This window comes from Streptomyces sp. NPDC059679 (assembly GCF_042734105.1).
GTDB lineage: Bacteria > Actinomycetota > Actinomycetes > Streptomycetales > Streptomycetaceae > Streptomyces.
In genome coordinates, this window is record NZ_JBHWES010000069.1 from 1 (window position 1) to 57,094 (window position 57,094).

The 57,094-nt window shown below is 71.6% G+C and carries 48 protein-coding genes and 1 pseudogene (1 of these 49 cut by a window edge); 17 read left to right on the top strand and 32 right to left on the bottom strand.

Annotated features, from left to right (window positions below; all coding sequences use genetic code 11):
* Positions 1 to 139: 139 nt before the first annotated feature.
* Complete coding sequence (locus ACFV2X_RS44705) at positions 140 to 3,013, bottom strand: vitamin B12-dependent ribonucleotide reductase (RefSeq protein ID WP_089508546.1); 2,874 nt, start codon at positions 3,011 to 3,013, stop codon at positions 140 to 142.
* A gap of 121 nt (positions 3,014 to 3,134) precedes the next feature.
* On the bottom strand, positions 3,135 to 3,656 hold the full coding sequence (gene nrdR / locus ACFV2X_RS44710; RefSeq protein WP_385627524.1) for a transcriptional regulator NrdR: 522 nt from the start codon (positions 3,654 to 3,656) through the stop codon (positions 3,135 to 3,137).
* A gap of 433 nt (positions 3,657 to 4,089) precedes the next feature.
* Here nrdR and lexA point away from each other — a divergent pair, with 433 nt between their 5' ends.
* Positions 4,090 to 4,893 carry a transcriptional repressor LexA gene (gene lexA / locus ACFV2X_RS44715; protein ID WP_089508544.1) on the top strand — a complete coding sequence of 268 codons (804 nt, stop codon included), beginning with the start codon at positions 4,090 to 4,092 and terminating at the stop codon, positions 4,891 to 4,893.
* Between the two features lie 185 nt (positions 4,894 to 5,078).
* Here lexA and ACFV2X_RS44720 read toward each other — a convergent pair whose 3' ends face one another.
* From ACFV2X_RS44720 to ACFV2X_RS44730, 3 genes are all read right to left on the bottom strand, one after another.
* Complete coding sequence (locus ACFV2X_RS44720) at positions 5,079 to 7,085, bottom strand: ATP-dependent DNA helicase (protein ID WP_089508543.1); 2,007 nt, start codon at positions 7,083 to 7,085, stop codon at positions 5,079 to 5,081.
* Positions 7,086 to 7,212: 127 nt separating this feature from the next.
* Positions 7,213 to 7,908 carry a GNAT family N-acetyltransferase gene (locus tag ACFV2X_RS44725; protein WP_385627529.1) on the bottom strand — a complete coding sequence of 232 codons (696 nt, stop codon included), beginning with the start codon at positions 7,906 to 7,908 and terminating at the stop codon, positions 7,213 to 7,215.
* 90 nt (positions 7,909 to 7,998) lie between these two features.
* Positions 7,999 to 10,011: an IucA/IucC family protein gene (locus tag ACFV2X_RS44730; RefSeq protein WP_385627531.1), complete on the bottom strand. Its 2,013-nt coding sequence runs from the start codon at positions 10,009 to 10,011 to the stop codon at positions 7,999 to 8,001.
* Between the two features lie 236 nt (positions 10,012 to 10,247).
* Here ACFV2X_RS44730 and ACFV2X_RS44735 point away from each other — a divergent pair, with 236 nt between their 5' ends.
* Positions 10,248 to 11,474 carry a trypsin-like serine peptidase gene (locus ACFV2X_RS44735; protein ID WP_385627533.1) on the top strand — a complete coding sequence of 409 codons (1,227 nt, stop codon included), beginning with the start codon at positions 10,248 to 10,250 and terminating at the stop codon, positions 11,472 to 11,474.
* Positions 11,475 to 11,641: 167 nt separating this feature from the next.
* On the opposite strand, the gene hflX is transcribed toward ACFV2X_RS44735, so the two are convergent.
* From hflX to miaA, 6 genes are all read right to left on the bottom strand, one after another.
* Positions 11,642 to 13,150, bottom strand: coding sequence for a GTPase HflX (gene hflX / locus ACFV2X_RS44740; protein ID WP_385627536.1), 1,509 nt, complete (start codon positions 13,148 to 13,150; stop codon positions 11,642 to 11,644).
* A 117-nt stretch (positions 13,151 to 13,267) separates the two neighbouring features.
* The gene (locus tag ACFV2X_RS44745; RefSeq protein WP_385627539.1) at positions 13,268 to 14,845 is read right to left on the bottom strand and encodes a M1 family metallopeptidase; all 1,578 of its coding nucleotides are present in this window, start codon (positions 14,843 to 14,845) and stop codon (positions 13,268 to 13,270) included.
* Positions 14,846 to 14,987: 142 nt separating this feature from the next.
* Complete coding sequence (locus ACFV2X_RS44750) at positions 14,988 to 17,162, bottom strand: RelA/SpoT family protein (protein ID WP_385627542.1); 2,175 nt, start codon at positions 17,160 to 17,162, stop codon at positions 14,988 to 14,990.
* Positions 17,163 to 17,298: 136 nt separating this feature from the next.
* A complete protein-coding gene (gene dapF / locus ACFV2X_RS44755; RefSeq protein WP_385627545.1) occupies positions 17,299 to 18,213 on the bottom strand; it encodes a diaminopimelate epimerase in 915 nt (304 codons plus the stop codon).
* A 77-nt stretch (positions 18,214 to 18,290) separates the two neighbouring features.
* A complete protein-coding gene (locus ACFV2X_RS44760; protein WP_385627548.1) occupies positions 18,291 to 18,839 on the bottom strand; it encodes a hypothetical protein in 549 nt (182 codons plus the stop codon).
* A 107-nt stretch (positions 18,840 to 18,946) separates the two neighbouring features.
* Positions 18,947 to 19,885 (bottom strand): tRNA (adenosine(37)-N6)-dimethylallyltransferase MiaA, encoded by a 939-nt coding sequence (gene miaA / locus ACFV2X_RS44765; protein WP_385627550.1) that lies wholly within the window; start codon positions 19,883 to 19,885, stop codon positions 18,947 to 18,949.
* Between the two features lie 120 nt (positions 19,886 to 20,005).
* On the opposite strand from miaA, the gene ACFV2X_RS44770 reads away from it, so the two are divergent.
* Positions 20,006 to 20,320: a hypothetical protein gene (locus ACFV2X_RS44770; protein WP_385627553.1), complete on the top strand. Its 315-nt coding sequence runs from the start codon at positions 20,006 to 20,008 to the stop codon at positions 20,318 to 20,320.
* Positions 20,321 to 20,344: 24 nt separating this feature from the next.
* Positions 20,345 to 20,599: an antitoxin gene (locus ACFV2X_RS44775; RefSeq protein WP_089508534.1), complete on the top strand. Its 255-nt coding sequence runs from the start codon at positions 20,345 to 20,347 to the stop codon at positions 20,597 to 20,599.
* Between the two features lie 216 nt (positions 20,600 to 20,815).
* Here the strand turns inward: ACFV2X_RS44775 and ACFV2X_RS44780 are convergent, their stop codons facing one another.
* The 3 genes from ACFV2X_RS44780 to miaB form a co-directional block, all read right to left on the bottom strand.
* Positions 20,816 to 21,532, bottom strand: coding sequence for a class III extradiol dioxygenase subunit B-like domain-containing protein (locus tag ACFV2X_RS44780; RefSeq protein WP_385627556.1), 717 nt, complete (start codon positions 21,530 to 21,532; stop codon positions 20,816 to 20,818).
* Between the two features lie 10 nt (positions 21,533 to 21,542).
* The gene (locus tag ACFV2X_RS44785) at positions 21,543 to 21,881 is read right to left on the bottom strand and encodes a hypothetical protein (RefSeq protein WP_385627559.1); all 339 of its coding nucleotides are present in this window, start codon (positions 21,879 to 21,881) and stop codon (positions 21,543 to 21,545) included.
* Positions 21,882 to 21,967: 86 nt separating this feature from the next.
* A complete protein-coding gene (gene miaB, locus ACFV2X_RS44790) occupies positions 21,968 to 23,485 on the bottom strand; it encodes a tRNA (N6-isopentenyl adenosine(37)-C2)-methylthiotransferase MiaB (protein ID WP_385627561.1) in 1,518 nt (505 codons plus the stop codon).
* Between the two features lie 116 nt (positions 23,486 to 23,601).
* On the opposite strand from miaB, the gene ACFV2X_RS44795 reads away from it, so the two are divergent.
* Positions 23,602 to 24,600: a TAXI family TRAP transporter solute-binding subunit gene (locus ACFV2X_RS44795; protein ID WP_385627563.1), complete on the top strand. Its 999-nt coding sequence runs from the start codon at positions 23,602 to 23,604 to the stop codon at positions 24,598 to 24,600.
* Between the two features lie 94 nt (positions 24,601 to 24,694).
* Here ACFV2X_RS44795 and ACFV2X_RS44800 read toward each other — a convergent pair whose 3' ends face one another.
* On the bottom strand, positions 24,695 to 26,101 hold the full coding sequence (locus ACFV2X_RS44800; RefSeq protein WP_385627566.1) for an ATP-binding protein: 1,407 nt from the start codon (positions 26,099 to 26,101) through the stop codon (positions 24,695 to 24,697).
* Positions 26,102 to 26,122: 21 nt separating this feature from the next.
* Positions 26,123 to 26,833, bottom strand: coding sequence for a response regulator transcription factor (locus tag ACFV2X_RS44805; RefSeq protein WP_385627569.1), 711 nt, complete (start codon positions 26,831 to 26,833; stop codon positions 26,123 to 26,125).
* 273 nt (positions 26,834 to 27,106) lie between these two features.
* On the opposite strand from ACFV2X_RS44805, the gene ACFV2X_RS44810 reads away from it, so the two are divergent.
* The 8 genes from ACFV2X_RS44810 to ACFV2X_RS44845 all read left to right on the top strand — a co-directional run bounded on the left by ACFV2X_RS44810 (position 27,107) and on the right by ACFV2X_RS44845 (position 33,762).
* Entirely contained in the window at positions 27,107 to 27,883 is a 777-nt protein-coding gene (locus ACFV2X_RS44810; protein WP_385627572.1) for an amino acid ABC transporter ATP-binding protein, read from the top strand.
* 103 nt (positions 27,884 to 27,986) lie between these two features.
* The gene (locus tag ACFV2X_RS44815) at positions 27,987 to 28,892 is read left to right on the top strand and encodes a glutamate ABC transporter substrate-binding protein (RefSeq protein WP_385627574.1); all 906 of its coding nucleotides are present in this window, start codon (positions 27,987 to 27,989) and stop codon (positions 28,890 to 28,892) included.
* 72 nt (positions 28,893 to 28,964) lie between these two features.
* Positions 28,965 to 29,612: an amino acid ABC transporter permease gene (locus ACFV2X_RS44820; RefSeq protein WP_385627577.1), complete on the top strand. Its 648-nt coding sequence runs from the start codon at positions 28,965 to 28,967 to the stop codon at positions 29,610 to 29,612.
* Positions 29,609 to 30,550: an amino acid ABC transporter permease gene (locus tag ACFV2X_RS44825; RefSeq protein WP_385627579.1), complete on the top strand. Its 942-nt coding sequence runs from the start codon at positions 29,609 to 29,611 to the stop codon at positions 30,548 to 30,550. Before ACFV2X_RS44820 ends, ACFV2X_RS44825 begins: the two co-directional genes overlap by 4 nt.
* A gap of 135 nt (positions 30,551 to 30,685) precedes the next feature.
* Positions 30,686 to 32,518 carry an FAD-dependent monooxygenase gene (locus tag ACFV2X_RS44830; RefSeq protein WP_385627582.1) on the top strand — a complete coding sequence of 611 codons (1,833 nt, stop codon included), beginning with the start codon at positions 30,686 to 30,688 and terminating at the stop codon, positions 32,516 to 32,518.
* Between the two features lie 138 nt (positions 32,519 to 32,656).
* On the top strand, positions 32,657 to 32,746 hold the full coding sequence (locus tag ACFV2X_RS44835) for a putative leader peptide (RefSeq protein ID WP_358644245.1): 90 nt from the start codon (positions 32,657 to 32,659) through the stop codon (positions 32,744 to 32,746).
* Positions 32,747 to 32,807: 61 nt separating this feature from the next.
* On the top strand, positions 32,808 to 33,365 hold the full coding sequence (locus tag ACFV2X_RS44840) for a cysteine dioxygenase (protein WP_385627584.1): 558 nt from the start codon (positions 32,808 to 32,810) through the stop codon (positions 33,363 to 33,365).
* Between the two features lie 4 nt (positions 33,366 to 33,369).
* The gene (locus tag ACFV2X_RS44845) at positions 33,370 to 33,762 is read left to right on the top strand and encodes a rhodanese-like domain-containing protein (protein ID WP_385627586.1); all 393 of its coding nucleotides are present in this window, start codon (positions 33,370 to 33,372) and stop codon (positions 33,760 to 33,762) included.
* 138 nt (positions 33,763 to 33,900) lie between these two features.
* Here ACFV2X_RS44845 and recX read toward each other — a convergent pair.
* The 4 genes and pseudogenes from recX to ACFV2X_RS44865 form a co-directional block, all read right to left on the bottom strand.
* Positions 33,901 to 34,605, bottom strand: a pseudogene (recX, locus tag ACFV2X_RS44850) (recombination regulator RecX); the annotation flags it as partial.
* On the bottom strand, positions 34,506 to 35,645 hold the full coding sequence (gene recA / locus ACFV2X_RS44855) for a recombinase RecA (RefSeq protein ID WP_385627589.1): 1,140 nt from the start codon (positions 35,643 to 35,645) through the stop codon (positions 34,506 to 34,508). The pseudogene recX and the gene recA, both read right to left, overlap by 100 nt.
* 139 nt (positions 35,646 to 35,784) lie before the next feature.
* On the bottom strand, positions 35,785 to 36,996 hold the full coding sequence (locus tag ACFV2X_RS44860; protein WP_385627592.1) for an AI-2E family transporter: 1,212 nt from the start codon (positions 36,994 to 36,996) through the stop codon (positions 35,785 to 35,787).
* Positions 36,997 to 37,072: 76 nt separating this feature from the next.
* Entirely contained in the window at positions 37,073 to 37,267 is a 195-nt protein-coding gene (locus ACFV2X_RS44865; protein WP_014175939.1) for a DUF3046 domain-containing protein, read from the bottom strand.
* 79 nt (positions 37,268 to 37,346) lie between these two features.
* Here ACFV2X_RS44865 and ACFV2X_RS44870 point away from each other — a divergent pair, with 79 nt between their 5' ends.
* A complete protein-coding gene (locus tag ACFV2X_RS44870) occupies positions 37,347 to 38,303 on the top strand; it encodes a hypothetical protein (RefSeq protein ID WP_385627595.1) in 957 nt (318 codons plus the stop codon).
* On the opposite strand, the gene ACFV2X_RS44875 is transcribed toward ACFV2X_RS44870, so the two are convergent.
* From ACFV2X_RS44875 to ACFV2X_RS44885, 3 genes are all read right to left on the bottom strand, one after another.
* The gene (locus ACFV2X_RS44875) at positions 38,300 to 38,602 is read right to left on the bottom strand and encodes an AzlD domain-containing protein (RefSeq protein WP_385627596.1); all 303 of its coding nucleotides are present in this window, start codon (positions 38,600 to 38,602) and stop codon (positions 38,300 to 38,302) included. The two genes, ACFV2X_RS44870 and ACFV2X_RS44875, sit on opposite strands and share 4 nt — an antisense overlap.
* The gene (locus ACFV2X_RS44880; RefSeq protein ID WP_385627597.1) at positions 38,599 to 39,369 is read right to left on the bottom strand and encodes an AzlC family ABC transporter permease; all 771 of its coding nucleotides are present in this window, start codon (positions 39,367 to 39,369) and stop codon (positions 38,599 to 38,601) included. The genes ACFV2X_RS44875 and ACFV2X_RS44880 overlap by 4 nt, the downstream gene beginning before the upstream one ends.
* 116 nt (positions 39,370 to 39,485) lie before the next feature.
* Positions 39,486 to 40,355, bottom strand: a complete 870-nt coding sequence (locus ACFV2X_RS44885) for an AraC family ligand binding domain-containing protein (RefSeq protein ID WP_385627599.1) — start codon at positions 40,353 to 40,355, stop codon at positions 39,486 to 39,488.
* A gap of 79 nt (positions 40,356 to 40,434) precedes the next feature.
* On the opposite strand from ACFV2X_RS44885, the gene ACFV2X_RS44890 reads away from it, so the two are divergent.
* The 3 genes from ACFV2X_RS44890 (at position 40,435) to ACFV2X_RS44900 (ending at position 46,915) form a co-directional block, all read left to right on the top strand.
* Positions 40,435 to 45,042, top strand: a complete 4,608-nt coding sequence (locus ACFV2X_RS44890; RefSeq protein ID WP_385627602.1) for an ATP-dependent helicase — start codon at positions 40,435 to 40,437, stop codon at positions 45,040 to 45,042.
* Between the two features lie 224 nt (positions 45,043 to 45,266).
* Entirely contained in the window at positions 45,267 to 46,064 is a 798-nt protein-coding gene (locus ACFV2X_RS44895) for an Fpg/Nei family DNA glycosylase (RefSeq protein WP_385627605.1), read from the top strand.
* A gap of 77 nt (positions 46,065 to 46,141) precedes the next feature.
* Positions 46,142 to 46,915 carry an SDR family NAD(P)-dependent oxidoreductase gene (locus tag ACFV2X_RS44900; protein ID WP_385627608.1) on the top strand — a complete coding sequence of 258 codons (774 nt, stop codon included), beginning with the start codon at positions 46,142 to 46,144 and terminating at the stop codon, positions 46,913 to 46,915.
* Positions 46,916 to 47,355: 440 nt separating this feature from the next.
* Here the strand turns inward: ACFV2X_RS44900 and ACFV2X_RS44905 are convergent, their stop codons facing one another.
* The 9 genes from ACFV2X_RS44905 to ACFV2X_RS44945 form a co-directional block, all read right to left on the bottom strand.
* Positions 47,356 to 47,835, bottom strand: coding sequence for a Dps family protein (locus ACFV2X_RS44905; RefSeq protein WP_385627610.1), 480 nt, complete (start codon positions 47,833 to 47,835; stop codon positions 47,356 to 47,358).
* Between the two features lie 202 nt (positions 47,836 to 48,037).
* The gene (locus tag ACFV2X_RS44910) at positions 48,038 to 48,421 is read right to left on the bottom strand and encodes a helix-turn-helix domain-containing protein (protein WP_014175948.1); all 384 of its coding nucleotides are present in this window, start codon (positions 48,419 to 48,421) and stop codon (positions 48,038 to 48,040) included.
* Between the two features lie 109 nt (positions 48,422 to 48,530).
* A complete protein-coding gene (locus ACFV2X_RS44915; RefSeq protein ID WP_385627613.1) occupies positions 48,531 to 49,091 on the bottom strand; it encodes a CinA family protein in 561 nt (186 codons plus the stop codon).
* A complete protein-coding gene (gene pgsA, locus ACFV2X_RS44920; RefSeq protein WP_385627616.1) occupies positions 49,088 to 49,723 on the bottom strand; it encodes a CDP-diacylglycerol--glycerol-3-phosphate 3-phosphatidyltransferase in 636 nt (211 codons plus the stop codon). The genes ACFV2X_RS44915 and pgsA overlap by 4 nt, the downstream gene beginning before the upstream one ends.
* Positions 49,720 to 51,291 (bottom strand): 30S ribosomal protein S12 methylthiotransferase RimO, encoded by a 1,572-nt coding sequence (gene rimO, locus ACFV2X_RS44925; protein ID WP_385627619.1) that lies wholly within the window; start codon positions 51,289 to 51,291, stop codon positions 49,720 to 49,722. Before rimO ends, pgsA begins: the two co-directional genes overlap by 4 nt.
* A 63-nt stretch (positions 51,292 to 51,354) precedes the next feature.
* Complete coding sequence (locus ACFV2X_RS44930; protein ID WP_385627621.1) at positions 51,355 to 52,188, bottom strand: helix-turn-helix domain-containing protein; 834 nt, start codon at positions 52,186 to 52,188, stop codon at positions 51,355 to 51,357.
* A 190-nt stretch (positions 52,189 to 52,378) separates the two neighbouring features.
* Complete coding sequence (locus tag ACFV2X_RS44935) at positions 52,379 to 55,255, bottom strand: DNA translocase FtsK (protein WP_385627631.1); 2,877 nt, start codon at positions 55,253 to 55,255, stop codon at positions 52,379 to 52,381.
* Between the two features lie 194 nt (positions 55,256 to 55,449).
* Complete coding sequence (locus tag ACFV2X_RS44940) at positions 55,450 to 56,127, bottom strand: two-component system response regulator (protein ID WP_089508506.1); 678 nt, start codon at positions 56,125 to 56,127, stop codon at positions 55,450 to 55,452.
* 274 nt (positions 56,128 to 56,401) lie between these two features.
* A protein-coding gene (locus ACFV2X_RS44945) for a HAMP domain-containing protein (RefSeq protein ID WP_385627624.1) crosses the window boundary here: on the bottom strand, positions 56,402 to 57,094 show its 3' end. 4,830 nt of this gene lie beyond the right edge of the window; only the last 693 of its 5,523 coding nucleotides appear in the window; its start codon lies off the right edge, out of view — the gene reads right to left on this strand; its stop codon occupies positions 56,402 to 56,404.

The window sequence follows — 57,094 nt, forward strand, 5'->3', positions numbered from 1 at the left end:
CCGCCGGGCCGTCCGCCGGGCCCCCCCCCCCCCGCCCCACCCGCAACCGCCCCGGGCGCCACAACGGCGGCCACATCGGGGGGGGGGGGCCCCCCGCCCCCCACCCCGCCTCAGCGGTTCGCCCGCGAGGGGCCGGTGATCAGCTGCAGCCGCTGGTCGAGCCGCAGCCCTCGCACAGGTAGCAGCTGCCCGCCCGGCGCATCTTCGTACCGCAGGAGAAGCACAGCGGCGCGTCGGCGTTCAGCCCGAACTGGATCTCGGCGAGCTCAGTGGAGCTGTGGGCCTGCTTGGGCGCCGGGGCGACGGCCCGCGGCTTGGAGGTGGCGGCCTGCGGGGCGTCCACATGGCGCGGGGCCGACTGTGCCAGGCCCTCGACATCCACCTCGGCGTCGTCGATGGACTGCTCGTACGAACCGGTCTCCAGGTGGCGCTGACGCTCCTCCGCGGAGTGGATGCCGAGCGCCGACCGGGTCTCGAAGGGCAGGAAGTCCAGCGCCAGCCGGCGGAAGATGTAGTCGACGATCGACTGCGCCATCCGCACGTCCGGGTCGTCCGTCATGCCGGCCGGCTCGAAGCGCATGTTGGTGAACTTCGAGACGTAGGTCTCCAGCGGCACGCCGTACTGGAGGCCGACCGAGACGGCGATCGAGAAGGCGTCCATCATGCCCGCGAGGGTCGAACCCTGCTTGGACATCTTCAGGAAGACCTCGCCGAGGCCGTCGTCCGGGTACGAGTTCGCCGTCATGTAGCCCTCGGCGCCGCCCACCGTGAAGGAGGTCGTGATGCCGGGACGGCCCTTGGGGAGGCGCTTGCGGACCGGGCGGTACTCGATGACCTTCTCGGCCTCGGGCTCGGCCTGCTCAGCGGGCTTCTCCTCCTTCTTCTTGGCCGAGAGGGGCTGGCCGACCTTGCAGTTGTCCCGGTAGATCGCCAGAGCCTTCAGGCCCAGCTTCCAGCCCTCGAAGTAGATCTCCTCGATCTCCTCGACGGTTGCCGACTCCGGCATGTTGACCGTCTTGGAGATCGCGCCCGACAGGAAGGGCTGGGCCGCGGCCATCATGCGCACATGGCCCATCGGCGAGATGGAGCGGTCGCCCATGGCGCAGTCGAACACCTCGTAGTGCTCGGACTTGAGCCCCGGCGCGTCAATGACGTTGCCGTGCTCGGCGATGTGGGCGACGATCGCCTCGACCTGCTCGGGCTGGTAGCCGAGCCGCTTGAGCGCCTTCGGGACCGTGTTGTTCACGATCTGCATCGAGCCGCCGCCGACGAGCTTCTTGAACTTGACCAGGGCCAGGTCCGGCTCGATGCCCGTGGTGTCGCAGTCCATCATCAGGCCGATGGTGCCGGTCGGCGCGAGCACCGACGCCTGGGCGTTGCGGAAGCCGTTCTTCTCGCCGAGGCGGATCACGTCCTGCCAGGCCTCGGTGGCCGCGGCCCACACCGGCGTGTCCAGGTCGTCCATGCGCTTGGCGGCGCCATTGGCGTCCGAGTGCTGCTTCATGACGCGCTTGTGGGCGTCGGCGTTGCGGGCGTAGCCCTCGTACGGGCCGACGACCGCGGCCAGCTCGGCGGAGCGCCGGTAGGACGTGCCGGTCATCAGCGAGGTGATGGCTCCGGCCAGGGCTCGGCCGCCGTCGCTGTCGTAGGCGTGGCCGGTGGCCATCAGCAGAGCGCCGAGGTTGGCGTAGCCGATGCCCAGCTGGCGGAAGGCGCGGGTGGTCTCGCCGATCTTCTGGGTCGGGAAGTCCGCGAAGCAGATGGAGATGTCCATCGCGGTGATGACGAGCTCGACGACCTTGGCGAAGCGCTCGGCGTCGAAGCGCTGGTGGCCCGCGTCATCGTCGTCGAGGAACTTCATCAGGTTGAGCGAGGCCAGGTTGCACGAGGAGTTGTCCAGGTGCATGTACTCGCTGCACGGGTTGGAGGCGGTGATCCGGCCCGTCTCCGGCGAGGTGTGCCAGTGGTTGATCGTGTCGTCGTACTGGATGCCCGGGTCGGCGCAGGCCCAGGCGGCCTCGGCCATCTTGCGGAAGAGCGACTTGGCGTCGACCTCTTCGAGGATCTCGCCGCTCATACGGGCGCGCAGACCGAACTTCGAGCCGGACTCCACGGCCTTCATGAACGTGTCGTTCACCCGGACCGAGTTGTTGGCGTTCTGGTACTGGACGGACGTGATGTCCTCGCCGCCCAGGTCCATGTCGAAGCCCGCGTCGCGCAGGGCGCGGATCTTCTCCTCCTCCTTCACCTTGGCCTCGATGAAGGCCTCGACATCCGGGTGGTCGACGTCGAGGACGACCATCTTGGCGGCCCGGCGGGTGGCGCCCCCGGACTTGATCGTTCCGGCGGAGGCGTCGGCGCCGCGCATGAAGGAGACCGGACCGGAGGCGTTGCCACCGGAGGAGAGCAGTTCCTTGGAGGAGCGGATACGGGAGAGGTTCAGGCCGGCTCCGGAGCCGCCCTTGAAGATCATCCCCTCTTCCTTGTACCAGTCGAGGATCGACTCCATGGAGTCGTCGACGGAGAGGATGAAGCAGGCGCTGACCTGCTGCGGCTGCTTGGTTCCGACGTTGAACCACACAGGCGAGTTGAAGCTGAAGACCTGGTGCAGCAGGGCGTAGGTGAGCTCGTGGTCGAAGATCTCGGCGTCCGCGGGGGAGGCGAAGTAGCCGTTGTCCTCGCCGGCCTGGCGGTAGGTGCGCACCACCCGGTCGATGAGCTGCTTCAGGCTCGACTCGCGCTCCGGAGAGCCGACCGCGCCACGGAAGTACTTGCTCGTGACGATGTTGACCGCGTTCACCGACCAGAAGTCGGGGAACTCGACGCCACGCTGTTCGAAGTTGATCGACCCGTCGCGCCAGTTGGTCATGACGACGTCACGGCGCTCCCACACCACCTCGTCGTACGGATGCACGCCGGGGGTGGTGTGGATGCGCTCGATACGCAGACCCTTGGCCGCCTTGCTGCCCTTGGAGCGGGAGCCTCGCGCGGGGCCGCTCGTCGTCTCTGTCATTCCGCCTCCCTGTACGGGCAAAAACGCCCTGATGTGCCCATTTCTTCCCATGGCACGGTGTATGTCGTTCATCCGGAGGTATCTCACCCCCGGCAAGCCTTGATCGCCGCGACTCGGTGACTCAGTCGGCGGTGGTGGCGGACGCGGGGACCTCCGCGGCCCCGTCGGCGCCGGGCCCGCGGTCGTTCGCGGGAGGCCGCTGCTGGTCGCGCAGCTCCGTGACCGCTGCCTCGAAGTCTTCGAGGGAGTCGAAGGCGCGGTAGACGGAGGCGAAGCGGAGGTATGCGACGAGGTCGAGCTCCTGGAGCGGGCCGAGTATGGCGAGCCCCACGTCATGAGTGGACAGCTCCGCGCTGCCGGTGGCCCGTACGGCCTCCTCCACCCGCTGGCCGAGCTTGGCGAGGGCGTCCTCGGTGACCGGGCGGCCCTGGCACGCCTTGCGCACCCCGGAGATGACCTTGTCGCGACTGAAGGGCTCGGTGACCCCACTCCGCTTGATCACCATCAGCGACGCGGTCTCCACGGTCGTGAAGCGGCGCGAGCAGTCGGGGCACTGGCGGCGCCTGCGGATCGAACAACCGTCGTCTGTGGTCCGGCTGTCGACGACTCGACTGTCGGGGTGCCTACAGAAGGGGCAGTGCATGACTCCGTACCCTCCTCACCCTCAAGAACGGCGCATGGCTGACATGCCTCGACCGGCCCTCACGGGCCTTGCGAAGCAGCCACAAGCATAGGCGAAGTACTCGGTCATGAATGACCGGGGACCACAACTTGTGGGCGACTACCATCCATCAAACCACTAGATGTGGTGCTTGACACTCATCCGCCACAATGGCGTGTCCCGCCCCGCGAGCAGGCACGAGACTACGCGAAGCCCACCGGTCCCCGCGCCACGGGGGTGAGGGTGTCACACTGGTACGCCGCCCCAGCCGACCATCGAATCAACCGCTCCATACACCCGATCCTGTGATCACGTCAGCTCATCTGCGAAATTTCACTCGAACGTGTGTTTGGCGCAACCTTTCGAAAGCAACTACCGTTGCCCTACTAGGGAGAACATCTCGAGAGGGGCCGTCGTGACCACCACCACAGAGAGCGCCACCATCACCACCCAGGAGCGCTCCCAGAGCCGACTCGAACACACGCATGCGATGAACCAGGGCCACGCGATGAATGACGCAGCCACGAACCCGGAGGGGCAGAAGCCCACGCGCTCCCTACCCGGCCGACCTCCAGGGATCCGGGCGGACAGCTCCGGGCTGACCGACCGGCAGCGTCGAGTCATCGAAGTCATTCGCGACTCTGTGCAGCGCCGCGGCTACCCGCCGTCCATGCGTGAGATCGGGCAGGCGGTGGGTCTCTCCAGCACCTCGTCCGTCGCCCATCAGCTCATGGCGCTGGAGCGCAAGGGCTTCCTGCGCCGCGACCCGCACCGGCCTCGGGCGTACGAGGTGCGCGGCTCCGACCAGCCCAGCGCCCAGCCCGCCGACACCACCGGCAAGCCCGCCGCCTCGTATGTTCCCCTCGTCGGCCGGATCGCGGCCGGTGGCCCCATCCTCGCCGAGGAGTCGGTCGAGGACGTCTTCCCGCTCCCCCGGCAGCTGGTCGGAGACGGTGAGCTCTTCGTCCTGAAGGTGGTCGGCGACTCCATGATCGAGGCCGCCATCTGCGACGGCGACTGGGTGACGGTCCGCCGCCAGCCCGTCGCGGAGAACGGCGACATCGTGGCCGCCATGCTGGACGGAGAGGCCACGGTCAAGCGCTTCAAGCGCGAGGACGGCCATGTGTGGCTCCTCCCGCACAACGCCGCGTACCAGCCGATCCCGGGCGACGAGGCGACCATCCTGGGCAAGGTGGTCGCGGTGCTGCGCCGGGTCTGAGCTCCGCGGATCTGAGCTCGGCCGGTCCAAGCTCGGCCGGTCCGATCTCGGCAGATCCAGGCGCGCCGACCCTCCGCGCCCAGCGACCGGGCCCCGGAACCTCTGCGCCGGTTCCGGGGCCCTGCTGTATCCGCGCCTGCTGTGTCCGCGCCGCTGCGCGCGGCCACGCGGGGCCGGGGCCCGGCCTAGGCGTCAGCCGCCTTGGCCGCGGCGTCGATGGCGGCCAGCGAGCGGCGCACCTGATTGCGGTCGGTCGTGTACCAGAAGTCCGGCATGGACTTGCGCAGGAACGAGCCGTAGCGGGCCCGCTCGACCCGCGGGTCGAGCACGGCGACGACCCCACGGTCTCCGGAGGCGCGCACCAGCCGACCTGCCCCTTGCGCCATCAGCAGGGCGGCATGCGTGGCCGCAACCGCCATGAAACCATTGCCGCCGGCGTCCTCCACGGCCTTCTGGCGAGCGCTCATCAGAGGATCGTCGGGGCGCGGGAACGGCACCCGGTCCATCACCACCAGCTGGCAGTTCGGACCAGGGACATCGACGCCCTGCCAGAGCGAGAGCGTGCCGAACAGGCACGTACGGGCGTCGCCCGCGAAGGTGCGGATCAGCTCGCCCAGCGTCTCCTCGCCCTGGAGCAGGATGGGCACGTCCAGACGGCCGCGCAGCTCCTCCGCGGCCGCCTGAGCGGCGCGCATCGAGGAGAAGAGGCCGAGAGTCCGGCCGCCCGCGGCCTCCACCAGCTCGGCGAGCTCGTCGAGCATGTCCGAGCGGCTGCCCTCGCGACCGGGCTGGGCCAAATGCTTGGCGACGTAAAGGATCCCCTGCTTGGAGTAGTCGAAGGGCGATCCGACGTCGAGCCCCTTCCACGGGGGCGCGGCGCCCTCCTCGCCCTTGGCGTCCCGGACGCCTTCGGGAAAGAGACCGAGCGAGGCGGCCACACCGTTGAAATCCCCGCCGAGCTTGAGGGTGGCGGAGGTGAGGACCACGGAACGGTCCTCGAAGAGCTTCTCGCGCAGCAGGCCGGACACCGAGAGCGGGGCGACGCGCAGCGAGGCGCCGAAGCGGTCGTGCCGCTCGTACCAGACGACGTCGTACTCGGACCCGTCCACGATGCGCTCGGCCACTTGGTGGATGTTCTCCACGGAGGCGAGGGCCTGCTTGCGCACGGCGTCCTCGTCCTGGACCGAGGCATCGCGCGTGGCACCGAGCGCCGAGATGACCGTACGGGCCGCGTCGCGGAGCGCCATCAGGGCATAGCCGAGGTCTTCGGGAATCTCCTCGAGGCGGCCGGGCAGCGCGAGCTCCATCAGCCGCTCGAAGGTCTCGGAGGCGGTCTGCAGAGCGTCCGCCGCCTTCTCGTTGACGAGCTTGGCGGCGCGGCGCACCGCGCGGTTGACCTGGCCCGGGGTGAGCTCGCCGCTTGCGACTCCGGTGACCCTGGAGACGAGCTCATGGGCCTCGTCGACGATCAGCACCTCATGGCTCGGCAGGACCGGCGCGCCCTCGATGGCGTCGATGGCCAGCAAGGCGTGGTTGGTGACCACGACCTCGGCCAGCTTGGCCCGCTCGCGGGCGGCCTCGGCGAAGCATTCGGCACCATAGGTGCACTTGGACGCGCCGAGGCATTCCCGGGAGGAGACGGAGACCTGGGACCAGGCGCGGTCGGAGACACCAGGGGTCAGATCGTCGCGGTCGCCCGTCTCGGTCTCATCGGCCCAGTCGCGCATCCGCAGCAGGTCCTTGCCCAGCTTGCTGGTGGGCTCGGCCGCCTCGAACGGGTCGAACAGCCCGACCTCCCCCGCCTCGGCGTCCTCCTGCGGCACACCCTCGTGGAGGCGGTGCAGGCACAGGTAGTTGGAGCGGCCCTTGAGCATGGCGAACTCGGGGCGGCGGCGCAGCAGCGGATGCAGGGCGTCGACGGTGCGCGGCAGGTCGCGCTCGACGAGCTGGCGCTGCAGGGCGAGGGTGGCCGTCGCGACGACGACACGCTCTCCGTGGGCGATGGCGGGCACGAGATAGCCGAGGGACTTTCCGGTGCCGGTGCCGGCCTGGGCGAGCAGATGCGCGTTGTCGTCGATCGCCTCGGCTACGGCTTCGGCCATGGCGGTCTGGCCAGGGCGCTCGGTGCCGCCCACGGCGGTGACGGCGGCATGCAGCAGGTCGGCGAGGGTAGGCGGGGACGATGCAGTCATAGGAGAGTCAGCCTACGCGGCAGCACTGACATCACGGGCGGGACTCCTGACGCGGAACCTGAACGGGTCGGGCGGTGTATGAGAGATCAGAGGCACGAAGTCAGAGGCGCGAAGTGGCGCCGGTGGATCACAGGAGGTGGCGCAGGGTGCGATCCCGCAGCATGAGGGCCGCGTGTTTGTCGGGCAGTTCCACCTCTGCGGACAGCCGGAAGCCGGCGCCGAGGAAGGCGGCGACGCAGGGGGTGTTCCGCAGATCGGGTTCCGCGACCACGCGGCCGCAGGAGGGCCGCCGGTCGAGGACGAGATCGGCGACGGCGCGCAGCAGTGCCGTGCCGATACCCCGGCCCCGATCGCGTACGCGGCCGATGAGCAGGTGCAGACCCGTGTCCTGCGGCCGGGCCGGGTAGTACCGGGCGAGGGGAGCGAGGTCGGCCCGGTACACCTCCCAGTAGCTCATCGGCACGCCGTCCAGGACCCCCAGACAGGGCACACTGCGGCCGTCGCCGTCGAGCTGGATACGCAGGTGCCGCGCGGTGGTCTCATACGGGCCGGACAGCTCCCAGAAGGCGGAGACAGCCGGGTCGTTCATCCAACGGGCGATGAGCTCGACATCGCGCTCGAGGTGAACGGGGACGAGCTGAAAGGCGCCCACCGCCGTACCGACGGGCCCCCACTGGGCGACCTGGTCGAGCAGGTCCTGCCGATCGGGGGCCGCCGGACCGGCAAGGTGCTCCTCGATGAGGCGTGCGGCCTGTTCCTCAGAGGGCCGCATATCGAGGGTGTCCTCGCTGCTGGAGCTGGTGCCGGAGTCGGTGGGCGGCATGGCGACGCTCTCCTCTCGTCGTTACCGGGGCGTCATGGGGGCGCCTGATCGTCGGCGCGGGCGTCACGCCATGGATGTCATGCCAGGGAGTCACGCCACGGACGTCGTGGACGTCACGGGCGTCACGGGCGTCACCGAGCGGAAAAGGGGGTTGGCGATGGTGACATAGACGGACTGGGTGTCCACCGGTCCCACGAGTTCATCCAGGCCGCGCAGCCGGGTGAGCAGGTTGGCCTTGCAGCGCAGGGTGGGCGCCTCCAGGAGCCTGGCGGGCAGCGTCGAGCGGATCTTCGCGGGGCCGGACGCGGCCTCGGCGAGGAAGCGGCGGAACGCGGCCAGCAGAAGGCGCTCATCGGCGAGCCGCTGAGAGCCGAACGCCCCGACCAGACCGAGGACGTTGTTGACGCCGAGGTAGTAGGCGAACCGTTCGTCGGCGACCTCGTCGGAGACGAAGGTGTCGCTGCGGGCGCCGATCTCGGGCAGTCGCCGCTGGAGTTCGGCGCACCGGGACTCACGGAAGTAGTACCCCTGGTTGTCGCGATAGCGGCCGCCGGCCGGCCAGCCGTCGGGGTCGAGCAGTACCAAGGTGTTCTGCTGGTGTGCCTCCAGTGCGATACCGGCCTCGCCGTCCAGCCAGAGCACGGGCCGTACGACGGTGTGCAGATAGCGCAGAAACCACTCGGTGCTGACGGTCGCCGGGCGGTGGCCGGTACGGGCGGCGATCCGGGCGACGATCCAGGCAAGCCGTGAGCACATCGTCCTCCGGTCCGGCCAGGGGCGGAGCGCGGTGAGGCCGGCCAGGCATACGGCCTCGTCGCCCGGGCCGAACGGGTTGTGCCGGACGACGACGTCGAGTCCGCTGATCGGGGTGCCGTCGGGGCTGTCGACCGCGAGCCAGGCGGGGTCGCGGACGATGTCGAAGCCGGGGCGCCCCGGACAGGCCGCCCGCCACTGCCCGGAGAGTCCGCTGCGCAGGAGCCGGTGCACCTCGACACCGCGCCACAGCTCCTTGCGCAGGTTCTCCCGGCGGGAGTTGGTGATCCGCAGGGCGAGCGACAGCTTGAGCATCGCGGGTGCGCCGGTCCGGTAGACGGTGCGGATGGAGGAGGTGGGGTGCCAGTGCTCGCCGGCCGGTCCCAGGTCATGCAGCAGCCCCGCGTCGAAGAGCGCGGTGACCTCCGAGCGGTACCGGATCTCCCGGGCCTGCCAGGGGTGCAGCGGCAATGGCACGGTGCCGGGCGGCCGTTCGAGGTCCGGGCCCGCGAGCGAGAGGGCGAGCCGTTCGGCGGGCACGGTCCGGCCGCGTTCGGTCCAGGCCGAGTCGCGGGACAGGACGGACTGATCGACGGCGAACCAGTGCAGAGGAAAGGAGCCACGCGACTCCGGTGAGAAGACAGGCGATTCGGCCTCGGAGAGCCCTTCGCGGCTCTTAGGGGTGGGATGGAGGGGGTGACCGAGGAGAAGGGACTGTTCGGCGGTCAGAAAGGGGGTGTCCGTCGCGGGGTCGGCGGGCATGGCCCGTCGGGCGGACAGGAATTGGGCTGTGTTTCGCACGGAGTCCGCGACCCGGCCGACGAGTTCGGTGAGCGGTGCCGGGGAGCTGATCCGCTCGGGGCCGTAGGCCGCCTCCCGGCCGAGGAGGGCCGCGAGGGTGACCGCGTCGAGGGCGGGCGCCTCCGGGGCGCCGCCGTCGAGCATGGGCGGGCCGAAGCGGTGCCATCCGGTGGCGGACCAGTGGCGCACGGGCACCAGCAGGGCGGTGCCGGCGGCGGGGAGCGGGATCCGCCAAGTGCCGGCGGCGGAGGGCGCCGCACCGCTCTCGCGCGCCCAGCAGCGCAGCAGGTTCTCGGTGGCGCAGGCGTCCGCCGCGGCCCAGGGGTCGGGGTGGTCCAGGGCGTCGTCCGGGGCGGTGTCGTGGCCACCTTCGTGGACGCCTTCGGCGCGGCGGCCCTGCCGTGGGACGGCCGCCACCTCGGCGCCACCCTCGTCGCGGGCCTCCTTGCCGTGGGCTTCCCCGCCCTGGGCCCCAGCAGCGGTCTGCGGTGCCGGCGGGAGGTGTGGGCGGTGTTCCCGGGGGAAGTGCGGCATATCGGGTGCGGGCACGGCTGTCGGTCCTCCTGCTGCTGAACGCCTTTCGGCTGTCCCCCGCACGTACCAACGACGCGCGGGGCGCGGGATCACGGGCAACCGGCAGATCCGTGCGGCCGGGAACCAAGGACCCGGCTGTGGCCGTCGTAGGCGGCACCGGCATAGTGGGGGCCGTCCCCTAATCGGGGCGGTGCATGACAATTTCACAGCAGCACTCAGAGCAGCCCAGAACATCAGGGGGAGTTCCGCCCATGCCATCCAATCGCCAGCCAGCCTCGCGTCCAGGGTCCAAGTGGAGGGCGCTGCGCGCCCGCAGCAACTCCCCCCTGCTGGCCGCCGCGGCGATCGCCTCGGTGCTGGCGCTGACCGCCACGGCGTGCGGCCCCTCGGACGACAACGCGGGGTCCGAGCCGAGTGCCGCGTCGTCGCAGAGCGGAGGGGACATCACCCTTCCCGACAACCTCAACGACAAGTTGAAGGAGCTCGGGGTCGACCTGGACAAGTGGAAGAACGGCGCCTGGAACAAGTGGGACAAGGACGACTGGCTGCGTGAGGCCGGCGACTTCATCAACCCGATCATCAAGGACCTCTGGAAGCCCGACCGGATGAAGGAGGCCCAGGAGCCCGATACCCCGGTCGACGACAACGACATCTCGGGCGACCAGGGCGTCACAGACCCCGACCCCCAGCCGGTCGCGGCCAAGGAGGTGGCGAGCCCCTACAGCGCCAACGTCCCCGACGCGGGCAAGGTCTTCTTCGACGGTCCCGAGGGCTCGATGGTCTGCTCCGCCACCGTCGTGCAGGACCCGGCGCACCCGGGCAAGTCCAACCTGGTGTGGACGGCGGGCCACTGCGTCCACGCGGGCAAGGGCGGCGGCTGGTACAAGAACCTGATGTTCGTCCCCTCGTACAACGACGCCGGCAAGTCGGTCGACGAGCTGGAGAACGCCACCAAGGAGCAGCTGGCGCCGAAGGGCGTCTGGTGGGCCGACTGGGCGCAGACCTCCTCGCAGTGGATCGACAACGGCGCGGCCGTCGGCGGCAAGGGCGCCCCGTACGACTTCGCGGTGCTGCATGTGAAGCCGGAGAACAGCGGCGGCAAGTCGCTCGAGGAGACGGTCGGCGGCGCGCTGCCGGTCGACTTCAACGCCCCCGCGGTGAAGTCCATCAGCAAGATCACGGCCACGGGCTACCCGGCCGCGCCGCCGTTCGACGGCCAGAAGATGAACCAGTGCTCGGACAAGCCGGGCAGGCTCTCGCTCGACGCCAAGCAGCCGACGATGTACCGCATCGGTTGCACGATGACCGCGGGTTCGTCCGGCGGTGGCTGGGTCGCGAACGGCTCGGACGGCAAGCCGGCGCTGGTGTCGAACACCTCGATCGGCCCGACCACCGCCACCTGGCTGGCGGGTCCGCACCTCGGCCCTGAGGCGAAGGCCGTCTACAACGCGGTCAGCAAGAAGTTCGCCAACCAGTAGGACCGGCAGGCAGGCCGAACGGAGGGACGTGGCGGTCGGCACCGGCCGCCACGTTCTCACGGAAGCCGCCACGTTCGTCCCGCCGCGTTCGTACAGATACAGACCAGACGGCGAAGGCCCGCCCCCGGTATCCCGGAGGCGGGCCTTCGTCGTGGAAGGGGTCTGGATCAGCCCTGCGCGGAGCCGGCGGGCACATACCGCCGCAGCTCTGCGGCCAGCTCCTCGTGCACCCGTGCCTTGAGCAGCGTGCCCTCCGGGGTGTGCTCCTCGGAGATCACCTCACCCTCGGCATGCGTGCGCGCGACCAGCTTGCCCTGGGTGTACGGCACCAGCGCCTCGATCTCGACCTGAGGCCGCGGCAGCTCGTTGTCGATCAGCCCGAGCAGCTCGTCGATGCCCTGCCCCGTACGGGCCGACACCACGAGGGCGCGCTTCTCGACGCGCAGCAGCCGCTGGAGCACCAGCGGGTCCGCCATATCCGCCTTGTTGATCACCACGATCTCGGGCACATCGACCGCGCCCACATCGCGGATCACCTCGCGCACGGCGGCCAGCTGCTCCTCCGGCATCGGATGCGAGCCGTCCACCACATGGACGATCAGATCGGCGTCGCCGACCTCCTCCATGGTGGAGCGGAATGCCTCGACCAGATGGTGCGGCAGATGCCGCACAAAGCCGACGGTGTCCGCCAGGGTGTACAGCCGCCCGCTGGGCGTCTCCGCCCGGCGCACAGTCGGGTCCAGGGTGGCGAACAGCGCGTTCTCCACCAGGACGCCCGCACCGGTCAGCCGGTTGAGCAGCGAGGATTTCCCCGCGTTGGTATATCCGGCGATGGCGACCGAGGGCACCCTGTGGCGCTTGCGCTCCTGCCGCTTGATATCGCGGCCGGTCTTCATCTCCGCGATCTCCCGGCGCATCTTCGCCATCTTCTCGCGGATCCGGCGCCGGTCGGTCTCGATCTTGGTCTCACCGGGACCGCGGGTGGCCATACCGCCGCCGCCCGCCGCTCCGGAGCCACCGCCACCCATCTGCCGGGACAACGACTGACCCCAGCCGCGCAGCCTCGGCAGCATGTACTGCATCTGGGCCAGGGAGACCTGCGCCTTGCCCTCGCGGGACTTGGCGTGCTGGGCGAAGATGTCGAGGATCAGGGCGGTGCGGTCCACCACCTTGACCTTGACGACGTCCTCCAGGTGGATCAGCTGGCCGGGGCTCAGCTCACCGTCGCATACGACGGTGTCAGCCCCGGACTCGATCACGACGTCGCGCAGCTCCTGGGCCTTGCCGGAGCCGATGTACGTGGCCGGGTCCGGCTTGTCGCGCCGCTGGATGACCCCGTCGAGCACGAGGGCGCCCGCGGTCTCCGCGAGCGCGGCCAGCTCCGACAGCGAGTTCTCCGCGTCCTGCACGGTGCCGGAGGTCCAGACGCCGACCAGCACCACGCGCTCCAGGCGCAGCTGCCGGTATTCGACCTCGGTGACGTCCTCCAGCTCGGTGGACAGGCCCACGACGCGCCGCAGCGCGGCTCGCTCGGAGCGGTCGTACTGATCGCCGTCACGCTCCTGGTCGATCTCGTGACTCCAGGCGACGTCCTCTTCCATCAGGGCGTCGGCCCGAAGGCTCTCGGCGAAGGCGATGCGCTGCCGGTCCTGCGGAAGGGAAGAGGAGTGGGTCAAATCGATCCTTACGTCGTTGAGTACTGTCACCGTCGACAACGCGTGGCGGACCCGGAGGATTCCCGGCCGCCGGCCGCGGCACCGACCTGTTGATGGTCGCACGCGGCGGCCAGGCCGTCACCCGGGTTTCCCGGCGGATTCGTACGCCCGGCGGTCCGCCTTTCCGTCGGCCTTCGCCATGGCCCTCCCCGAGGATCTGACGTCGGGCCTCCACTCGGGGTGCCCCGGCATCTTCGGCGTCGTACTCCCGTACAGCCACGGCCGCAGGAAACCGGTCAGATCGCGGCCCGCCACCTCCGACGCCAGCCGGACGAAGTCCGCGGTCGAGGCCACGCCGTCGCGGTACTGGTGCACCCACCGCCGCTCCAGCCGCTCGAACGCCGCCCGCCCGATCCGCTGCCGCAGCGCGTACAGGACCAGGGCGCTGCCGTCGTAGACGATCGGGCGGAAGATGCCGATCTGATGGTCGGGGTCGGACGGCAGCGGCGCGGCGGGCGGGCCCCCGGACGCGCGCCAGGCGTCGGACTGCCCGTAGGCGAGACGCATCCGCTTGTCGAGCGGCATCTTCCCGCGCTCGTCCCCGTAAAGCGCCTCGTACCAGGTGGCATGGCCCTCGTTGAGCCACAGGTCGGACCAGCGGCGCGGGCTGACGCTGTCGCCGAACCACTGGTGCGCCAGCTCATGCACCATGATCGACTCGATGTACCACGACGGCAGTCCCGAGGTGGTGAACAGCCCTCTCTCGAAGAGGGAGAGCGTCTGGGTCTCCAGCTCGAAGCCTGTCGTGGCCTTGGCGATCAGCACGCCGTACGTCTCGAAGGGGTACGGGCCGACCTTCTTCTCCATCCACTCCAGCTGTCCCGGTGTGCGCGCCGGCCACTTGGCCAGGCGCGTGCTGTCCGCCGCGGGCACGACATCGCGCACCGGCAGCCCACCGGGGCCAGTGCGGTGCAGAACGGCCGAACGGCCGATGGAGATCTGCGCCAGTTCGGTGGCCATGGGGTGGGCGAGGCGGTATCGCCAGGTGATGTCGTCCCCCTCGCGGCTGCGCCCCAGGGGCTTCCCGTTCGCGACGACCGTGAGGTGCTTGGGGGCGGTGACGCTGAAGGTGAACCGCGCCTTGTCGGAGGGGTGGTCGTTGCAGGGGAAGACGCGGTGGGCGGCGTCGGCCTGGTTGGCCATCGCGAGCCCGTCGTGGGTGCGGATCCAGCCGCCACTGTTGCCGCTCGGGTCGCTGGTGTGTTCAAGCATGACCTGGAAGGAGGCGCCGCTGCGGACGGGCCGGGCGGGGGTGATGACCAGGTCCTCCCCCGCGCCGGTGAACTGGGCGGGCCTGCCGTCGACCCGCACCGAGCGCACGGTGCCGTGCGTGAAGTCGAGGTTGAAGGTGCGCAGCGGGGCGGTGGCGCGGGCGTCGAGGGTGGTGACGGCGTCCAGCGCCCGGTCGTTGCCGTGGTAGCGGAAGGCGATGTCATAGGCCGTGACGTCGTAGCCGGGGTTGCCGAGATCCGGGAAGAGCCGGTCGCCGATGCCCCGGGGAACCGGGGGCGGCGGCTCCGCAGCGGACACCCGCCCCGCGGCGGAGGACGGGCAGACCACGACGAGGGCGGCGGTGATCGCGGCGGCCGCGGCGGCGGTCCTGCGCCGCCCCGCGCGCCGGGCTGACGAGGGGCGGCCCCTCGGGGAAGACAGCATGACCTACGGCTATCAACGCCCGGACAAAAGCGGCCGACGGCACGGCCCAAGTCCACCCGAATGGGGTTCGGCGAGGGGTTTGGCCCCGGTTCGGCGCCAAAGGGCGAAGGGCCCGGAGAGACCCGGAGGCACCGGCCGGGGTTCAGGACCGGGCCGCCGCCATGCTGCGGCCCGCCCGCGTCACGTCGTAGACGCCGGGCACATCGCGCATGGCGCGCATCAGCGTCGGCAGTCGGCCGGGGTCGGGCAGCTGGAGCGTGTACGTATGGCGGACGCGCTGCTCGCGGGGCGGCTCGACAGCGGCCGAGACCACGGCCACCCCTTCGGCGGCGATGGCCTCGGTGAGGTCGGCCAGCAAGTGCGGTCTGCTGAACGCCTCGGCCAGGAGGGTCACGCGGTAGTCGCCCCCGTCGCCCCCCTCCTCGTCCAGCCAGCGCACCCCGACCGTGCCGCGCCCGGTCGCCGTCATACGGGACACCGCGGGGCACTGCTCGCGGTGGACGGTGACGGTCCCGCCGCGCACCGCGAAGCCGATGACGGCGTCCGGGGGCACGGGGGTGCAGCAGCCGGCCAGCCGTACGGCCGCGCCGGGCAGGTCCGCGACGACGCCCGGGGCGACCGCCGCCCGCTCCTCGGCCCCACCGGGCGCACCGGCTCCAGCCTGGTACTCGGCGGGGGCCGGGTCCGGGGCGGGGTCCGAGGGGGGCTGCCGGCGCTCCGGATTGGCGGCCAGCCAGCGGCTGATGGCGATGTGCGCGGCGGGCGTACGGGCGTGGTCGAGCCATTCGGGCGAGGGCCCCGAGGAGGCGGCGTCCCGGGTGTCGCGCGCCATGAGCAGCTGGAGCATGTCGCCGTCGCGCAGCACCGTGCTCAGCGTCGCGATACGGCCGTTGACCCTGGCCCCGATGCAGTCGTGGGCGACCTCGCCGTACTGCGCGTACGCGGCGTCCACGCAGCTCGCGCCCGCGGGCAGGCCGAGCGTGCCGCCGTCGGCCCGGAAGACGGTGATCTCCCGGTCCTGGGCGAGTTCGGCGCGCAGCGAGGACCAGAAGGTGTCGGGGTCGGGGGCGGCGCTCTGCCAGGCCAACAGCCTCGACAGCCAGCCGGGGCGGGTGGGGTCGGCACGCTCACCGTCGAAGGCGTCGGCGGCCTCCACCGGCGCGTTCGGCGCGTTGGTCGCGTACGGGTTGCCGAGGGCGATCACTCCGGCCTCGGCGACCCGGTGCATCTGGTGGGTGCGGATGAGGACTTCGGCGACCTCGCCGTCGCGCCCGGCCACGGCCGTGTGCAGCGACTGGTACAGGTTGAACTTGGGGACGGCGATGAAGTCCTTGAACTCCGAGATGACCGGGGTGAAGCAGGTGTGCAGCTCGCCGAGGACCGCGTAACAGTCGGCGTCCTCCGAGACGAGGACGAGCAGTCGGCCGAGGTCGGAGCCGGTCAGCTCGCCGCGCTTGATGCCGACCCGGTGGACGGATACGAAGTGCCTCGGCCGGACGAGGACTTCGGCGGCGATGCCCGCCTCGTGCAGCACGCCGCGCACGTCCTCGGCGGCGCGGGCGAGCGGGTCCGGGCGGCCCGCGTGCTCCAGCAGGAGCTCGCGGGTGCGGGCGTACTCCGCGGGGTGGAGGATGGCGAAGACCAGGTCCTCCAGCTCGGTCTTGAGGGCCTGCACGCCCAGCCGCTCGGCGAGCGGAATCAGCACATCGCGGGTGACCTTCGCGATGCGGGCCTGTTTCTCGGGGCGCATCACGCCCAGGGTGCGCATGTTGTGCAGGCGGTCGGCGAGCTTGATGGACATCACGCGCACGTCGTTGCCGGTGGCGACCAGCATCTTGCGGAAGGTCTCCGGCTCGGCCGCCGCGCCGTAGTCGACCTTCTCCAACTTGGTGACGCCGTCGACGAGATAGCGGACCTCCTCGCCGAACTGCTCGCCCACCTGGTCCAGCGTCACGTCCGTGTCCTCGACCGTGTCGTGGAGGAGCGACGCCGTCAAGGTCGTGGTCTCGGCGCCCAGTTCGGCGAGGATGAGGGTGACGGCGAGCGGATGGGTGATGTACGGCTCGCCGCTCTTGCGCATCTGACCGCGGTGCGAGGACTCGGCAAGCACATACGCCTTGCGCAGTACGTCGAGATCGGCACCGGGGTGGTGGGCCCGGTGCACCTTGGCCACATGCTCGATCGCGTCCGGCAGACGGCCGCGGGCGGGCGAGCCCAACAGGGCCGCCCTGCTGAACCTGCGGAGATTACGCAGGTCGATGCGCGGGAGGCCGCGCCTGCGGCCGAGAACGGCATGGTCGGTGGCCTCTGCGCTCATGGGCACCTCCGGCGGCGTCGAGCGTCAACCGGCGTGGGCACTCCCCCTGGGCCGGTGCTTGATGCTACCGAGCCCATCACGCACGGCCGACCGGCTCTCGCCCAGAGTGAAATGGATCACCCATTGGGGTGAACTGTCAGGCGAGGGCCGTGTCCAGCCATGCGGGGTCGAGCTCGCCCTCGGCGACGATCACGGCCGGGCCGGTCATCTCGACCGTTCCGTCCGGAAGCTCACTGATCACCAGACGGCCGCCGGGGACATCCACGGTATACGTGACGGGGTGGCCGTCGGCAGCGGGGTCGGCGCCGTCCCGCCGGGCCGTGGCCACCATCACCGCGCAGGCACCGGTGCCGCAGGAGCGGGTCTCGCCCGAGCCGCGCTCATGCACCCGCATCGCCACATGGCGCGGGCCTCGGTCGACCACGAACTCGACGTTGGTGCCGTGCGGATACGCCGAACCAGGAGTGACGGCGGGAGCGTCGAACAGGCGCCCCGCCTGGTCGAGATCGTCGACGAACGCGACCGCGTGCGGGTTGCCCATGTCGACGTGACGGGCGGGCCAGCTGTGCTCGCCGACGGCGACCGTGACCGCGCCCTCGGGGCCGGGCTCGGGCAGCGCGGCCTTGCCCATCTGGACGGTGATCGCCCCACCGGGGGCGTCCGCGCCGCCGAGGTCGTCCTTGGCGATGTGGATGCGGCGCACTCCGGCCCGGGTGGCGACCGCGAGATCGCCTGCCTCGACGAGCTTGGCCCGCTCCAGATAGCGGGCGAAGACGCGGACGCCGTTGCCGCACATCTCGGCGACACTGCCATCGCTGTTGCGGTAGTCCATGAACCACTCGGCCTCGTCGGCCATGCCCCGCGCCTCGGGGTGCGCCGAGGACCGTACGACGCGGATCAGCCCGTCACCGCCGACGCCGGCCCGACGGTCGCAGATCCGGGCGACGGCGGCCGGGGACAGCTCGAGCCGTCCGTCCGGGTCGGGGACGATGACGAAGTCGTTCTCGGTGCCGTGGCCCTTGAGAAAGGCCAGGCGGGGCGCGTCGCTCATCCCTCGATCCTACGGGGCACCCAGGACAACCGCCCTGACCGGGCTCCGCCACCGGCGGGGATCGCTGTCTGCGGGGCTCAGCGGAGGCGGGCCACGCGCCAGAAGGTGAGGGCGGCCAGCAGCGCCACGATCACCACGTACAGCACGACGAACCGCCAGTCGGGGCGGCGCCCGGAGCCCCGGGGCGGCAGCCCCGGCCAGGTGTAGCCGACGCGGCGGGCGGCCATCAGCCCCCACCCGGCGGCGCAGCAGCTGAGCAGCAGGCCGAGCATGGCGACCACCGCCCCGCCGTCGCCGAATTCGAAGGCGAGCGGGAAGGCGAACATCAAGGAGCCCAGGATGGCGAGGCCCACGATCGGCGCGATCTGCCAGATCCTCAGCCGACGCGGCGGGCGAAGCTCACTGAAGGACTCGCCGGCGGCGGGCAGTCCCTCGGCGCCGTCATCGATGGCCGGGGCTCCGGGCTCGCCGGAGACCACATCGTCGTCCGGACCATCGGAGGTGAGGTCCGGACCGTCAGAGGTGAGGTCCGGGCCGTCGGAGGTGAGGTCCGGGCCGTCGGAGGTGAGCGGTCCCGGATCGCTGTGGGGCGACTGGCGCGATACGTCGCGAGGGCCGGCCTCCATCGCCACCCGCCCTCCCAACTCCTGAACAACACCACGATCGGAGCTCGATGATGGCATGCCCGTGGGGGCCGGTATGGCACACGGAGCGTCCCGATGCCATCACGTGATCAGGCTGTGACCGCCCGGTCGACCAACGCCAGCGCGTCCGGCAGAAGCGCTTCGCGGCGGGCGGCCGCGCCGCTGAGCCAGTGGACGCGCGGGTCGCGGCGGAACCAGGAGTCCTGGCGGCGCGCGAACCGTTTGGTGGCCCGCACGGTCTCGGCGCGCGCCTGCTCCTCGCCGTACTCCCCGGCCAGCGCGGAGAGCACCTGCTGATAGCCGAGCGCGCGGGAGGCGGTACGCCCGGCGCGCAGCCCGATGCCCTCCAGCCGCCGTACCTCGTCCACGAGCCCGGCCTCCCACATGCGGTCCACGCGCCGGGCGATGCGCTCGTCCAGCTCGGGCCGCTCGACGTCGACGCCGATCTGCAGGGTGTCGTAGACGGCCTCATGGCCCGGCAGATTGGCGGTGAAGGGGCGGCCGGTGATCTCGATGACCTCGAGCGCCCGGACCACCCGCCGACCGTTGCTGGGCAGGATCGCGCGGGCCGCCTCCGGGTCGGCGGAGGCGAGCCGGGCGTGCAGCAGCCCCGAGCCGAGCTCCGCCAGCTCGGCCTCCAGCCGGGCCCGGACGACCGGGTCCGTACCGGGGAACTCGAGGGCATCGATCGCCCCCCGGATGTACAGCCCCGAGCCGCCGACCAGGACGGGGGTACGGCCCTCCGCGAGCAGCCGGTCGATCTCGGCACGCGCCAGCCGCTGGTACTCGGCGACGCTGGCCGTCTCGGTGACGTCCCAGATGTCCAGCAGCCGGTGCGGCACCCCTTGCCGCTCCTTCTCGGTCAGCTTGGCGGTGCCGATGTCCATGCCCCGGTAGAGCTGCATGGAGTCCGCGTTGACCACCTCGCCGTCGAGGTGGCGGGCGATGGCGACGCCCAGATCGGACTTTCCGGCCGCGGTGGGGCCGACGACGGCGATGACGCGGTGTGGAGGGCCTGCGGTATTCACCGGACCAGTCTCGCAAATCCCAGGCGGCCTACTCGAACGAGCGACGTGACGGAGCACTTCCGGTCTCGTTGCCTGAGCGGCACGCGATATCGCCCGCACGAGTAGGGTATGGAGAAGCATATGGGTGTTTTTGATTGGTTTCGTCGAGCTTCCAAGGAGGCGAGCCGACCGCCCGAGGCGTCAACCGAGCAGGCCCAGGCCGACACCCCGGCAGCCGGAGCGACGGCCGACCAGGCCGGCGGAACGGCGCGGGGACACGGTGAGGCAGAGGCCCCGCCGGGCGACGGCATCGGTATTCCGAAGCAGCAGTCCAAGCAGGAAGCCGATGCCGCTCGGGAGGGCGTCCAGGAGACGGCGCCGGACGCCGCGCAGAAGACCGTGCGGAAGCCTTCGGGCGGCGCGGACAGCGAAACCGGCGAGAGCGCCCGCACATAGCCATTGACCGAGGGAAGGTGGCCCATGAGCGTGCTGGACAACCTCAAGGCCAAGGCCGGAGTCATGAAGGACAAGGCCGTCGGCTTCACACAACAGCACGAAGAGAAGATCGAGCGAGGCCTGGACAAGGCCGTCAAGACGGTCGACAGCAAGACCAAGGGCAAGTACCGAAACAAGCTCGAGACCGGTGCGGACAAGGCCAAGAACGCTCTCGGCCGCTTCTCCCACCCACAGGAGGGCCAGGGCAAGGCCAAAGGCCACCGCCGGCCCAGCACCTGAGCCCCGCCGGTGAACGGCCGCGGAGCCGCCGCTCCGCGGCCGCGGCCGTCTCCACTCCCGACCCGCCGCCGGCCGCCCCTCCCGGGCCCGGACGCGCGCCCGCCCCCGCGACCGCCAGGATCGCGTCTCAGAGCGCTACGACCAGATCGTGATCTCCCCGCGCCGCGACCACACCGCGATCCCGGCGCGCTGCGACCACGTCGCGATCCCGAGGCGCTAGGACCACATCGCGACGAAATACCCCACGCCGTACGGCGCTCCCTCATACCGCAACTCCCCCTTCGGCGCGGCCCCCTCGCCCGCGCCCGCGAGCACCTGCAACGGCGCCCGGCCCGCCGCCTTCAGCTCCGCCGCCAACTCCTCGTCCAGCGCGGCGAGCGCACCGACGTCCGCCGCGCCCAGCGCCCGCGCCACATCCGCGTCGAAGCCGGCCGCGCGCTCGTCGAGATAGCCCGGAGCCTTCAGCGAGCGGCACGCGCTGCCGTCGCCCATCACCAGCAGCGCGACCCGCTCGGCCTGCGCCGCCAATTCCCTTCCGACTTCTCTACACCGCTCGGACGCCAGAGGTTCCCCCACGCCCAGCCCTTCGACCGGCGCCGCCTGCCACCTCGCGCGCTCCAGCAGCCACGCGGCCACGGCCAGCGAAGGCGGCAGCGTGCGCTCGGAGGCCACGGCCTCGCCCCAGCCCCCGAGCCGTACGTCGAGATCCACCCCGAAGCCCCGGAAGGACCCGGGCGTGCCCTGGGGGTGCGGGCCCCGCCCGTCGCGCTCCGCGGGCCCGACGACGATCAGCCGCTCGGGCCGGGCCGCGGCCAGTACACCGACCGCGTCCAGGCACGCCGCGCGCAGCTCGTCCAGCTCACCGGCCGCCCCGGCGGCGACCTCGGGCACCAGGAGCGGTGGGCAGGGACAGACAGCGGCGGCGATCAGCATGATCGCCAGCCTATCCGGCGGGCTCGGGCCGGGGCGCCGAGTCCCACAGCAGCTCGGCCGCCCGGAACCGGTAGCAGTAGTTGCCCGTCGCGGCCTCCAGGACCATCAGGAAGACGTCCCCGTCGCGGTACACCAGCTTCCGGTACGGGTTGACCGGGTGCCGCGGCTCATAGCGCAGCGCGCGCTCGCGCAGCGCCTGCAGGGCCTCTTCCCGGGTCCCTCTGACGTGCGCCAGCGGAGTGACCGAGTGGTTCCTGGCGCCCGGGCCCATGATCTGGAGGTAGTCCTCCACGAGCAGGCCCCACCACGTCGCCGCATCGTCCCCCGTCACGCCGCCGTCCCCCGTCACGCCATCTCCCCCGTCGGATCACGGGCGCCCAGTCGCCCGGTCGTGCAGTCACTCAGCTGATGCGGTCGCCCCGCTCGTACGGTCGCTCAGTCGCAGCCGCAGCCCGCGGCGGGCGCGGCCACCGGCGGCGGGGCGCCGACGGTCGGCAGACCCAGCATCACGCCCGCGGACTTCTTCTCCTCGGCCGCGGTGCGCCGCTCCCACGCGTCACCCGAGCGGGTGCGCCGCACGCCCCTGGCCGGGCCCTCGGCGAGCAGGTGGTGCGGTGCGGCGTAGGTGATGTCCACCGTCACGACGTCACCCGGACGGACGCTCTCCTCGGGCCGCGCGAAGTGGACGAGGCGGTTGTCGGGGGCGCGGCCGGACAGCCGGTGGGTAGCGCCGTCCTTGCGGCCCTCGCCCTCGGCGACCAGCACCTCCACGGTCCGGCCGACCTGCTTCTTGTTCTCCTCCCAGGAGATCTCCTCCTGGAGGGCCACCAGCCGCTCGTAGCGCTCCTGTACGACGGCCTTCGGCACCTGCCCGTCCATCTCGGCGGCGGGCGTACCGGGCCGCTTGGAGTACTGGAAGGTGAACGCCTGTGTGAAGCGCGCCTCGCGCACCACGTGCAGCGTCTGCTCGAAGTCGGCGTCGGTCTCGCCGGGGAAGCCGACGATGATGTCGGTCGAGATCGCGGCGTCCGGCATGGCGGCGCGCACCTTCTCGATGATCCCGAGGTAGCGCTCCTGCCGGTAGGAGCGGCGCATCGCCTTCAGCACGGTGTCGGAGCCGGACTGGAGCGGCATGTGCAGCTGGGGCATCACGTTCTCGGTCTCGGCCATGGCGGCGATGACGTCGTCCGTGAAGTCGCGGGGGTGCGGCGAGGTGAAGCGGACGCGCTCCAGGCCGGACACGTTCCCGCAGGCCCGCAGCAGCTTGCTGAACGCCTCGCGGTCGCCGATGTCGGACCCGTACGCGTTCACGTTCTGGCCCAGCAGGGTGATCTCGCTGACACCCTCGGCGACCAGGGCCTCCACCTCGGCGAGGATGTCGCCCGGACGGCGGTCCTTCTCCTTGCCGCGCAGCGCCGGGACGATACAGAAGGTGCAGGTGTTGTTGCAGCCGACGGAGATGGAGACCCACGCCGCGTACGCCGACTCGCGCCGCGTCGGCAGGGTGGACGGGAATGCCTCCAGGGATTCGGCGATCTCGACCTGGGCCTCTTCCTGGATCCGGGCGCGCTCGAGCAGCACCGGCAGGCTGCCGATGTTGTGGGTGCCGAAGACCACGTCGACCCAGGGGGCCTTCTTGACGATGGTGTCGCGGTCCTTCTGGGCCAGGCATCCGCCGACCGCGATCTGCATGCTGGGGCGCCTGGCCTTGATCGGCGCGAGCCGGCCGAGGTTGCCGTACAGCCTGTTGTCGGCGTTCTCCCGCACCGCGCAGGTGTTGAACACGACGACGTCGGCGAAGGCCTCGTCGCCCTCGCCCGCGCCCTCGGGCGCGCGGACATAGCCGGCGTCCTCCAAGAGGCCGGAGAGCCGCTCGGAGTCGTGGACGTTCATCTGGCACCCGTAGGTGCGCACCTCGTAGGTCTTCAAACCGGCTACCTCACTGCTGCTCACCCATCCAGGGTAAGGGGCCGCGATCAGGCCACTGTGCCGAATGACGAAGGCCGCCCGTACGGCCCCGACGGCCCCCGGCTCCCCAACAGGCCGGGAGGACTGTCATGATCCTGCTCATGGCCGTCCGTCTTCCGCGCCTCGGCCGGCGCCGCGCGCTGCAGTCCGCCGCCGCCGGAGCCGTCGCGCTCGCTCTGCTCCTGTGGTGGCTGCTGCCGTTCGGGGGCGACGAATCGCCCCAGGGTCGGGTGACCTTCGCGACCGGCGTACCCACCGGCGTGTACGAAACCTACGGCAAGATGCTGCGCCGCGATCTCTCCCGGGACCTCCCCGACCTGGATGTGACGCTTCAGCGCTCCAAGGGGTCCCCGGACAACGTCCGGCGGCTGGCCGAGGGCCGCGCCACATTCGCCATCGCCGCCTCCGACGCGGTCGCCGCCTACCGCGAGCAGCGCGGGAAGGGCGCCGATCGGCTGCGTGCCTGCGCGCGGCTGTACGACGACTACATGCAGCTGGTGGTGCCCAAGGGCTCCCGGGTGCAGTCCGCCCGGGACCTCGAGGGGCTGCGGGTCGGCGTCGGCGAGGACGACTCGGGCGTACAGCTGATCGCCAAGTCGCTGCTCAAGGCCGCCGGGCTCGACATGGGCAAGGACGTCAAGGCCGTGCGGGAGGGCATCGACCGGATGCCGGGCCTGCTGAAGGCCAAGAAGCTGGACGCGTTCTTCTGGTCCGGCGGGCTGCCGACGACCGCCGTGCGCACCCTGGCCCACGACTATCCGATCCGGCTGGTCCAGCTCGGCGACCTCATCGGCCCGCTGCACAACCAGGGCGGGGTGACCCGCTACTACCGGGCGGCGTCGGTGCCCGCCGACGCGTACGAGGACATGCACCAGCGGGACGCCATCAAGACGATCGCGGTGCCCAACCTCCTGGTCACCACGGACCGGGTGGACCCCGAGCTCGCGGAGGCGGTCACCCGGACCGTGATCAAGAACCGCGACCGCATCGGCTCCAAGGTGCACGCGGCGCAGAAGGTGGACCTGCGCACCGCGATCTTCACCGACCCCCTGGAACTCCACACGGGCGCGGAGCGCTACTACCGCTCGGTCAAGCCGTAGGGCCCAAGCCGTAGGGCCCAAGCCGTAGGGCCCAAGCCGTAGGGCCAGCCAATAGGGCCCGGCGCCCGCGCCCCGGCACCCCTTGATACGCCCCCTAATGCGGCCCCGTGCGCGGCACGGTGATGGTCACACGCAGCCCGCACGGCTCGTTGGGGGCGTACGCGATGGAGCCGCCGCCCGCCGCGAGCAGCGCCCGGGAGATCGACAGCCCCAGCCCGGAGCCGTTGATGTTCTGGTGGCGGCCGCTGCGCCAGAAGCGGTCGCCTACGCGCGCGAGCTCGTCCTCGGTGAGGCCGGGGCCCCCGTCGGCGACGACGATGGCGACCGTGTCCCCGTTCGGCTGGGCCGAGACCACCACCTCCGCGCCCGCCGGTGTGAACTTCACGGCGTTGTCCACGACCGCGTCCAGCGCGCTGGACAGCGCCACCGGGTCCGCCCAGCCGGCCACGGCCGCCGGGCCCTCGTAGGAGAGGCGGACGCCCTCGCGCTCGGCGACCGGCAGCCAGGCGTCGACCCGGTCGGTGGCGAGCTCGGCGATGTCGGTGAACTTGAGGTCGGTGGTGGAGTGCTCGGCCAGGGCCAGGTCGAGGAGGTCGTCCAGGACCTGGGCGAGGCGTTTGCCCTCGGTGCGCACCGAGGCGATCTCCTCGTGCCCCTCGGGCAGCTCGAGGGCCAGCAGCTCGATACGCAGCAGCAGCGCGGACAGCGGGTTGCGCAGCTGGTGGGAGGCGTCAGCGACGAAGGCCCGCTGCTGTTCGAGGACTTCTTCCACGTTGTCGGCCATCTCGTTGAACGAGCGGGCCAGGCGGCGCAGCTCCGGTGGCCCGGAGGCGGCCGCGACACGGGACTGCATGCGCCCGGTGGCGATGTCGTGGGTGGCCGTGTCGAGGATGCGTACGGGGCGCAGCACCCAGCCGGTGAGCCGGAAGGCCGCCGCGACCGCCAGGAGCATCGCGGCCGCCTCCCCCGCGGCGATCACCAGCCAGCCGTGCAGGATGCGTGACCGCATCTGTGGGGTGGGCGAGTCGGTGACCACAACGGCCACCACGTCGCCGTCGCGCACCACAGGGGAGGCGACGGTGAGCCGGCCCTGTTGCCAGGGCCAGACCTGGTCCGGATCGTGGCTGCGGCGGCCCTGAAGGGCCTCGTCGAACGCCTCGGCGCCGTCGCCGGTCTCGGGGAGCCGCCAGTCGCCCGGCGCCTGGGCCATGGGCCTGCCGTTCCGGTAGTAGACGCCGGCCCGGATGCCGTACAGGTCGTGGTAGCGCCGGAGTTCGGCCCTCAGGGTGCTCAGCCGTTCGTCGTCCTCCGCGGTGGTGGCGGCGGCCGGCCCGGCCGTGACGAACTGGGCGAGCGCGGCGAACCGCGCGGTGTCGTCGATCCGGTCGACGACCACGCGCTGCTGCTCGCGGGCGGCCACGCTGCCCGCGAGCGGGAAGCCGAGCGCGAGCAGCACGCCGGCCATGAGGACGATGAGGAGCGGGAGAAGTCGGGTGCGCACGGGGAGAAGTCTCGCGGTTCCTCAGTTCGCCGGTGACACCAGGCGGTACCCGACGCCCCGGACCGTCTCGATCAGCGCGGGCATGCGCAGCTTGGAACGGAGCGAGGCGATGTGCACCTCGAGGGTGCGCCCGGTCCCTTCCCAACTGGTGCGCCACACCTCGCTGATGATCTGCTCGCGACGGAACACCACGCCGGGGCGCTGGGCGAGCAGGGCGAGCAAGTCGAACTCCTTACGGGTGAGCGAGACGGTCGCGCCGTCCACCGCGACCTGCCGAGTGGCCAGATCGAGGGTGACGGGGCCTATGTGCAGGGGGGCGTTGCGGCTGTCGGCACTCTCCTCGGCGCTCGGTGCGGGCTCGGCCGGAAGCGTGCGCCGACTCACAGCGTGGATCCGGGCGAGCAGCTCCATGGTGTCGTAGGGTTTGACCACATAGTCGTCGGCACCGAGGTTGAGACCATGGATGCGGGATCTTACATCCGCCCGCGCGGTCACCATGATCACGGGAGTGGTGGTCCGCTTGCGGATACGGCCACACACCTGGAAGCCGTCCTGGTCCGGCAGCCCGAGGTCGAGGAGCACGACACCGAAGGGCGGCCCCGAGTCGGGAAGCAGCGCTCTCAGCGCTTCCTCACCACTTCTGGCGTGCGTGACTTCGAAACCGTGCCTCGCGAGCACCGCGGACAAAGCCGCGGCGACATGGTTGTCGTCCTCGACGAGCAGCAGTCTCACCGACCCCTCCACCACCTTTCCACTGAGTGGCGCATGCGTTTCGCCAACATGGCCACAGGGCATCCACGCCTAGTCGGCACGTGCCCGTCAAGACGCATCTAGTCACACTTAGGTTTCCGTTACGTAGCCGGTACGACAGCCTCGGACCGCGTTCACACAGAGTGCCACCGCACTGCCGGATCGTTATCCTCAATTTCCGCTCAGATGTAATGACGCTGGTCTCGGCGGCCCCCTAAGGTCCTCCCAACCGAGGAGGACGGAGCGAAACGCCGAATGAGCGAAGTACCGGTGACCAAGGACGCAACTCCGGTTGCGGACGCGTTGGTTGCGCTGTCAGGAGTCAACAAGCACTTCGGCGCGCTGCATGTGCTCCAGGACATCAACCTGAACATCGCACGGGGCGAAGTGGTCGTTGTGATCGGCCCTTCCGGGTCCGGCAAGTCGACCCTCTGCCGCACCATCAACCGCCTGGAGACGATCGACTCCGGCACCATCACGATCGACGGCAAGCCGCTGCCTCAAGAGGGCAAGGAGCTCGCCCGCCTGCGCGCCGACGTCGGCATGGTCTTCCAGTCGTTCAACCTTTTCGCGCACAAGACGGTGCTCGAAAACGTGATGCTGGGCCAGCTGAAGGTGCGCAAGATAGACAAGAAGACCGCCGAGGAGAAGGCCCGCACGCTGCTCGACCGAGTGGGCGTGGGCAAGCAGGCGGACAAGTACCCCGCGCAGATGTCCGGTGGTCAGCAGCAGCGCGTGGCCATCGCCCGAGCGCTGGCCATGGACCCGAAGGCGATCCTGTTCGACGAGCCGACCTCCGCGCTCGACCCGGAGATGATCAACGAGGTGCTGGACGTCATGCAGCAGCTCGCCCGGGACGGTATGACGATGGTCGTCGTCACGCACGAGATGGGCTTCGCGCGCTCCGCGGCGAACCGGGTGGTCTTCATGGCCGACGGCCGGATCGTCGAAGAGGCCAAGCCCGAGGAGTTCTTCAACAACCCCCGCAGCGACCGGGCCAAGGACTTCCTCTCGAAGATCCTTCACCACTGAGGCCCACCCCCGGGTTCCCAAGCCCACACCTGGCTTCACCACTGAGCCCCGCACGGCTCACCCACGTCTGCACGCACGCACAACAAACCTTGAGGGATGCACGATGAGAATTCGTAAGACGGCCGCAGCGGCTTCGGTGGTTCTGGCTCTGGCGGCGACCGCTGCCTGTGGTGGCAAGGAAGGAAACGCCGGCGACAAGCCCAAGGGCGGCGAGGTCGTCAGCGGCAAGTACACCGTCGCCAAGGACGTGAAGCTGGACTCGCCGACCCTCAAGGCGGCCCAGAAGCGCGGCAAGCTCATCATCGGCGCCAAGGCCGACCAGCCCTACCTCGGCTTCGAGGACACCACCGGCAAGCGCTCCGGCTTCGACATCGAGATCGCCAAGATGGTCGCCGCCGACCTGGGCTTCTCCGAGGACCAGATCGAGTTCAAGACGGTCGACTCCAACGTCCGCGAGACCTCCATCTCCAAGGGCCAGGTCGACTACTACGTCGGCACCTACACGATCAACGACGAGCGCAAGAAGCAGGTCGGCTTCGCGGGCCCGTACTACGTGGCCGGCGCGGATCTGCTGGTGCGCAAGGACGAGAAGGACATCACCGGCCCGGACTCCGTCAAGGGCAAGAAGGTCTGTTCGATCGTCGGCTCCACTCCGCTCCAGGAGATCAAGAAGTCGAAGTACGGCGCCAAGACCACCGAGCTCGGCAAGTACTCGCTGTGCGTCAAGCAGCTGCTGGACGGCCAGGTGGACGCGGTCACCACCGATGACGCGATCCTCAAGGGCTACGCGGCCCAGCGCCCGAGCAAGCTCAAGGTTCTTGGCAAGCCGTTCACCGAGGAGCCCTACGGCGTCGGCATGAACAAGGACGACAAGGCGCTGCGCGACGCGATCTCCGACGCGCTCGAGAAGCACATCAAGAACGGCGACTACAAGAAGGCGTACGAGGGCACGCTCGGCAAGTCCGGCTCCGCCTACGTCGCCCCGAAGACGCCCCTGCCGCGCTACTGAGCCGGTTCTCCCCGTACGCCCTGAAGCCGGTGCGATCCGTCGCGCTGCCCTGACCGCTAGCGCGGAGAACAGATGAATCTACTCTTCGATTACTTTCCTGAGTTCCGCGACGGGTTCCTCGGGACCCTGTCGCTGACCGCGGCCGGCGCGGCGCTCGCCCTCATCCTCGGCATCGTCATGGCCGGCTTCAGGGTGTCCCCCATTCCGCCGCTCCGGGCCTTCGGCACCGCCTGGGTCACCCTGCTGCGGAACACCCCGCTGACCCTGCTGTTCCTGATCGCGTTCTTCGTGATCCCCCAGATCCTGTTCCCCGGGACGAGCCCTTACAAGCTCGCCGTGGGGGCGCTGGGCTGCTACACCTCGACGTTCATCTGCGAGGCCGTACGCTCCGGCATCGGCACGGTGCCGATCGGGCAGGCAGAGGCGGCCCGGAGCCTGGGGATGACCTTCTTCCAGACCCTGCGGATGATCATCCTGCCGCAGGCCACCCGGACCGTGATCCCGCCGCTGAGCAGCATATTCATCGCGCTCACCAAGAACTCCGCTATCGCGGGCGCCTTCAGCAACACCGAGCTGTTCAGCGTCTCGAAGCTGCTGAGTGACAAGGGGTACGCGATCGGCTGGACCTTCCTGTGGATCGCCCTCGCCTACCTGGTCATCACCTTCTCCATCAGCGGACTCTTCCGACTGCTTGAGCGCCGTATGGAGGTGTCCCGATGAGCGCAAGCGTCCTGTACGACTCACCCGGTCCCAAGGCCCGTATACGCAACCGCGTGTACTCGGTCATCGGCACTCTCGCCGTGCTCGGTCTGATCGCCTTCATCATCGTGCGGCTGAACGACAAGGGCCAGTTCGCACCGGAGATGTGGGACATCTTCAACTACGCCGGTGTCCGCAACGACATCATCGACGGCCTGCTGACCACACTCAAGGTCTTTGCGGTGGCCGCGGTGCTGTCGGTCGCGCTCGGCGCGCTGCTCGCGGTCGGCCGACTCTCGGAGCACAAGGCGGTCCGCTGGTTCACGACCAGCTTCATCGAGCTGTTCCGGGCCGTCCCCCTGCTGATCACCATCTACGCCCTGTGGGTGCTCTTCCTCACCTACAAGTCGGACCTGGGATTCGAGGGCACCCAGACGGAGTTCTGGGCCCTGGTCATCGGCCTGACCGTCTACAACGGCTCGGTCCAGGCCGAGGTGTTGCGGGCGGGCATCAACTCGGTGCCCAAGGGACAGCGCGAGGCCGCCTACGCCCTGGGTATGCGCAAGACCCAGGTCATGGTGACGGTTCTGATCCCGCAGGGTGTCCGCGCGATGCTGCCGACCATCATCAGCCAGCTGGTGGTCACCTTGAAGGACACCTCGCTCGGCTACGTGATCACGTACGAGGAGCTGCTGTACAAGGTTCAGCAGATCGCCGGTAACACGGTCGTCAACGACGACTACCCGTACATCCCGTTGATCATCGTCGGCGGTGCCATTTACGTGGCCCTGTGTATGGCGCTGTCCGCCCTGGCCAACTGGATCGAGCGGCGCGGCCGGCGCACCAAGACCGGCATCGCGGTCGCCCCGGCCGAGCAGCCGGTCGCGGCGGGAGACGCGCTGGACGTCGTCGATCAGGCCGAGGTCGCCGGACCGGTCGACGCGGCGAAGAAGAACTGACCGTATACCCGGTCCGATATCCGGTCCGACGGGGGGACCCGCAGTGGGTTGCATACTTTGTGTGATCGCGCACCGGGTTCCAGCTGCCAGTTTCCTCAACTCACGTATCTCCCGCAGGGTCACAGGAACCGCGCCGTGGACCCGGTGATCATCGCCGGGGCGGGCCCGGTCGGCCTCGCCCTGGCCCTCGCGCTCGCGCGCGCCGAGGTGCCCGTCATCCTGCTCGACGAGAGCTCGGGCGACGACGAGCGCCGCCCCGCCCGTACGGCCGTGCTGCGCCCCGACACCGCCGCCCTGCTGGAGGGGCTGGGCTGCCGGGCCGGCCAAGCGGCCGTGCCGTGGACCGGCTGGCGCACGATGCGGCGGCGGCAGGTGGTCCGGCAGCTGACCCTGGTGCCTGGCGGGCTGTTCCCCCTGGGCCCGGCAGGCGGCCACGGCGGCCCCGACAGCCGCGGCTATGACGTCGGCTACGTCCGTGACGGCGGCCAGGTCCGTGAGACCGGCTCGGGCGGCTCCGGCAGCTCTGGCGGCTCCGGCGCCGGCTTCAGCAGCGGGCCGGAGGGCGGCGAGGCAGCGGAGGCAGCCGAGTCAGAGTTGGCCTCGCCGCTGCATCTGCCCCAGCACGAGCTCACCCGCGCCCTGCGCACCGCGCTGGCCGCCGTCCCCGGGGAGAACCTGGTACGGATCATCTCGGGCACCCGTCTCGACACCCTGGAACAGGACGCCCGGGGTGTCAGCATCCACACCCGGGGCGCCCAGAGCACCTGGTGGCGGGGCAGCTTTCTGATCGGCTGCGACGGGCCGCGGTCCACCGTCCGCAAGCTCCTGGGCGTGCGCTTCCCGGGCCGCACCGCGGTGGAGCGGCACGCGGTCGCCGCGCTGCGCGCCGAACTCCCCTGGCCCGGCGAGGGCGTGCTGCACCGCTCGCCGCCGTGGCGCACCGTCGACACGGAGGTGACCGCCCGCCCGCTGCCGCGCGGCGTCTGGCGGCTGGACTGGCTGCTGCCGCCGGGCCGGGACCTGGTCACACCGGACGCGCTGCTCGCACGGGTGCACGACACCCTCACGGGGTGGTGCGGGGACCCCGCGCCCCCCTACGAGCTTCTGGACACCGGCGTGCACACCGTGCACCACCGGCTCGCGCGCCGCTGGCGCGTCGGCCGCGCCTTCCTCGCCGGGGACGCCGCCCATCTGCTCGGCGCACTGGGCACCCAGGGGCTGGACGAGGGACTGCGCGACGTCGCCAACCTGTCCTGGAAGCTGGCCCTCGCCTGGCACCACGGGGCGACGGACGCGCTGCTCGACAGCTATCAGGCCGAGCGGCGCGGCGCGGTGAGCTCCCGGCTGCGCGCCGCGGACCAGGCGCTGCCCCTGGTGCGGGCCTCCGGCGGCTGGCATGCGGTGCGGCGCTCCGTACTGCCCGGCGCGGTGCGCACACACGACGCGCTGCTGACCGACGGTCACCTGGGGCGTGGCCCGCTGGGCGAGCCGCCGGTCTACGGTCGCTCGCCCCTGATGCCCGCGGCGGCCCCCGAGGGCTCGGTCACGGTCGACACCGAGATCGGCGCGCCCGCCGCAGATGTGCCGGTGACCGCGTCGGACGGGTCGCTCACCCGGCTGCGGGCGCGGCTGGGGCGGGAGTTGCTGGTCGTCCTCGTCGCCCCCGGGACGGGAGTGTGGGACCGCCGCCACTGGCTGCGCGCGGGGCTGATGCCACGGCTGGCCGCGGCGGTCGCGGCGCTGCCCGTGCGGGCCGAGCTGCTGGTCGCCGAGGAGTACCCCGGGGCCCCGGCCCACACCGTGCTCCTGGTGCGGCCCGACGGGCATCTGGTCGCGGCGCTGTCCGGGGTGCGCCCGGCCGAGCTGTACGCGTGCGCGGACGCGGCGCTGGGCGGAAAAGCAGCGCGAGGCAGCGCGGCTGAGGGGTCATCGGCTGAGGCGGAGGCGCGGGCGACGGCGCACCGATAGGACCGCGCGCACGGCCTGCGCGGCGGCATACGCGGCGAGGTGTGCGACGGCGTGTACGGCGGTGCGCGCGGCGGGTGCGTCCGAGGAGTGGACAACAGTAGTTGACCTTGGTTTTCGGCCCGTGGTTGAGTACGCCCTGTGACTGACGCTCGGCTGCCTCGCTTCTGGCGGAGGGTCCATGTGGACCTCGTCCGCTATGCGGGCTGCGTCTGTCGACCCTCCTGTTGATCAGCCTTTTTCCTCGCGCGGCTCGGGCCGCGCCCCTTCGCGATCACTCAGGACGGTCTCAGTGCCCGACGTACGCACTTCCTCCCCCACCCGGCCCTCGGCGCCCGCCGGGACCACCGTCGACGCCGCGCCAAGCCCGGCCGAGCTCCTCGCATTCGCCCGCCGTACGGCCGCCGACACCGCGCTCGTCGACTCGCTCCCCCTCGATCCGGAGGGCCGCACCTGGCTGCGGCTCGACGGGCCCGGCGGCAGCGAGGCGTGGCTGATCGGCTGGCCTCCCGGCACCGGCACCGGCTGGCACGACCACGGCGGCTCGCACGGCGCCTTCGTCGCGGCGGCCGGTGAGCTGCAAGAGCTGTCGCTCGCCGCGCGCCTGCCCACCGAGGGCTGGAAGACCCTCGAACTGGCCGACGACGTCGACCGTGAGCGGCGGCTGCCCGCCGGACAGGGGCGGGCCTTCGGTCCGCACCACGTACACGAGGTGATCAACACCTCCACGGAGCGGCACGCCGTATCGGTGCACGCCTACTACCCGCCGCTGCCCCTGATGCGCCGCTACAGCCGCACCGGACAGGTGCTGCGGCTGGAGCAGATCGAGCTGCCGGGCGAGTGGGAGTGAACTGATGAGCACGAAGCGGAGCATCGACGAACTGCTGGCCGAGGCCCGCGCCGGCCTCGACCGCCTCGGCCCCACAGAGGCCGCGGCGGCGCACGCCGAGGGCGGGCTGCTGGTGGACATACGGTACGCCGAGCTGCGGGAGCGCGACGGGACCATCCCAGGCGCGCTGATCGTCGAGCGGAACGAACTGGAATGGCGGCTCGACCCGCTGTGCGACCACCGGCTGCCCGAGGCCACGGACCACGATCTGCGGATCGTGGTGGTGTGCAACGAGGGGTACGCGTCAAGCCTCGCGGCGGTCTCGCTGCGGCAGCTCGGGCTGTCCCGCGCCACGGACCTGGTGGGCGGATTCCAGGCCTGGCGCGCGGCGGGCCTGCCGGTAAGCCCGCACTCCTGAACCCCCGCTCCTGAACGTCCGGCCCCCGGAAGCTGCTCGGGGGCTGGTCGGCAGCCGGGGCCGGCAGTAGACGCGGGCAACGGCGGTGGACTGGACGGTGATGAGCCAGGCACCGGGCTCTGGGCCGGCCCGGGCCCGCTAGGCGTCGGGCAGATGCCGCTCCAGCAGTTCCGGGTCCTCCCCCTCTTCCTCCAGCGCGCGCCGCACCACCCGCAGCGCCACCCCCTCCGGATAGCCCTTGCGCGCGAGCATCCCGGCCAGGCGGCGCAGCCTCTTCTCCCGGTCGAGGCCGCGGGTGGACCTCAGCTTGCGCTCGACCAGCTCACGGGCGGTGCGCTCCTCCTGCTCGGCGTCCAGCTGCCCCACGGCCTCGTCGATCAGGGCCGAGTCCACGCCCTTGGTGCGCAGCTCACGCGCGAGCGCACGGCGGGCGAGGCCCCGGCTGTGGTGGCGGGACTCCACCCAGGCGTCCGCGAACGCCGCGTCGTCGATCAGCCCGACGTCCTCGAACCGGGACAGCACCTCCTGCGCCACCTCGTCGGGGATGCCACGGGTCCGCAGCGCGTCCGCGAGCTGTCTTCGGGTGCGCGGGGTCCCGGTGAGCAGACGCAGACAGATCGCCCGCGCCTGCTCCTCCGGGCTGCGCGGCGGCCCCTGCTCGGCCCTCGACGAGGAGGGGCCGCCGCTGTCCGGGCCGGCCGGACGGCCTTGGCCGTCCGGCCAGTCGGTCCGCCGCGTCACGGTCAGCTCTTGGCCGCGGCGGTCTTGGCCGCCTTCGTCCCGGCCTTGGCCGCCGTGGCGGGCGCCGCCTTCGCCGGCGCGGTGGTGGCCGCTGCCGGAGCCGGGGCGGCCGCGTCGGCGGCGGGCTCAGCGGCCGGCTCCTCCTTCTTGACGCCGATGCCCAGCTTTTCCTTGATCTTCCGCTCGATCTCGTTGGCGAGGTCGGGGTTGTCCCTAAGGAAGTTCCGGGCGTTCTCCTTGCCCTGGCCGAGCTGGTCGCCCTCGTAGGTGTACCAAGCGCCGGACTTGCGGATGAAGCCGTGCTCCACGCCCATGTCGATCAGGCCGCCCTCGCGGCTGATGCCCTGGCCGTAGAGGATGTCGAACTCGGCCTGCTTGAAGGGCGGCGCGACCTTGTTCTTGACGACCTTGACACGGGTGCGGTTGCCGACCGCGTCGGTGCCGTCCTTGAGGGTTTCGATGCGGCGGATGTCCAGGCGCACCGAGGCGTAGAACTTCAGCGCCCGGCCACCGGTCGTCGTCTCGGGGGAGCCGAACATGACGCCGATCTTCTCGCGGAGCTGGTTGATGAAGATCGCGGTGGTCTTGGACTGGTTGAGCGCGCTGGTGATCTTACGGAGCGCCTGGCTCATCAGCCGGGCCTGCAGACCGACGTGGGAGTCGCCCATCTCACCCTCGATCTCCGCCCGCGGCACCAGGGCGGCGACGGAGTCGATGACGATGAGGTCGAGCGCGCCGGAGCGGACCAGCATGTCGGTGATCTCGAGCGCCTGCTCGCCGTTGTCCGGCTGGGACAGGATGAGGGAGTCGGTGTCCACGCCCAGCTTCTGCGCGTAGTCCGGGTCGAGGGCGTGCTCCGCGTCCACGAACGCGACCGCGCCGCCGGCCCGCTGCGCGTTCGCCACCGCGTGGAGGGTCAGGGTGGTCTTACCGGAGGACTCGGGACCGAAGACCTCCACCACACGGCCGCGCGGCAGGCCGCCGACGCCGAGGGCCACGTCGAGCGCGGTCGATCCGGTGGGAATCACCTCGATCGGCTCGTTCGGCCGCTCGCCCATGCGCATCACTGCGCCTTTGCCGAATTGCCGTTCAATCTGTGCGAGCGCGGCGTCGAGCGCCTTCTCGCGGTCGGTTCCTGCCATGGGTTCCACCCGGTTTGCTTGAGTCGATCGCTTCACGTCCACGACGCTAACCCCTGCCACTGACAAGCGGCCCGGACGTCCTCCACCTGTGGATAACTCAGGCGAGATCCACCATGAGAATGGATGTTCGATTTTCGTGTCAACTACGCCGCTTCAGCGAGTCCCGCACCCGCGCGAGGGCCGACATGCCGCCCCGCCGCCGCTTCCGGCCCTGGACCCGCAGGTCGTCCGCCACGTCGTACCGCTTGATGTACGCGCCGAGGAACGCCTGCAGCGTCGCGGTCGCCGGGATCGCGATCAGCGCGCCCACCGCACCGAGCAGCGCGGTGCCCGCGATCACCGAGCCGAACGAGACGGCCGGGTGGATGTCCACGGTCCTGGCGGTGATGCGCGGCTGCAGCAGGTAGTTCTCGAACTGCTGGTAGACCACGACGAAGACCAGCACCCACAGCGCGTACCAGGGCTCGACGGTGAACGCGATCAGCATCGGCAGGGCGCCCGCCAGATAGGTGCCGATGGTCGGGATGAACTGGGAGATCAGCCCCACCCAGACGGCCAGCGCCGGGGCGTAGGGCACGCCCAGCCACTCCAGCAGGACGTAGTGCGCCACGCCGGAGATCAGCGCCATCAGGCCGCGCGAGTAGATGTAGCCGCCGGTCTTGGCGACCGCGATCTCCCAGGCGCGCAACACCTCGGCCTGCCGGGTCGGCGGCAGGACCGAGCACAGCGCGCGGCGCAGCCGGGGGCCGTCGGCGGCGAAGTAGAAGGCGAAGAGGGTCACCGTCAGGACCCTGAAGAGCCCCCCGAGGACCTGCGCCGAGACGTCCAGCACGTTGTTCGCGCTGTTCCTGACATAGCTCTGCAGCCAGTCCGAGTGGAGCACGCTGTCCTGGATCTCGACCCGTGACAGCTCGGTGTGGAAGGTCTCATTGACCCAGATGACCAACTGGTCCAGATACTTCGGGAAGTCCTCGACCATGGTCATGATCTGGTCGGCGAGCATCGAGCCGAGCAGGGTGAAGAACCCAGCGACGCCGATCAGGATGCCGAGGAAGACCAGCCCGGTGGCCACCCCCCGGCGCACGCCGCGCGCGGCCATCCGGTCCACGGCCGGTTCGATGGCGAGCGCGAGGAAGAACGCGATCAGGATGTTGAGGAGCAGTCCGGTCAGCTGGTCGAAGGCCCAGGTGGCCAGGCGATAACAAGCCACCAGGGCGAGCGCGAGCACCATGGCGCGCGGCAGCCAGCGCGGCATGGCCGCGCCGGGCCGCGCCTCGCGGGCGGCGTCAGCCTGGGGGCCGGCGGGGACGCTGTCGGCGTCGGGCGGGAGGGTCTCTTCTGCTGGGGCCACTGAGCAAGTGTGGCGTACATCGGTGAAAGATATCCGGCCACCCCGCGAACTCCGGGCTCACGGGCCCGGCGGCCGCTCAGCGCCTGTCGGCCGGAATCTCCAGGGCGGCGCACACCCCGCGCCAGACGTCCTTGGTCTCCCAGCCGGCCTCCAGCGCCTGGTGCACGGTCCGGCCGCCGAGCTCGGACATCACATGATCGCGCGCGAAGGAGTCCGCGTACCCCTCGCCGAAGTAGTCCGCCATCCGCTGCCAGAAGTCCGTCAACCGCATGCGAACAGTATCGCGCTCCTGGGAGTGCAGTCGGACGCGAGCCGCCGTGCGGCAGCGCTTTCCCGCCTACGGTCGGCCCATGGACCGATCCGCAGCAGTCCCCTCCTCCCCGCTGGCACGCGCCGAGCAGTTCGTGTGGCTGACCGCCCGGGTGCTCGAGCAGCGCAGATTCGCGTACCACTTCCTGGGCGGCGGGGCCGACCCGGTCGAGACCGCGCTGGCCGCCTACCTGGGTGACGACGGGGGCTACGGCCACGCTCTGGAGCCGGAGCTGCGCGGCCCGCACAGCCGCCCGCAGCACGCCGCGCACGCGCTGCGCGTCCTGGACGGGATCGGGCGCTGCGGGGGACGGCGTGTGGAGCTGCTGTGCCGCTATCTGACGGAGATCACCACCCCGGACGGTGCGCTCCCGGCGCACCGTCCCGCGCCGCCCGGCACCGCGCCGGCCTCCTGGAACCCCGTGGCGGACGGCTCGGCCGGCGATCTGCTCGCGACCGGTCCGGTGGTGGGGCTGCTGCACCGCAACGACGTGTGGCACGCGTGGCTGTTCCGGGCGACGGATTTCTGCTGGGCGGCGGTCGCGGCACTGGAGGAGGGCGCGGCGCCCCGGCAGCACGAGGTGCTGGCGGCCGTCGCCTTCCTCGACAGCGCGCCGGACCGCCCCCGCGCACTGGCGGCGGCGGAACGGCTCGGCCGGCGAGTGCGCAAACAGGGGCTGGTGGTGCTGGACCCCGAGCGCGCCGAGGACCACCCGCTGCCGGAGGGCCGCGCCCGGGGCGAGCGGACCTTCGTACCGGGCGGCGAGCGGGTCCTCGTATACGAGGTGGCGCGCACCCCCGACTCCGCGGCCCGCCCATGGTTCACCGACGCCGAGGTGGAGAGGTCGCTGGATTTCCTCGCGGACTCCCAGGGCGAGGACGGCGGCTGGCCGCTGCGCCGGCGCCCGTGGGCGCCCGGGGCGGCCCTGGAAGGGCGGCCGATCGTGACCATCGAGGCCCTGCTGACGCTGCGCGCGTACGGCCGCGCGCTCGGCTAAAGGGCCCGTACGCCCGCGGTGACGACCACGGCGACGGCGACCACCACCAGAAAGGGAGCGCGCAGCACCAGGGCGACCGCCGCCGCGCCGAGCCCCGCGGCCCGTGCGTCGAGGACCAGGTGCTGCCCGTCGCCGAAGGTCTGCTGGGCCGTGAGGGCGGCCAGCAGGGCGACGGGAAGCAGCGCGGCGAGGCGGCGGACGGTGGGGCGCTCGAGAGCCCCGGCGGGCACCGACAGGCCCAGCAGTTTGGCCAGGTAGCACCCGGCCGCGGTGACGCCGATGGCGATCCAGGTGCTCAACGGACCCCGCCCTCCCCGGTGGCGCCCCGGGCGCGCAGGCCGTGTACGGCGAGGACTGCGGGCGCGGCGAGCGCCGCCACCAGGACCGGCACGCCGGCGGGCAGCAGCGGCAGACAGCCGAGGACGAGCAGCACCCCGAGACCGGCCGCGGCCCGCTCGACCGTGCCGCGGAGCATGGGGGCCAGCAGAGCGAGGAAGACCGCCGGACCTGCGGCGTCCAGGCCCCACGCCGCGGTGTCGCCGAGCGCGGACGCCCCGAGGGCGCCGACCAGTGTGGTCAGGTTCCACAGGGTGTACAGGCTCAGGCCGGTGACGGTGAAGCCGAGCCGCGCGGTGCGCCGGTCGGGCTGCGCGAGGGCGACGGCGGAGGTCTCGTCGATGACCCAGTGGGCGGCCAGGGGGCGCACCGACCGGGGCAGACCGAGGAGGCCGGACAGCCGCAGCCCGTAGAACGAGTTACGCACCCCCAGGAAGAACGCGCCCGCGGCGGCGGTGAACGGATTGCCGCCCGCCGCCAGCGCGCCGACGAGGGCGAACTGCGAGGCGCCGGTGAAGACGAGGAGGCTGAGCGCACAAGTCTGCAGGACGCTGAGGCCGGCGCCCGCCGATGTCACACCGAAGGCGAATCCGGAGAGCCCGACCGCGACCCCCACCCCCAGCGCGTCGCGGACCACGGCCGCGCTCGCCTTGGGTTCAGCGCCACTGCCGGGCCCGGAGCGGGCCTCGGAGCCGGTACGTATCTCGATCTGTTCTGGCACACCCCGCACAGTAGGAGACCGATCGGCGCCCGGTCTTGTACGTTCTTGCACCTCACACGCATGGGCGAGCACCCGGTTCACCTCCGCGACCACCTCGACGCCGGGTCTTTCGACAAGCGCTTCGCCTACGGCCCGGCCGCGCTCCTCAGCCGGTCGGCGGCGCGCTCGCGCCGGTAGGCGCCGGGCGGCACTCCGACGATCCGGGTGAAGTGACGGTTCAGATGGGGCTGGTCGGTGAAGCCGACGGCCGCGGCCGCCTCGGCGGGCGCGGCACCGCCCTCCAGGAGGCGGCGGGCCCGGCGTACCCGGGCGTCGGTGAGCCAGGTGTGCGGCGGCATGCCGTAGGCGGCGCGAAAGGCGCGCAGCAGGGCGAAGGGGCCCGTGCCGAGCTCGGCCGCCAGTTGCTCCAGCGTCGGCGGATCCGCCATCCGCTCCTCGAGGAGCTCGCGGGCGCGCGCCGCCGTTCGCGCTCCCGCGCTGCGCGCCGTGCGCGCGGGGAGCGGGCCGCCGTGGTAGCGCAGCAGGTGGGCGACGGCGACGCGCAGCAGGCTGTCGGCGGCGAGCGCGTCGCCCTCCTCGGCCGCCCGGTGCACCTCGCTGATGAGGTGCGCGGCGTGCGGGGCCTCGACCATGGGCTCGGCGAACCCGACCGTGCCGCGGACCGTGGTGGTCTCGGCCGCGATCTCGGCGATCACCGACGCGGACGGATAGAGCGTGGCGTAGGCCCAGCCCTCCGGCACCCCGGCGCGCGCGGTGTGCGGCACCTCCGGGTTGATCATGACGACCGTGCCGGGGCCGGCCCGCTCGGTGCCGCTCGGCAGCCCGACCTCCTCCACTCCTCGGGTGACCGCCCCGAACACATACCCATCGTGGGAGTGCAGGGGAAAGGTGTGGCGCACATAGCGGGCCCGCAGCAGGTCGAGCCCCGGTAGCGCGGTCCAGCGCCAGTGCCGTGCCCACTCCCCTGTCCGCTCCTCCGCCCGCCTGGTGTCCATGGAGCCATTGTGCGATGCCGCCCAGGGCCATGACCTGCGGGTCCGCCCGTTGTCAGTGGCCCGGTGCACGATGGAGGACATGGCAGGCCCAGCACTCGACGGTTTCTCCCCCGCCACCCGCGGTTGGTTCGCGGATGCCTTCACCGCGCCCACGCCCGCGCAGGAGGGCGCCTGGCGGGCGATCGGTGAGGGATCGGACGTGCTGGTCGTGGCCCCCACCGGCTCGGGCAAGACCCTGGCCGCGTTTCTCGCCGCGCTCGACCGGCTGGCCAGCACGCCCCCGCCGGCCGAGGCCCGGCGGCGCTGCCGGGTGCTGTACATCTCACCGCTCAAGGCCCTGGCGGTGGACGTCGAGCGCAACCTCCGCAGCCCGCTCACCGGCATCCGCCAGGAGTCCGTGCGGCTCGGGCTGCCCGAGCCGGAGATCCGGGTGGGCGTCCGCTCCGGCGACACCCCGGCCGCCGAGCGCCGCGCCCTGGTCAGCCGCCCGCCGGACATCCTCATCACCACCCCCGAGTCGCTGTTCCTGATGCTCACCTCCTCCGCCCGGGAGGCGCTGCGCGGTGTGGAGACGGTGATCCTGGACGAGGTGCACGCCGTCGCCGGGACCAAGCGCGGCGCGCATCTCGCGCTCTCCCTGGAGCGGCTTGACGAGCTGCTGAACCGCCCGGCCCGGCGGATCGGCCTCTCGGCGACGGTGCGGCCGGTGGACGAGGTGGCGCGCTTTCTGTCGCCGCGGCGCAGGGTGGAGATCGTCCAGCCGCCCTCGGGCAAGGAGTTCGACCTGTCGGTGGTGGTCCCGGTCGAGGACCTGGGCGAGCTGGGCGGCTCCCCCGTACAGGACGGGAGTGACGGGAGTACGGGCGAGAAGCCGTCGATCTGGCCCCATGTGGAGGAGCGGATCGCCGATCTGGTGCAGGCCCACCGCTCGACGATCGTCTTCGCCAACTCCCGGCGCCTCGCCGAGCGGCTGTGCAACAGGCTCAACGAGATCGCGTACGAACGGGCCACTGGAGAGGCCCTTCCCGAGGACCACTCACCGGCCGAGCTGATGGCCGAGTCGGGGGCGGCCAAGGGGGCGCCCGCGCTGCTGGCCCGCGCGCACCACGGCTCGGTGTCCAAGGAGCAGCGGGCGCTGGTGGAGGAGGACCTGAAGGCGGGCCGGCTGCCCGCCGTGGTGGCCACCTCCAGCCTGGAGCTGGGCATCGACATGGGCGCGGTCGACCTCGTCGTCCAGGTCGAGTCGCCGCCCTCGGTGGCCTCCGGGCTGCAGCGCGTGGGCCGCGCCGGCCATCAGGTGGGCGCTGTCTCCACCGGCGTGGTCTTCCCCAAGTACCGCGGCGACCTGGTGCAGGCGGCGGTGGTCACCGAGCGGATGCGCGTGGGGGCCATCGAGTCGCTGCGCGTGCCCGCCAATCCGCTGGACGTGCTGGCCCAGCAGCTCGTCGCCATGACGGCCGTGGACACCTGGGACGTGGACGAGCTGCTGGCCCTGGTCCGCCGCGCCGCCCCGTTCGCCGCGCTCCCCGAGTCCGCCTACATCTCGGTCCTGGACATGCTCGCGGGCCGCTATCCGTCCGACGCCTTCGCGGAGTTGCGGCCGCGTCTGGTGTGGGACCGCGTGGCGGGCATGGTCACCGGCCGCCCGGGGGCGCAGCGGCTGGCCGTCACCTCGGGCGGCACGATCCCCGACCGCGGGCTGTTCGGGGTGTTCCTGGCGGGCTCCGACCCCAAGAAAGGCGGGGGCAGGGTCGGCGAGCTCGATGAGGAGATGGTCTACGAGTCGCGGGTGGGCGATGTGTTCACCCTCGGCACCACCTCGTGGCGGATCGAGGACATCACCCGCGACCGGGTCGTGGTCACCCCCGCCCCCGGCGTCCCCGGCCGCCTCCCGTTCTGGAAGGGCGACCAGCTGGGCCGCCCGCTGGAGCTGGGCCGGGCGCTGGGCGCCTTCCTCCGGGAGATCGGCGGTATGACCCCCGAGGCGGCCCGGGAGCGGCTGCTGGCCGCCGGGCTCGACACCTGGGCCGCGGACAACGTTCTGGCGTATCTGGACGAGCAGCGCCGCGCCTGCGGCCATGTGCCGGACGACCGCACGATCGTCGTGGAGCGCTTCCGGGACGAGCTGGGCGACTGGCGCGTCGTCATCCACTCCCCCTTCGGCGCGCAGGTCCACGCCCCCTGGGCGCTGGCGCTGGGCGCGCGGCTGGCCGAGCGGTTCGGGCTGGACGCGCAGGCGATGCACGCGGACGACGGCATCGTGCTGCGGCTGCCCGACGCGGACCTGATGGGCCTGGACCTGCTGGACGGCGACCCGATGGCCCAGGGCGGGGAGTACGACTTCGAGCAGTCCCCCGTCGGAGCGGCCGATGTCGCCTTCGACAAGGACGAGGTCGGCCAGATCGTCACGGATCAGGTGGGCGGCTCGGCGCTGTTCGCGTCCCGGTTCCGCGAATGTGCCGCCCGCGCCCTGCTGCTGCCCCGCCGCAACCCCGGCAAGCGCACCCCGCTGTGGCAGCAGCGCCAGCGGGCCGCGCAGCTCCTGCAGGTGGCGAGCGAGTTCGGGTCGTTCCCGATCGTGCTCGAAGCAGTCCGCGAATGCCTCCAGGACGTGTTCGACGTCCCCGGTCTCACCGAGCTCATGGGCGACCTCGAGTCCCGCCGGGTCCGGCTGGTGGAGGTGACCACCCCGGAGCCGTCCCCGTTCGCCCGCTCGCTGCTCTTCGGCTATGTGGCGCAGTTCCTGTACGAGGGCGACTCCCCGCTGGCCGAGCGCCGGGCCGCCGCGCTCTCCCTCGACTCCCGGCTGCTGGCCGAGCTCCTGGGCCAGGCGGAGCTGCGCGAGCTGCTGGACGCCGATGTCCTGGCCGAGCTGGAGCGCGAGCTGCAGTGGCTCACGGACGACCGCCGGGTCAAGGACGCCGAGGGCGTGGCCGACCTGCTGCGCCTCCTCGGGCCGCTGACCGATGCCGAGCTGGCCGAGCGCGGCGCCGATCCCCAGTGGGCGCGCGATCTGTCCGGCGCCCGCCGGGCCATCCGCGTCCGGGTCGCCGGGCAGGACCACTGGGCGGCCGTCGAGGACGCGGGACGGCTGCGGGACGCGCTGGGCACGGCGCTGCCCGTCGGGGTCCCCGAGGCGTTCACCGAGCCGGTCAAGGATCCGCTCGGGGATCTCCTGGCGCGTTTCGCCCGCACCCACGGCCCGTTCACCTCTGCCCAGGCGGCGGCCCGCTTCGGCCTGGGCACCGCCGTCACCGACGGGGCGCTGCACGGCCTCGCGGCGAGCGGCCGCATCGTCCAGGGCGAGTTCGCCCCGGCCGGCGTCAGCCAGGAGTGGTGCGACGCCGCCGTGCTGCGCCGGCTGCGCCGCCGCTCGCTGGCCGAGCTGCGCCATGAGCTGGAGCCCGTCCCGCCGGCCGCGCTCGCCGCGTTCCTCCCCCGGTGGCAGCACCTGGGCACCCACAGCCTGCGCGGGATCGACGGGCTGGTGCGCGCCATCGAGCAGCTGCAGGGCGCCCCGGTGCCCGCCTCCGCCCTGGAGAAGCTGGTCCTGCCCTCCCGGGTCAGCGACTACACCCCCACCATGCTGGACGAGCTCACCGCGAGCGGCGAGGTCGTATGGGCCGGGGCGGGCGCGCTGCCCGGCAAGGACGGCTGGGTCACCCTCCATCTCGCCGAGGCCGCCCCGCTGCTGCTGCACGCGCCGCACCCCCTGGAGATCGGCCCCCTCCACCAGACCGTGCTGGACGCGCTCGCCGGGGGCTACGGCCTGTTCTTCCGGCAGATCGCCGAGCAGGTCCGGGCCGCCGGACACGACGTCCAGGACCCCCAGCTCGCCGAGGCCGTCTGGGACCTGGCCTGGTCCGGCCGGCTCACCGGCGACACCCTCGCCCCGCTGCGCGCCCTGATGGGCTCGGGCCGCACGGCAGGCTCCACCGCGCACCGGGCCAGGCGCGCGGTCCCCCGAGGCCGCTATGGAAGCCTCACCGCCCGCCCCACCGCCTCCCGGAACGGACCGCCCACCGTGGCCGGCCGCTGGTCCCTGCTGCCCGAGCGCGAGCCCGAGCCCACCCACCGCGCCCACGCCCTGGCCCGCACGCTCCTCGACCGCCACGGCGTGGTGACCCGCGGCGCGGTCGCCGCCGAGGGTGTCGAGGGCGGGTTCTCCGCCGCCTATCGCGTGCTGTCCGCCTTCGAGGACAGCGGCCAGGCCCGCCGCGGCTATGTGGTCGAAGGGCTCGGCGCCGCCCAGTTCGCCATGGACGGAGCGGTCGACCGGCTCCGCGCGGTCAGCACGGCCCGTGACACCGGCGACCCCGCCCGCCGCGCCGTCCTCCTCGCCGCGGCCGACCCCGCCAACGCGTACGGGGCGGCCCTCCCCTGGCCCGATCCGCCCGCGGACGCGACCCACCGGCCGGGCCGGAAGGCGGGCTCCCTGGTGGTCCTCGTCGACGGAGAGCTGAGCCTGTACATGGAGCGCGGCGGCAAGACGCTGCTCGCCTGGCATGACGACACCCGGCTCGACGCGGCGGTCGAGGCGCTTTCCCAGGCCGCGCGGGCGGGCTCCCTGGGCACGGTGACCGTGGAGCGGGTCAACGGGGCGGCCGCGCTGTCCTCCCCGACGGGGCGCGCCCTGGAGGCCGCGGGCTTCCACCCGACCCCCCGCGGCCTGCGCCTGCGCCCCTGACCGGCGGACCGCACGCCGGCGTGCCGGGGACATCCCCCGAAGGGGCGCGCCGCCCGCGCCGGAGGCGCTGATGTCACCGTGATAGGGAGAGCGCGCAGGCCGCGAGGGCTGCGATCGCCACGCGGCGGAGCCGCATATCGATACGGCCGGCTACCGCCGCGTGGTCGACCGTCGACAGGGGCTGAGGCGCCCCGGAGGGGAACCGAGCCAGAAAGGAGGCACCCATGCCCGAAGGAGACACCGTCTGGCGGACGGCCAAGCGCCTGAACCAGGCCCTGGCGGGCCGACCGCTCACCGGCTGCGATCTGCGCGTCCCCCGGCTGGCCACGGTCGACCTCGCCGGGCGCCAGGTGATGGACGTCACCGCGCGCGGAAAGCATCTGCTCACCCGCCTCGAGGGCGGTCTGACGCTCCACTCCCATCTGCGGATGGACGGCGCCTGGCATCTGTACGACCCCGGCGAGCGGTGGCGCGGCGGGCCGCTCCACCAGGTCCGCGCCATCCTCAGCACCGCCGAGCGCACGGCCGTCGGCTACCGCCTCCCCGTCCTCGAACTGCTCCGCACCACGGACGAGGACCGGGCCGTCGGACACCTCGGCCCCGATCTCCTCGGCCCCGGCTGGGACCCGCACGAGGCCCTGCGCCGGCTCCTCGCCGACCCCGCCCGCCCCCTCGGCGAGGCGCTGCTCGACCAGCGCAACCTCGCGGGGATCGGCAATGTGTACAAGTCGGAGCTGTGTTTTCTGGTACGCGTCTCCCCGTGGCTGCCCATCGGCCAAGTGCCGTCCCCGGAGCGCCTGGTGACCCTCGCCAAAAGGCTCCTGGAGTCCAACAAGGCCCGGCCGGCCCGCATCACCACGGCCGAGTCGCGCGCCGACCGCCGGCTGTGGGTCTACGGCCGGGCGGGCAAGCCCTGTCTGCGCTGCGGGACGCCCGTACGCATGGAGCAGGGCCGCGCCGACAAGGAACGCAGCACGTACTGGTGCCCGGCCTGCCAGCCAGGCCCGACCATCGACGGCTGACCGCCCCGGCCGACGGACCGACTGCCCGAGCACCCAGCTAATTGACGATCCGTCAGATCCAGTCGTACGGTCACGCCATGACCCTCACCGCGTACGACCTCACCGGCCGCACCGCACTGGTCACCGGCGCGGCCAGCGGAATCGGCCGGGCCAGCGCCGCCCTGCTCGCCGAGGCCGGCGCGACCGTCCACTGCGCGGACCTGGACGGCAAGGGCGCGCAACGGACAGCCGACGACATCACCGCATACGGGGGCGGCGCCCACGCCCACACCCTCGACGTCGCCGACCGCGCGCAGATCGCCGCCACGGTGGCCGCCATACGCACCGGCGCAGCACTCGACATCATGGCCAACATCGCCGGGATCATGCACAGCAGCACCGTTCTGGAGACGGACGACGCCGACCTCGACCGCGTCCTGGCCGTCAACTTCAAGGGGGTGCTGTACGGCTGTCAGGAGGCCGCCCGCGCCATGATCGAGCAGGGCACCGGTGGCACCATCGTCACGATGGCCTCCGGCGCCATCGACACCGGCGCGCCCGGCCTGCTCTGCTACGGCGTGACAAAGGCCGCCGTCGTCCAGCTCACCAAGACCCTCGCCACCGAGGTGGGCCGCCATGGTATCCGCGTCAACGCCGTCGCCCCCGGGTGGATTCGCACGCCCATGACCGACCGCCACAGCGATGAGGAGCGGCGCCTCGCGGAAGAGCCGATGGTGCGGCGCACTCCGCTGGGGCGGGTGGGCGAACCGACGGACGTCGCGCACGCCGTGCTCCATCTGGCGTCCGACGCCTCATCCTTCATGACCGGCCAGATCCTGCGTCCGAACGGCGGCGTCGCCATGCCCTGGTGACCGTGGCCCTTGCGACCCCGGCCCCGGTGGCCCCGGCCGCGACCGCGGCCCCGACGCGATCCGGCGCGCCGACCGCCCCCGGGAGGGACCGCAGTGCACCGGCAGCAGACTCAGCCCCCAGCCGCCCGCCGTGAACGCCCCCTCGACCGGCCCGGTCTGCTCGGGCGCCGCGGCCAGCCGCAGCACCGCCCACCACCACACCCCGCCGAGAGCGAGCGCGACCGCCCACCGGACCGGCCCGCGGCGCTGGTTGTCGGCCCCTCCCACGGCTGCCATCGACTGCCTCCTTCGGCCGACGCTAGACGCCCGCTCACGGACGACGGGAGGGCGCACGGAAGGCTCATGGGCGCGCGTCAGACGTCCCGCGCCCCTGAAGTCTGCCCAGCCTCTCCGACCCCGCACCCAGCACCGGGGCACCACCGCCGCCCCGGGCGACCGGGCTAGCGGCCGTTGACGTTCTCCGCCTGGAACATCCAGTGGTGCTTCTCCAGATCACGTGTGAGCCCGATGAGGATGTCCTGCGTCACGGGATCGGGTTCGGCCGTGGCCTCGATGCGGTCCCGCATACGGGTGATCACGGATCCCAGGCCGGCCACCAGGGCCCGCACCGCAGCCCCGTCCTCGGTCCAGCCGGTCCTGGCCGTCTCGATGCCACTGGTCGCCGCCACGGTCGCGGCACGGCCGTCCGGGGGCACCCCGAGCGCCGAGGCCCGCTCCGCGACGGTGTCGGCGTGCGCCCTGGCGGTGCTGACAACGTCGTCCAGTTGCAGATGCACCGAACGGAAACGCGGGCCGACGATGGTCCAGTGGACCTGCTTGCTCACGAGCGCCAGATCGACGAGGTCAACGAGGGCACCCTGCAGCGCGTCGCCGACGACCTTGAGGTTCTCCTCCGAGAGCGGGCTCTTCACCACAGACATCCATCTCCTCCTTTTCGACCTGTTGACTGTTTTTTGAATACCTTTTGAACCATTTGAGGGCTTTTGGATCCCCTCCACCTTCCCACAGAGTCACCCGCGCGCGACCGGGCAAACATCGAGCCCCGGTCGGTGTACTACCGACCGGGGCTCAAAAGCTCTTCGCTGTCAGGGTGCGGGCGCACGCATCAGGGCGCCACGGCGATCAGGCCGCGACCACGTCCACAGCCTCCGCGGGCGCCTTGATGGTCACCCGCTCCTCCGGGACACCCGTCACGGACGTCACGGAAACCGAATTGAGCATGGGCCGCATCGGAGCGGGCACCTTCTCGCTCGCCGCCGCCGACTCCGCCAGCTCCGCGAGCGACAACTCGTCGCTCACCTCTCGCATGACCTGGGACATCCTGACGTCCAGTGCGTCGCAGATCGCGGACAGCAGCTCGGAGGACGCCTCCTTCTGGCCGCGCTCCACCTCTGAGAGATAGCCGAGGGACACCCGGGCGGAGGAGGACACCTCGCGCAGGGTACGGCCCTGGCGCTGGCGCTGCCGGCGCAGCACGTCACCCAGCAGGCGACGGAGCAGAATCATCGCTGGCTCCCTCCTCGGACCTCGGATCCGGATCCTTCACGCCCCACCGTACCGCCTCTTGCTGCGCCCGTGCGGGGAGCGATGTCGTGTTCACTCAGGGCTGCAAACATCAAATCCCCCCGCGTTGTTCCGTATCCTGTGCCCTCGCAGTCGCGATCAATTCCCTCAACAGCAGCTTGACCGCCGCCTCCACGGTCTGTCCACGGATTCCGGCACGGTCTCCGGCCAGCCTCAGCGCCATCCCGGTGGCCGCCCCCGACGGCCCCGCCACGGCCACATGGACCGTGCCCACGGGCTGTCCGTCCTGCGGTGTGGGCCCGGCCACACCCGTGGTCGCCACACCCCAGTCCGCGCCCAGCACCCGCCGCACACCCTGCGCCATCTGCCGGGCGACCTCCGCGTCCACGGCCCCGCGGGCGTCGAGCAGGGCGCCGTCCACGCCCAGCAGATCCCGCTTGAGTCCGGTGGCGTACGCGGTCACCGAGCCGCGGAAGGAGCGGGACGCGCCCGGTACGGCGGTCAGCTCGGCGGCCAGCAGCCCGCCGGTCAGCGACTCGGCGACGGCGATGGTCTCCCCGTGCCCCTCCAGCAGCCCCAGCGCCTCGGCCGCCACTCCCCCGACACCCCCGGTAACCCCGATTTCCCCATTTCCCCCGTGTTCCCCGGTCATCCCACGGACTCCCGCTCCGCGGCCAGGCCGGCCCGGCGCAGCACGATCGCCTGCCGGACATAGTCGAGGCCGGTGAGCACGGTGAGCGCCACGGCCACGGCCATCACCCAGAAGCGCAGGGTGGCCAGCGGCCCGGTGAGCGCAAGAATGTACATGCCGACCGCGATGCCCTGCGCGAGCGTCTTCATCTTCCCGCCCCGGCTGGCCGGAATCACCCCGTGCTTGATCACCCAGAAGCGCATCAGTGTGATCCCGATCTCACGGAAGAGGATCACTCCGGTGACCCACCACGGAAGGTCGGACAGCGCCGAGAGACAGATCAGCGCGGCACCCATGATCGCCTTGTCGGCGATCGGGTCGGCGATCTTGCCGAAGTTGGTGACCAGGTTGTACCGGCGGGCCAGATGCCCGTCGAAGAGGTCGGTGATCATGGCGATGGCGAACGCTGCCCAGGCGAAGGAGCGCCAGGCCGGGTCGTACCCGCCGTTGTGCAGCATCAACAACACGAACCCGGGCACCAGCAGCAGCCGGACCATGGTGAGGATGTTGGCGATGTTCCACAGCCCTACGGGCCGGGCGGCCGCGGCCGGCCGGTGGTGGCCCCCCGCGGCGGAGGCCGGGACTCCGCTCATCTGCCGGCCTCCTCGGAACACGCGCCGCCCGCCGGCAGCTCCCCCTGCTCCAGCACCTCGGCGACCAGGTCCACGCCTTCCGTCGCCACCACCTTCGCCGTGACCAGCTGCCCCACGGCGGGCACCGGACCGCTCCCGGACATGGTCAGCAGAGTCTGGCCGTCGGTCTCGGGCGCCTGGTGGGCGGCGCGGCCCACCAGGGATCCCGCCCCCTCGCCGGCGCCGTCGGTGTCCTCGGCGGCGTACGCGTCACCGGCTTCCTCGACCAGCACCTCGACCACATCGCCCAGCCGCTCCTCGGCCCGCTGCGCGGTGAGCTCCTCGGCCAGCCGCGAGACATGCGCCAGCCGCTCGGCGACCTCGTCCGGATCGACCTTGTCCTCGTATGTCGCGGCCTCGGTGCCCTCCTCGTCCGAATACCCGAAGACGCCGATGGCGTCCAGCCGGGCCGCGCCGAGGAAGCGCTCCAGCTCGGCCAGGTCGTCCCCGGTCTCGCCGGGGAAGCCGACGATGAAGTTGGACCGGACACCCGCCTGCGGCGCCTTGGCCCGGATCCGGTCCAGCAGCTCCAGGAAGCGGTCGGTGTCCCCGAAGCGGCGCATCGCCCGCAGCACCGAGGGGGCGGAGTGCTGGAAGGACAGATCGAAGTACGGCGCGACCTTCTCGGTCGAGGTGAGCACGTCGATCAGCCCCGGCCGCATCTCGGCGGGCTGGAGATAGCTGACCCGGATCCGCTCGATGCCGTCCACCGCGGCCAGCTCGGGCAGCAGGGTCTCCAGCAGCCGGATGTCGCCGAGGTCCTTGCCGTACGAGGTGTTGTTCTCGGAGACCAGCATGATCTCCTTCACGCCCTGCTCGGCCAGCCAGCGTGTCTCGCCCAGTACGTCGGAGGGTCTGCGGGAGATGAAGGACCCGCGGAAGGACGGGATGGCGCAGAAGGAGCACCGCCGGTCGCAGCCGGAGGCCAGCTTGACGGAGGCCACCGGGCTGCTGCCCAGTCTGCGGCGCAGCGGGGCCCGGGGCCCGGAAGCCGGGGCCACGCCCGCGGGCAGATCCTCGGGCGCGGGCGGGTCCTCGGGCGCGAGGGCGGCCTCGGCCTGCGCATGGCCCGGCAGCGCGACCTCGGCGGCCCCCTGCCGCTCGGCCGGGCTGACGGGCAGCAGCTTGCGCCGGTCGCGCGGCGTGTGCGAGGCGTGGATCCCACCCGACAGGATGGTCTGCAGCCGGTCCGAGATGTGGGCGTAGTCGTCGAAGCCGAGCACCCCGTCGGCCTCGGGCAGCGCCTCCGCCAGCTCTTTTCCGTACCGCTCGGCCATGCAGCCGACGGCCACCACGGCCTGGGTGCGGCCGTGGTCCTTCAGGTCGTTGGCCTCCAGCAGGGCATCGACCGAGTCCTTCTTGGCCGCTTCTACGAATCCACACGTGTTGACGACGGCGACATCAGCATCGGCGGCTTCCTCGACGAGCTCCCAGCCGTCCGCCGCCAAGCGGCCTGCGAGCTCCTCCGAGTCCACCTCGTTACGGGCGCAGCCAAGAGTGACAAGGGCGACGGTGCGGCGTTCGGACATGGGCTCAGACTACTTCGTCGCGCCGACACCTCCCGCTGCCAGGGCTCCCGTCCGGCTGTCGGCTCAGCCCGCCTCGGGATCTCCCTTGGTGTAGCTCAGCCGCTGGACCTGCCCGTTGGCCGCCAGATCCTTGACCTCCTTGCCATTCACGAACAGCTTGATGGCCTGGGCGTTGCCGAGCACCAGATCGATCCGCTTGCTGTCGCTGAAGGTCTTGGAGTCGCCCTGGCGCAGCAGGCCCTCGTGGATCAGCCGTCCGTTGTGGTCCTGGGCGGAGATCCAGCTCTGTCCGTTCTCCGCGGTCAGCCTGACCGTGACCTTGTCCGCCGGAACACCCGCGATGGCGCTGTCAGAAGGCTCGGGCTTCTGGTCGGCCGGCTTGGTGGGGGTCGGCTTGGCGGTGGGCTTGGTCGTCGGCGGCTTGGCCGTCGTGCTCTCCTCGGCGACCGTGGAGCGGCTGTCCCCCTTTCCGCCGTTCTCGCCGCTGAAGAGCGTGAAGCCGACGAATCCGACCACCGCGACGATCGCCGCGACCATGGCGGCCGTCCAGTTGGGGCGGCGGGGCTCGGGGCGGATCCGCTCGGCCTCGAACACCGGCGCCGCCAGGCTCGGCTCCGGGCGGCCTCCGTGCTCGGCGTCGTACTGGGCGACCAGGGCGTCCGGATCGAGGCCGACGGCGCGGGCGAGCACGCGGATATGCCCTCTGGCGTACACGTCGCCGCCGCACCGCGCGTAGTCGTCCTGCTCGATGCCTTGCAGCAGGGGAACGCGCACCCGGGTGGTGGTACTGACCTCGTCGACGGTCAGCCCCGCGGCGATGCGGGCCTGCTGGAGGGCGCGGCCGACCGAAGGCCGGTCGTCTTCTGGCGAGTTGCCGGGGGAGTTGCCGATGGACACGGGGGCGCCTTTCGAGCGTGTAGCCACCTGCTGGAGGTTCAGTTTAGGGGTGGGGCGAAAGGGTCGGGCAAGCGGGAGGACGGAGTTTGTCCGCCATCAGGATTGCCGTATGACCACCATCGTGGGACATCCCTTCGCCACCTCCCTCAACTTGACGTATCGGCAGGGGAAACGGTTGCCCGCCGATTCCTTATGGGTGAGCCTCCCCGCGGATCACCGCGAGCACTCCATCCAATTCATCCGGTTTGACCATGACATCGCGCGCTTTGGATCCCTCGCTCGGGCCGACGATCCCCCGCGACTCCATGAGGTCCATCAGCCGCCCCGCCTTGGCGAAGCCGACCCGCAGCTTGCGCTGGAGCATCGACGTCGACCCGAACTGTGTGGAAACGACCAGCTCAGCGGCCTGGCACAGCAGGTCCAGATCGTCGCCGATGTCCTCGTCGATCTCCTTCTTCTTCGCCGTCCCGACGGTGACGTCGTCGCGGAAGACGGGCGCCATCTGTGCCTTGCAGTGCTCGACAATGGCGGCGACCTCCTCCTCCGTGACGAAGGCGCCCTGCATCCGGACCGGCTTGCTCGCGCCCATGGGCAGGAACAGGCTGTCGCCCTTGCCGATCAGCTTCTCGGCGCCGGCCTGGTCCAGGATCACCCGGCTGTCGGCCAGCGAGGAGGTGGCGAAGGCGAGCCGTGAGGGCACGTTCGCCTTGATCAGGCCGGTGACGACGTCCACGGACGGCCGCTGGGTGGCCAGCACCAGATGGATGCCCGCCGCGCGGGCCAGCTGGGTGATGCGGACGATCGAGTCCTCGACGTCCCGGGGCGCGACCATCATCAGGTCGGCGAGCTCGTCGACGATCACCAGCAGATAGGGATAGGGCTTGAGCTCACGCTCGCTGCCGTCCGGCTGCTTCACCTTGCCGGCGCGGACCGCCGCGTTGAAGTCGTCCACATGCCGGAAGCCGAACGCCGCGAGGTCGTCGTAGCGCAGGTCCATCTCCCGTACGACCCACTGCAGGGCCTCGGCGGCGCGCTTGGGGTTGGTGATGATCGGCGTGATCAGATGCGGGATGCCCTCGTACGCGGTCAGCTCCACGCGCTTGGGGTCGACCAGCACCATCCGCACATCGTCCGGGGTGGCGCGCACCATGACCGAGGTGATCAGGCAGTTGATGCACGACGACTTTCCGGAGCCGGTGGCGCCGGCCACCAGCACATGGGGCATGGCCGCCAGGTTGTGCGCGACATAGCCGCCCTCGACGTCCTTGCCGAGCGCGACGATCATCGGGTGGTCGTCGCCGACGGAGTCGGCCGAGCGCAGCACGTCCCCCAGCCGGACCATCTCACGGTCGGTGTTGGGGATCTCGATGCCCACGGCGGACTTGCCGGGGATCGGGCTGATGATGCGCACATCGGGGCTGGCGACGGCGTAGGCGATGTTCTTGGTCAGCGCCGTGATCCGCTCGACCTTCACCGCGGGGCCCAGCTCCACCTCGTAGCGGGTGACCGTCGGGCCGCGGGTGAAGCCGGTGACGGACGCGTCCACCTTGAACTCGGTGAAGACGTTCGACAGCGAGGCGACGACGGCGTCGTTGGCCGGGCTGCGGCTCTTGCCGGGGCCGCCGCGCTCCAGCAGCTCGAGCGAGGGCAGGGCATAGGTGATGTCGCCGGAGAGCTGCAGCTGCTCGGCGCGCGGCGGCAGCGGCTCGGAGGGCTCGGGCGCGGGCCGGGTCAGGTCGGGGACGACGGCTGCCTGCTCCCCCTCGTCGGCCCCCTCTGGCCCCTTTTGCCGATCGGGCCGCTTCCGCTTGCCCGCCGTGGCGCCCGCCTTGCCGGTCTGCTCGGCGTCGCGCGCACCCGGCACCGCGCCCGTGTCGGACCCGGTGCCCCGGTCGGTGGAGATCCCGCTGCTGAGCCCGGCGACCAGCGGTGAGGGCTGGACGCCGTGCAGCACCGCCCCGTCCAGGGCCGCGGCAGCGGCGGCCGCCACGTCCACGGCATCCATCGGGCGATCGAGCGGCGGCTGTGCGGACGGCGCGCGGCGCGTCCGCCGGCGCTTGCGCAGCGCCTCCTCCTCGGCCCGCTCCGGGTCGCCGGCGCCCTGCGGGCCCCCCTGGCCCGCCGAGGCCCGCCGAGGCCGTCTGGCGGGCGTCTCGCGCCATTCCTCGGCGTACTCCCCGGCGCCGTACGGCTCGTAGTCGTCGTAGGCCCCGTAGTCCTCGTCGTCGGCCTGGTACTCGGCGGGGCGCTCCCGTACGAGGCCGAGCTTGACGCCGAGCCGGCGCAGCCGCTGCGGGATGGCGGCGACCGGCGTCGCGGTGACGACCAGCAGCCCGAAGACGGTGAGCAGCACCAGCAGCGGTACGGCCAGTACCTCGCCCATCGCGAGGATCAGCGGTCGGGACGCCGCCCAGCCGACGAGGCCGCCCGCGTCCTGGATCGCCTGGGTGCCCTGGCCGCGCCCCGGCGCCCCGCAGGCGATGTGGACCTGTCCGAGGACGCCGATCACCAGGGCGGACAGGCCGATGACGATCCGTCCGTTCGCCTCCGGCTTCTCGGGGTGGAGGATCAGCCGGACCGCGATGGCGCCCAGCAGTATCGGCACGACCAGGTCGAGCCGGCCGAAGGCGCCGGTGACCAGCACCTCGACCAGATCGCCGACCGGGCCCTGAAGATTGGACCAGGTGCCGACCGCGACGATCAGGGCCAGGGCGAGCAGCAGCAGCGCGCTGCCGTCCTTGCGGTGGGCAGGGTCCAGTCCCTTCGCGCCGCGCCCTATGCCGCGGAACAGCGCCGCGACGCCGCGGGCCAGGCCCATCCATACGGCGCGCGCCACGCGCAACACCCCGCTGGTGGGGTTGGGCGCCGGCTTGGGCGGCGCGGCCTTGGCGGCGGCCTTCTTCGGCGCGGCCTTCTTCGCGGGCGCGGCGGATTTCTTGGCAGGCGCCTTCTTGGCAGCCGCTTTCTTCGCGGGTGCCTTCTTGGCGGCGCCCCCGGACTGCCCGGCGCGCTTCTTCGAGGTGCCCGCCGTGCTCTGGGAACCCTTGCCGGACGTACGAGAGGCCATGAGGGCGAGATTACCCGCGTCCGCCGTACGGAGCACGCATACGGCGGTGGCAGGCGTCACTCACGTCACCCCACTCACATCACGCCCGTGACGGCCCCGGCGGCCCTGGCGGACGGAAGGGCGCGGGGTGACAGGACATCAGGGCGACGGGACGTCACGGCCAGCGCGGCGCAAGGAGCGTGACCGCGCGCCACTCAGGCCTGCGAGGGCATCGGGCTCGCTCCACCGCCGGCGCCGGGCTCCAACGCGTCCAGCGCCCGCCGCAGTCCGGTCAGTTTCCGCTCCAGATGCGCGGCGGTCGCCACGGCGGCCGCGTCCGCGGACTCGTCGAGCTGTTTCGACAGCGCCTCGGCCTGCTCCTCCACCGCGGCCAGCCGCGCGGACAGCTCGGCCAGCAGCCCCGCCGCCTCCTTGGCGTCCTCCCCGGCGGACTGGCCGCCCTCCAACTGCAGCCGCAGCAGCGAGGCCTGCTCCCTCAGCTGGCAGTTCTTCATATACAGATCGACGAACACCGATACCTTCGCGCGCAGCACCCATGGGTCGAACGGCTTGGAGATGTAGTCGACCGCGCCCGCCGCATACCCGCGGAAGGTGTGATGCGGACCATGGTTGATCGCGGTAAGAAAGATAATCGGGATGTCGCGGGTCCGCTCCCGCCGCTTGATATGCGCGGCGGTCTCGAAACCGTCCATCCCCGGCATCTGGACGTCCAGCAGGATGACCGCGAAGTCGTCCGTCAGCAGCGCCTTGAGCGCTTCCTCCCCTGACGATGCCCGTACCAGTGTCTGATCGAGCGCGGAGAGAATGGCCTCCAGCGCCAGCAGATTCTCCGGCCGGTCATCGACCAGGAGGATCTTGGCCTTCTGAACCATGGCCCGTCCTCCTCGCCCCGGCATGGGGCCTCCCCTGCTCGAAGAGCTCGGGGAAGCGCCGGGCGCCGCCCCGGGGGACGACTCCCTTGCGCCGCCCGTCCTTGTGCCGGTCATGGTAGCCGCACCCCGCTGTTCGCCACACCCTGTCACCGCGATGTCACTGTGCACGTAGCAGAAACGCGGTAAGAGACCAGAAGGTTCCCCGAACACGGTGTTCCCACACGTGTTCGGCGACACTCAGTCAACAGCCTTGCGGCCGCCGCGTTCCCGCCGGTCACTCCGCGCCCATCCACTGTTCCATGACCGCGAGGAGATGATCCGTGTCCACGGGCTTGGTCACATAATCCGACGCACCGGCCTGGATGCTCTTCTCCCGGTCGCCCTTCATCGCCTTCGCGGTGAGGGCGATGATCGGCAGCCCGGCGAACTGCGGCATCCGGCGGATCGCCGCCGTCGTGGCGTAACCGTCCATCTCCGGCATCATGATGTCCATCAGGACGAGTACGACGTCGTCATGCTGCTCCAGCACCTCGATGCCCTCCCGGCCGTTCTCGGCGTAGAGCACCTGCAGCCCGTGCTGTTCCAGCACGCTGGTGAGCGCGAACACATTGCGGATGTCGTCGTCGACGATCAGCACCTTCTCGCCGTGGAATCCACCCGACGGCTCCGGCGCGACCAGGTCCTGACCACCCAACAGCCAGGGCTCGGGCGCCTCCGTACGCCGCGGGGCCGGGCGGCGGCCCGACCGGGCCAGGGCCGCCCCGCCGACCTCCTCCTGCGGCGTGACCCGCCGACCGCTCCGGTAGCCCCCCGCGCCGCCGCGCGCCCGCTGCTGGCGCGCCGCCACGGGCACCGAAAGCTCCCGCACGGCCTCCTGCGGCGCCGCGGCGCCCTCCTCGCCCGCGGCCTCGGCGCCGCTGTCCAGCACGGCCTCCAGGGCCAGCGCGGGCTCGCCGACGGGGCCGAG

What these genes read in the sequence shown, in the direction of transcription:
- ACFV2X_RS44705 (WP_089508546.1), bottom strand. Translation starts at nt 3,013, where the DNA reads ATGACAGAGACGACGAGCGGCCCCGCGCGAGGCTCCCGCTCCAAGGGC.
- nrdR (WP_385627524.1), bottom strand. Translation starts at nt 3,656, where the DNA reads ATGCACTGCCCCTTCTGTAGGCACCCCGACAGTCGAGTCGTCGACAGC.
- ACFV2X_RS44720 (WP_089508543.1), bottom strand. Translation starts at nt 7,085, where the DNA reads ATGACTGCATCGTCCCCGCCTACCCTCGCCGACCTGCTGCATGCCGCC.
- ACFV2X_RS44725 (WP_385627529.1), bottom strand. Translation starts at nt 7,908, where the DNA reads ATGCCGCCCACCGACTCCGGCACCAGCTCCAGCAGCGAGGACACCCTC.
- ACFV2X_RS44735 (WP_385627533.1), top strand. Translation starts at nt 10,248, where the DNA reads ATGCCATCCAATCGCCAGCCAGCCTCGCGTCCAGGGTCCAAGTGGAGG.
- ACFV2X_RS44745 (WP_385627539.1), bottom strand. Translation starts at nt 14,845, where the DNA reads ATGCTGTCTTCCCCGAGGGGCCGCCCCTCGTCAGCCCGGCGCGCGGGG.
- ACFV2X_RS44750 (WP_385627542.1), bottom strand. Translation starts at nt 17,162, where the DNA reads ATGAGCGCAGAGGCCACCGACCATGCCGTTCTCGGCCGCAGGCGCGGC.
- dapF (WP_385627545.1), bottom strand. Translation starts at nt 18,213, where the DNA reads ATGAGCGACGCGCCCCGCCTGGCCTTTCTCAAGGGCCACGGCACCGAG.
- ACFV2X_RS44760 (WP_385627548.1), bottom strand. Translation starts at nt 18,839, where the DNA reads ATGGAGGCCGGCCCTCGCGACGTATCGCGCCAGTCGCCCCACAGCGAT.
- ACFV2X_RS44770 (WP_385627553.1), top strand. Translation starts at nt 20,006, where the DNA reads ATGGGTGTTTTTGATTGGTTTCGTCGAGCTTCCAAGGAGGCGAGCCGA.
- ACFV2X_RS44775 (WP_089508534.1), top strand. Translation starts at nt 20,345, where the DNA reads ATGAGCGTGCTGGACAACCTCAAGGCCAAGGCCGGAGTCATGAAGGAC.
- ACFV2X_RS44780 (WP_385627556.1), bottom strand. Translation starts at nt 21,532, where the DNA reads ATGCTGATCGCCGCCGCTGTCTGTCCCTGCCCACCGCTCCTGGTGCCC.
- ACFV2X_RS44795 (WP_385627563.1), top strand. Translation starts at nt 23,602, where the DNA reads ATGGCCGTCCGTCTTCCGCGCCTCGGCCGGCGCCGCGCGCTGCAGTCC.
- ACFV2X_RS44810 (WP_385627572.1), top strand. Translation starts at nt 27,107, where the DNA reads ATGAGCGAAGTACCGGTGACCAAGGACGCAACTCCGGTTGCGGACGCG.
- ACFV2X_RS44815 (WP_385627574.1), top strand. Translation starts at nt 27,987, where the DNA reads ATGAGAATTCGTAAGACGGCCGCAGCGGCTTCGGTGGTTCTGGCTCTG.
- ACFV2X_RS44820 (WP_385627577.1), top strand. Translation starts at nt 28,965, where the DNA reads ATGAATCTACTCTTCGATTACTTTCCTGAGTTCCGCGACGGGTTCCTC.
- ACFV2X_RS44825 (WP_385627579.1), top strand. Translation starts at nt 29,609, where the DNA reads ATGAGCGCAAGCGTCCTGTACGACTCACCCGGTCCCAAGGCCCGTATA.
- ACFV2X_RS44845 (WP_385627586.1), top strand. Translation starts at nt 33,370, where the DNA reads ATGAGCACGAAGCGGAGCATCGACGAACTGCTGGCCGAGGCCCGCGCC.
- recA (WP_385627589.1), bottom strand. Translation starts at nt 35,645, where the DNA reads ATGGCAGGAACCGACCGCGAGAAGGCGCTCGACGCCGCGCTCGCACAG.
- ACFV2X_RS44865 (WP_014175939.1), bottom strand. Translation starts at nt 37,267, where the DNA reads ATGCGGTTGACGGACTTCTGGCAGCGGATGGCGGACTACTTCGGCGAG.
- ACFV2X_RS44870 (WP_385627595.1), top strand. Translation starts at nt 37,347, where the DNA reads ATGGACCGATCCGCAGCAGTCCCCTCCTCCCCGCTGGCACGCGCCGAG.
- ACFV2X_RS44885 (WP_385627599.1), bottom strand. Translation starts at nt 40,355, where the DNA reads ATGGACACCAGGCGGGCGGAGGAGCGGACAGGGGAGTGGGCACGGCAC.
- ACFV2X_RS44890 (WP_385627602.1), top strand. Translation starts at nt 40,435, where the DNA reads ATGGCAGGCCCAGCACTCGACGGTTTCTCCCCCGCCACCCGCGGTTGG.
- ACFV2X_RS44895 (WP_385627605.1), top strand. Translation starts at nt 45,267, where the DNA reads ATGCCCGAAGGAGACACCGTCTGGCGGACGGCCAAGCGCCTGAACCAG.
- ACFV2X_RS44900 (WP_385627608.1), top strand. Translation starts at nt 46,142, where the DNA reads ATGACCCTCACCGCGTACGACCTCACCGGCCGCACCGCACTGGTCACC.
- ACFV2X_RS44905 (WP_385627610.1), bottom strand. Translation starts at nt 47,835, where the DNA reads ATGTCTGTGGTGAAGAGCCCGCTCTCGGAGGAGAACCTCAAGGTCGTC.
- ACFV2X_RS44910 (WP_014175948.1), bottom strand. Translation starts at nt 48,421, where the DNA reads ATGATTCTGCTCCGTCGCCTGCTGGGTGACGTGCTGCGCCGGCAGCGC.
- ACFV2X_RS44915 (WP_385627613.1), bottom strand. Translation starts at nt 49,091, where the DNA reads ATGACCGGGGAACACGGGGGAAATGGGGAAATCGGGGTTACCGGGGGT.
- pgsA (WP_385627616.1), bottom strand. Translation starts at nt 49,723, where the DNA reads ATGAGCGGAGTCCCGGCCTCCGCCGCGGGGGGCCACCACCGGCCGGCC.
- rimO (WP_385627619.1), bottom strand. Translation starts at nt 51,291, where the DNA reads ATGTCCGAACGCCGCACCGTCGCCCTTGTCACTCTTGGCTGCGCCCGT.
- ACFV2X_RS44935 (WP_385627631.1), bottom strand. Translation starts at nt 55,255, where the DNA reads ATGGCCTCTCGTACGTCCGGCAAGGGTTCCCAGAGCACGGCGGGCACC.
- ACFV2X_RS44940 (WP_089508506.1), bottom strand. Translation starts at nt 56,127, where the DNA reads ATGGTTCAGAAGGCCAAGATCCTCCTGGTCGATGACCGGCCGGAGAAT.